General features: G+C 59.9%; 52 protein-coding genes and 1 pseudogene. 14 read left to right on the top strand and 39 right to left on the bottom strand.

The features are described from left to right. Positions 1–1,279 precede the first annotated feature (1,279 nt). Positions 1,280–2,530: an MFS transporter gene (locus tag ACTNA2_RS03690; RefSeq protein ID WP_427719692.1), complete on the bottom strand. Its 1,251-nt coding sequence runs from the start codon at positions 2,528–2,530 to the stop codon at positions 1,280–1,282. Between the two features lie 388 nt (positions 2,531–2,918). Here ACTNA2_RS03690 and ACTNA2_RS03685 point away from each other — a divergent pair, with 388 nt between their 5' ends. From ACTNA2_RS03685 to ACTNA2_RS03665, 5 genes and pseudogenes are all read left to right on the top strand, one after another. After that, entirely contained in the window at positions 2,919–3,938 is a 1,020-nt protein-coding gene (locus ACTNA2_RS03685) for an SPFH domain-containing protein (RefSeq protein WP_117734981.1), read from the top strand. A gap of 64 nt (positions 3,939–4,002) precedes the next feature. Next, positions 4,003–4,194: an Arc family DNA binding domain-containing protein gene (locus ACTNA2_RS03680; RefSeq protein WP_117734980.1), complete on the top strand. Its 192-nt coding sequence runs from the start codon at positions 4,003–4,005 to the stop codon at positions 4,192–4,194. Positions 4,195–4,537: 343 nt separating this feature from the next. Continuing rightward, positions 4,538–5,158, top strand: a complete 621-nt coding sequence (locus tag ACTNA2_RS03675) for a helix-turn-helix domain-containing protein (RefSeq protein ID WP_117762863.1) — start codon at positions 4,538–4,540, stop codon at positions 5,156–5,158. A 100-nt stretch (positions 5,159–5,258) separates the two neighbouring features. Continuing rightward, a complete protein-coding gene (locus ACTNA2_RS03670; RefSeq protein WP_441031854.1) occupies positions 5,259–5,612 on the top strand; it encodes a hypothetical protein in 354 nt (117 codons plus the stop codon). A gap of 146 nt (positions 5,613–5,758) precedes the next feature. Continuing rightward, positions 5,759–5,941 (top strand): annotated as a pseudogene (locus ACTNA2_RS03665) (helix-turn-helix transcriptional regulator); the annotation flags it as partial. 354 nt (positions 5,942–6,295) lie between these two features. Here ACTNA2_RS03665 and ACTNA2_RS03660 read toward each other — a convergent pair. Continuing rightward, entirely contained in the window at positions 6,296–7,618 is a 1,323-nt protein-coding gene (locus tag ACTNA2_RS03660) for an L-cysteine desulfidase family protein (RefSeq protein WP_441048625.1), read from the bottom strand. Positions 7,619–7,887: 269 nt separating this feature from the next. On the opposite strand from ACTNA2_RS03660, the gene rpiB reads away from it, so the two are divergent. Next, on the top strand, positions 7,888–8,355 hold the full coding sequence (gene rpiB / locus ACTNA2_RS03655; protein WP_427719257.1) for a ribose 5-phosphate isomerase B: 468 nt from the start codon (positions 7,888–7,890) through the stop codon (positions 8,353–8,355). Between the two features lie 177 nt (positions 8,356–8,532). Here rpiB and ndk read toward each other — a convergent pair whose 3' ends face one another. The 4 genes from ndk to ACTNA2_RS03635 all read right to left on the bottom strand — a co-directional run bounded on the left by ndk (position 8,533) and on the right by ACTNA2_RS03635 (position 12,503). After that, positions 8,533–8,937 carry a nucleoside-diphosphate kinase gene (gene ndk / locus ACTNA2_RS03650; protein WP_055251725.1) on the bottom strand — a complete coding sequence of 135 codons (405 nt, stop codon included), beginning with the start codon at positions 8,935–8,937 and terminating at the stop codon, positions 8,533–8,535. Between the two features lie 385 nt (positions 8,938–9,322). Continuing rightward, positions 9,323–10,753 (bottom strand): argininosuccinate lyase, encoded by a 1,431-nt coding sequence (argH, locus tag ACTNA2_RS03645; RefSeq protein WP_441044739.1) that lies wholly within the window; start codon positions 10,751–10,753, stop codon positions 9,323–9,325. A 118-nt stretch (positions 10,754–10,871) separates the two neighbouring features. Further along, the gene (locus tag ACTNA2_RS03640; RefSeq protein ID WP_154515301.1) at positions 10,872–11,042 is read right to left on the bottom strand and encodes a hypothetical protein; all 171 of its coding nucleotides are present in this window, start codon (positions 11,040–11,042) and stop codon (positions 10,872–10,874) included. Between the two features lie 234 nt (positions 11,043–11,276). Beyond that, entirely contained in the window at positions 11,277–12,503 is a 1,227-nt protein-coding gene (locus ACTNA2_RS03635; RefSeq protein WP_441048624.1) for an argininosuccinate synthase, read from the bottom strand. A gap of 554 nt (positions 12,504–13,057) precedes the next feature. Here ACTNA2_RS03635 and ACTNA2_RS03630 point away from each other — a divergent pair. Then, complete coding sequence (locus ACTNA2_RS03630; protein WP_441048623.1) at positions 13,058–13,885, top strand: Cof-type HAD-IIB family hydrolase; 828 nt, start codon at positions 13,058–13,060, stop codon at positions 13,883–13,885. 276 nt (positions 13,886–14,161) lie between these two features. Here the strand turns inward: ACTNA2_RS03630 and polA are convergent, their stop codons facing one another. Beyond that, positions 14,162–16,912 (bottom strand): DNA polymerase I, encoded by a 2,751-nt coding sequence (polA, locus tag ACTNA2_RS03625; RefSeq protein ID WP_441048622.1) that lies wholly within the window; start codon positions 16,910–16,912, stop codon positions 14,162–14,164. Positions 16,913–17,078: 166 nt separating this feature from the next. Here polA and ACTNA2_RS03620 point away from each other — a divergent pair, with 166 nt between their 5' ends. Next, positions 17,079–18,476 carry an aminopeptidase gene (locus ACTNA2_RS03620; protein ID WP_154515295.1) on the top strand — a complete coding sequence of 466 codons (1,398 nt, stop codon included), beginning with the start codon at positions 17,079–17,081 and terminating at the stop codon, positions 18,474–18,476. Between the two features lie 103 nt (positions 18,477–18,579). Beyond that, a complete protein-coding gene (locus ACTNA2_RS03615; RefSeq protein ID WP_427795802.1) occupies positions 18,580–19,389 on the top strand; it encodes a YaaA family protein in 810 nt (269 codons plus the stop codon). A gap of 40 nt (positions 19,390–19,429) precedes the next feature. Here the strand turns inward: ACTNA2_RS03615 and ACTNA2_RS03610 are convergent, their stop codons facing one another. Further along, positions 19,430–19,945 (bottom strand): hypothetical protein, encoded by a 516-nt coding sequence (locus ACTNA2_RS03610; RefSeq protein WP_154515290.1) that lies wholly within the window; start codon positions 19,943–19,945, stop codon positions 19,430–19,432. Between the two features lie 171 nt (positions 19,946–20,116). Here ACTNA2_RS03610 and thiC point away from each other — a divergent pair, with 171 nt between their 5' ends. Then, entirely contained in the window at positions 20,117–21,451 is a 1,335-nt protein-coding gene (gene thiC / locus ACTNA2_RS03605) for a phosphomethylpyrimidine synthase ThiC (RefSeq protein WP_099431544.1), read from the top strand. A 177-nt stretch (positions 21,452–21,628) separates the two neighbouring features. After that, positions 21,629–22,459, top strand: coding sequence for a bifunctional hydroxymethylpyrimidine kinase/phosphomethylpyrimidine kinase (gene thiD, locus ACTNA2_RS03600; RefSeq protein ID WP_427719233.1), 831 nt, complete (start codon positions 21,629–21,631; stop codon positions 22,457–22,459). Positions 22,460–22,532: 73 nt separating this feature from the next. On the opposite strand, the gene ACTNA2_RS03595 is transcribed toward thiD, so the two are convergent. The 4 genes from ACTNA2_RS03595 to ACTNA2_RS03580 form a co-directional block, all read right to left on the bottom strand. Beyond that, positions 22,533–23,192 (bottom strand): SGNH/GDSL hydrolase family protein, encoded by a 660-nt coding sequence (locus ACTNA2_RS03595; protein WP_441016707.1) that lies wholly within the window; start codon positions 23,190–23,192, stop codon positions 22,533–22,535. Between the two features lie 78 nt (positions 23,193–23,270). Further along, positions 23,271–24,386: a TIGR02452 family protein gene (locus ACTNA2_RS03590; protein WP_441041701.1), complete on the bottom strand. Its 1,116-nt coding sequence runs from the start codon at positions 24,384–24,386 to the stop codon at positions 23,271–23,273. Positions 24,387–24,522: 136 nt separating this feature from the next. Beyond that, positions 24,523–25,218, bottom strand: a complete 696-nt coding sequence (locus tag ACTNA2_RS03585) for a Bax inhibitor-1 family protein (protein ID WP_154515280.1) — start codon at positions 25,216–25,218, stop codon at positions 24,523–24,525. A gap of 80 nt (positions 25,219–25,298) precedes the next feature. Beyond that, the gene (locus ACTNA2_RS03580) at positions 25,299–25,637 is read right to left on the bottom strand and encodes a hypothetical protein (RefSeq protein ID WP_154515278.1); all 339 of its coding nucleotides are present in this window, start codon (positions 25,635–25,637) and stop codon (positions 25,299–25,301) included. A 249-nt stretch (positions 25,638–25,886) separates the two neighbouring features. Between ACTNA2_RS03580 and ACTNA2_RS03575 the strand changes: the two genes are divergently transcribed. From ACTNA2_RS03575 to ACTNA2_RS03565, 3 genes are all read left to right on the top strand, one after another. Beyond that, a complete protein-coding gene (locus ACTNA2_RS03575) occupies positions 25,887–26,936 on the top strand; it encodes an inorganic phosphate transporter (protein ID WP_427719222.1) in 1,050 nt (349 codons plus the stop codon). Positions 26,937–27,002: 66 nt separating this feature from the next. Next, positions 27,003–27,626, top strand: a complete 624-nt coding sequence (locus ACTNA2_RS03570) for a DUF47 domain-containing protein (RefSeq protein WP_427719219.1) — start codon at positions 27,003–27,005, stop codon at positions 27,624–27,626. A gap of 282 nt (positions 27,627–27,908) precedes the next feature. Further along, positions 27,909–28,439 (top strand): nitroreductase family protein, encoded by a 531-nt coding sequence (locus ACTNA2_RS03565; protein ID WP_154515272.1) that lies wholly within the window; start codon positions 27,909–27,911, stop codon positions 28,437–28,439. Between the two features lie 165 nt (positions 28,440–28,604). Here the strand turns inward: ACTNA2_RS03565 and ACTNA2_RS03560 are convergent, their stop codons facing one another. The 27 genes from ACTNA2_RS03560 to ACTNA2_RS03430 form a co-directional block, all read right to left on the bottom strand. Beyond that, on the bottom strand, positions 28,605–29,273 hold the full coding sequence (locus tag ACTNA2_RS03560) for a DivIVA domain-containing protein (RefSeq protein WP_154515270.1): 669 nt from the start codon (positions 29,271–29,273) through the stop codon (positions 28,605–28,607). A 62-nt stretch (positions 29,274–29,335) separates the two neighbouring features. Next, positions 29,336–29,581: a YggT family protein gene (locus tag ACTNA2_RS03555; RefSeq protein ID WP_427719264.1), complete on the bottom strand. Its 246-nt coding sequence runs from the start codon at positions 29,579–29,581 to the stop codon at positions 29,336–29,338. Between the two features lie 57 nt (positions 29,582–29,638). Further along, a complete protein-coding gene (gene sepF / locus ACTNA2_RS03550; RefSeq protein ID WP_154515266.1) occupies positions 29,639–30,367 on the bottom strand; it encodes a cell division protein SepF in 729 nt (242 codons plus the stop codon). Positions 30,368–30,427: 60 nt separating this feature from the next. Further along, positions 30,428–31,165: a YggS family pyridoxal phosphate-dependent enzyme gene (locus ACTNA2_RS03545; RefSeq protein ID WP_441048621.1), complete on the bottom strand. Its 738-nt coding sequence runs from the start codon at positions 31,163–31,165 to the stop codon at positions 30,428–30,430. A 120-nt stretch (positions 31,166–31,285) separates the two neighbouring features. After that, positions 31,286–32,143, bottom strand: coding sequence for a phosphate signaling complex PhoU family protein (locus tag ACTNA2_RS03540; RefSeq protein WP_427719211.1), 858 nt, complete (start codon positions 32,141–32,143; stop codon positions 31,286–31,288). A gap of 92 nt (positions 32,144–32,235) precedes the next feature. Continuing rightward, positions 32,236–33,039: a phosphate ABC transporter ATP-binding protein PstB gene (gene pstB, locus ACTNA2_RS03535; protein WP_089571588.1), complete on the bottom strand. Its 804-nt coding sequence runs from the start codon at positions 33,037–33,039 to the stop codon at positions 32,236–32,238. Between the two features lie 12 nt (positions 33,040–33,051). Further along, positions 33,052–33,957 (bottom strand): phosphate ABC transporter permease PstA, encoded by a 906-nt coding sequence (pstA, locus tag ACTNA2_RS03530; protein ID WP_427727613.1) that lies wholly within the window; start codon positions 33,955–33,957, stop codon positions 33,052–33,054. 3 nt (positions 33,958–33,960) lie between these two features. Then, on the bottom strand, positions 33,961–34,887 hold the full coding sequence (pstC, locus tag ACTNA2_RS03525; RefSeq protein ID WP_441033191.1) for a phosphate ABC transporter permease subunit PstC: 927 nt from the start codon (positions 34,885–34,887) through the stop codon (positions 33,961–33,963). Position 34,888: 1 nt separating this feature from the next. After that, positions 34,889–35,725 (bottom strand): phosphate ABC transporter substrate-binding protein, encoded by an 837-nt coding sequence (locus ACTNA2_RS03520; protein ID WP_154515256.1) that lies wholly within the window; start codon positions 35,723–35,725, stop codon positions 34,889–34,891. Beyond that, positions 35,722–36,522: a polyphenol oxidase family protein gene (locus tag ACTNA2_RS03515; protein ID WP_154515254.1), complete on the bottom strand. Its 801-nt coding sequence runs from the start codon at positions 36,520–36,522 to the stop codon at positions 35,722–35,724. Before ACTNA2_RS03515 ends, ACTNA2_RS03520 begins: the two co-directional genes overlap by 4 nt. A 210-nt stretch (positions 36,523–36,732) precedes the next feature. Further along, on the bottom strand, positions 36,733–37,884 hold the full coding sequence (gene ftsZ, locus ACTNA2_RS03510) for a cell division protein FtsZ (RefSeq protein WP_427719199.1): 1,152 nt from the start codon (positions 37,882–37,884) through the stop codon (positions 36,733–36,735). Between the two features lie 200 nt (positions 37,885–38,084). Continuing rightward, on the bottom strand, positions 38,085–39,101 hold the full coding sequence (locus ACTNA2_RS03505; RefSeq protein WP_441048620.1) for a cell division protein FtsQ/DivIB: 1,017 nt from the start codon (positions 39,099–39,101) through the stop codon (positions 38,085–38,087). 205 nt (positions 39,102–39,306) lie between these two features. Then, the gene (gene murB / locus ACTNA2_RS03500) at positions 39,307–40,218 is read right to left on the bottom strand and encodes a UDP-N-acetylmuramate dehydrogenase (protein WP_154515248.1); all 912 of its coding nucleotides are present in this window, start codon (positions 40,216–40,218) and stop codon (positions 39,307–39,309) included. A gap of 5 nt (positions 40,219–40,223) precedes the next feature. Next, positions 40,224–41,642, bottom strand: a complete 1,419-nt coding sequence (gene murC / locus ACTNA2_RS03495) for a UDP-N-acetylmuramate--L-alanine ligase (RefSeq protein ID WP_441048619.1) — start codon at positions 41,640–41,642, stop codon at positions 40,224–40,226. Positions 41,643–41,738: 96 nt separating this feature from the next. Beyond that, complete coding sequence (gene murG / locus ACTNA2_RS03490; protein WP_441048618.1) at positions 41,739–42,854, bottom strand: undecaprenyldiphospho-muramoylpentapeptide beta-N-acetylglucosaminyltransferase; 1,116 nt, start codon at positions 42,852–42,854, stop codon at positions 41,739–41,741. Continuing rightward, entirely contained in the window at positions 42,844–44,337 is a 1,494-nt protein-coding gene (ftsW, locus tag ACTNA2_RS03485) for a putative lipid II flippase FtsW (protein ID WP_441048617.1), read from the bottom strand. The genes murG and ftsW overlap by 11 nt, the downstream gene beginning before the upstream one ends. Before the next feature lie 36 nt (positions 44,338–44,373). Beyond that, complete coding sequence (gene murD / locus ACTNA2_RS03480) at positions 44,374–45,780, bottom strand: UDP-N-acetylmuramoyl-L-alanine--D-glutamate ligase (protein WP_441048616.1); 1,407 nt, start codon at positions 45,778–45,780, stop codon at positions 44,374–44,376. A gap of 9 nt (positions 45,781–45,789) precedes the next feature. Then, positions 45,790–46,809 carry a phospho-N-acetylmuramoyl-pentapeptide-transferase gene (mraY, locus tag ACTNA2_RS03475; RefSeq protein WP_154515238.1) on the bottom strand — a complete coding sequence of 340 codons (1,020 nt, stop codon included), beginning with the start codon at positions 46,807–46,809 and terminating at the stop codon, positions 45,790–45,792. 3 nt (positions 46,810–46,812) lie between these two features. Further along, positions 46,813–48,237, bottom strand: a complete 1,425-nt coding sequence (locus ACTNA2_RS03470; RefSeq protein ID WP_441048615.1) for a UDP-N-acetylmuramoyl-tripeptide--D-alanyl-D-alanine ligase — start codon at positions 48,235–48,237, stop codon at positions 46,813–46,815. A gap of 124 nt (positions 48,238–48,361) precedes the next feature. Then, positions 48,362–50,005, bottom strand: a complete 1,644-nt coding sequence (locus tag ACTNA2_RS03465; RefSeq protein WP_441048614.1) for a peptidoglycan D,D-transpeptidase FtsI family protein — start codon at positions 50,003–50,005, stop codon at positions 48,362–48,364. Positions 50,006–50,244: 239 nt separating this feature from the next. Beyond that, positions 50,245–50,715 carry a hypothetical protein gene (locus ACTNA2_RS03460; RefSeq protein ID WP_427747787.1) on the bottom strand — a complete coding sequence of 157 codons (471 nt, stop codon included), beginning with the start codon at positions 50,713–50,715 and terminating at the stop codon, positions 50,245–50,247. Between the two features lie 90 nt (positions 50,716–50,805). Next, positions 50,806–51,771: a 16S rRNA (cytosine(1402)-N(4))-methyltransferase RsmH gene (gene rsmH, locus ACTNA2_RS03455; protein ID WP_154515233.1), complete on the bottom strand. Its 966-nt coding sequence runs from the start codon at positions 51,769–51,771 to the stop codon at positions 50,806–50,808. A 20-nt stretch (positions 51,772–51,791) separates the two neighbouring features. Next, positions 51,792–52,226, bottom strand: coding sequence for a division/cell wall cluster transcriptional repressor MraZ (locus tag ACTNA2_RS03450; protein WP_035137949.1), 435 nt, complete (start codon positions 52,224–52,226; stop codon positions 51,792–51,794). A gap of 463 nt (positions 52,227–52,689) precedes the next feature. After that, positions 52,690–53,631, bottom strand: coding sequence for a site-specific tyrosine recombinase XerD (gene xerD / locus ACTNA2_RS03445; RefSeq protein ID WP_427747788.1), 942 nt, complete (start codon positions 53,629–53,631; stop codon positions 52,690–52,692). A gap of 2 nt (positions 53,632–53,633) precedes the next feature. Next, positions 53,634–55,295 (bottom strand): CTP synthase, encoded by a 1,662-nt coding sequence (locus ACTNA2_RS03440; protein WP_441048613.1) that lies wholly within the window; start codon positions 55,293–55,295, stop codon positions 53,634–53,636. Between the two features lie 180 nt (positions 55,296–55,475). Continuing rightward, the gene (locus ACTNA2_RS03435; protein WP_441048612.1) at positions 55,476–55,859 is read right to left on the bottom strand and encodes a hypothetical protein; all 384 of its coding nucleotides are present in this window, start codon (positions 55,857–55,859) and stop codon (positions 55,476–55,478) included. 193 nt (positions 55,860–56,052) lie between these two features. Next, positions 56,053–57,534, bottom strand: a complete 1,482-nt coding sequence (locus ACTNA2_RS03430; RefSeq protein ID WP_154515227.1) for a DUF1846 domain-containing protein — start codon at positions 57,532–57,534, stop codon at positions 56,053–56,055. Positions 57,535–57,671: the final 137 nt, after the last annotated feature.

Here is a 57,671-nt window from a genome sequence, read left to right as displayed (position 1 = left end):
TGCGCAGGTCCTCGAGCGTGCTGCCCGCTTGCATACACCTTGATTTTGCGACCACCCCTCGTGGTCACCGTGCAGCGGTCGCCGCTCTCGCTGTTCTCGTGCGCCGTGATCTTCTTGAGGTAATCGCGGCGAAACGCCACGACGCGGGCGTTGCTGATCTCGATGAACCAATCGTCATCGACAAGCGAAGTACCCGTGGCACCTCGGCTTGCCATCTCCTCGGAGAAGGAGAAACCGAGCGCGCGCTCCTGCCTGCCGATCTCGAGGATGCCGCGGGCCGGCATGCCGAGCATGAGCAGGGGCAGGAACCCCCCTATGAACAGGAACAGGAACGGGATGAGCACGAGCAGGCGCGCACCCTCGTCGGTGAAGACCGCCATGAAGGCGAGGACGAGCGAGAAGACGAGGGCCATGCCGTTGAAAACAATCGTCAACGGCTTGATGGCAGACCAACACAGGCCCGCCTTGGTCATGGGACCGTCGACGGCGTCCGAGACTTCGATGCCCTCTTCCTCCAGACGGGCGAGGAGGTTGAGCGAGCACACCCCCTCGAGGCTTATCGAGCAGAACTTCCGGTCGCCCTCGAACAGGTCGATCCTCATCATCTGCGCGTGAAGCGTTGCACGGGTGATGTTGCCAAACGTCGTCTCCTTGCGGATGCCGAAGGCGTTACGCGAGAGAATGCGCCCACCGTCCACGTCGATACGCGGGATGCTCAGCAAGGCCCAGATAGCCATACCCGCGAGCGCCATGGCATGACCGAACCACACAAGTTCGTGGTCCCACTCGCCCAGCGAGACGCCCTGCCAGACGTAGACACCCAGCATGAGCAGTTCGAACGCGACGGCGCAGCAGGCGATGATCGTGCGGATGGCTGCGGGCATGCGCACCGTGAAGCAATCGAGGCTGTCCGTTGCCTCGCTGCGCTCGCTCGCGCCGCGGCGGGCGACCCATGCAGTGAGCGGGCCGACGATGAACACGGTCATACCGACGCGCAGAATGGATTCGAGCAGATTACTCATAGGGGCCACCGCCTCGAGCTCTGGAGATTAACTGCAGGAAACGCTGCCAGAACGATGGGATGCGCACAACGTAAGGAGCCGCGTATCGGCAAGCGGCGGCATCGCAATCGCCCGGCGAACAGATGATGATCGGCGCCGGGCCAGACGAATTAAACAAAAGGGTGGTCGACGGCGCCCTCGCAGGCGCACCGTCGACCACCCTTCACGTCGCAGCGACCCTACGAGCCGTCCGAAACGAAACGCACTCCGCCAGAGCGCTACCCAATCTTGCGGATGCTCGGGATCGCCCAGGTGATGCCTGCTAGGATCACCATTGCAGCACCGATGAGCACGAAGCACGCGCTTACGCCGATGGCGTCCGCGAACAAGGTCGATGCGACGAGCCCCACGGGCATAGCCCAGCTGCAGACCGCTCCGTACAGACCGAAGACGCGGCCCATGCACTCGGGATCGACGCGCTCCTGCATGAGCGCCATCTGCGGCGCGCTGTACAGCGGACTCGAGACCCCCATCGCGAACGTAAGCCCCAGAAACACAACGAGCGCGGAAGGGGGCACGAGGCCGCCCGCGAGCGCGGCGGCTCCGATGAGGCCGATGGCCAGCGTGCACGAAAGAGCGCGGTTCTTAAGGCCACCCGTCGCCCCGATCCAGCCGCTCGCCGCGATCATGCCGACCGAGAACGCGATCTCCGCGATAGCCGACTGCGTAGTGGTGCCCCCAAAATGGTCGAACACCATGAGCGGGAACAGCGCGGATATGGGCGAGAACAGGACCGAGAAGGCGAAGCCGATCCAGAGCATGGCGAACAGACCGTGATGGCGTTTGAGCTCGCGGTACCCGTTGGCCGTCTCCAATAGGAAGGCCCGCACCGCGCGGTGCGACGCCTCGGCGTTCTCCTCGGGCGTATGGCGCTCGGGCGCCGGCGTCTTGATGCCGGAGGTCGCCACCGCGATGCTCGCGAGCACCGCCCCGGCGACATCGAGCGCGATCATGAAAGTCAGACCAAACGCCGGGTAGACCGCCGCGGCGATGGCGTTGCCGATGATATAGCTACCCGACTGCATGAACTGCAGCATGCCCGCCAGCTTGCCGAGCACCTCGGGCGGGGCGATGAGCGGTGTGAGCGCGTTGAAGGCGGGCGTATGGAGCGTGCTGCCCAGCGCACGGACGAACAGCACCGCCGCCACAACGGCGACAGAAAGGTCGCCCCGAAGCGAGCCGAAGACAAGCGTGAGGCTCACGGCCGCGATGAAGAGATCGGCGCCGATCATGAGACGCTTGATGGACGTGCGGTCCACGATGGTGCCCGCGAAGGCGCCGAGGAGCGCCATGGGCAAGAAGGCCGCCAGGCTCACGAACGACAGGGCGCTCGCGGAGCCGGTGGTGAGGGTGACGTGCCAGATGAGACCCATCTGCAGAATGGAGCTCGTGAGCACGGAGAAGAACTCGCCGATCCAGACGATGGCGAGCGAGCGCTTCCAAGAAGCGCAGGGGTTCGGTTGTGTCATGGAATAATCCTTTGATGCGATCGGTGGCATGCAGCGAAGTACCGGTCGCTCACGCGACCGTGGCTAGAGCCAAATGGAAGCAAGCATGGTGCAGCTCCCCTTTCCAAATCTAGAGGTAAACCTTCAGCCGTGAGTGGAGCTATTATAGGGACTTGCGAGCCAAGATGCAACAGGAAGACCTCTACGGAGCGTAGATGCCGGGCGCCCCGAACCACTTATGCCATGAGAGACGGCATCCGATTCTCCTTGACTTGGTCTCAATGTGATATCACAATGCAATCAGCAGTCGCACGGACTGCTCGGGGACTCGCCTCCTCCCCATCGCAATCTGGAGCGCGGCGCCGGGGACGTCACGCAAACGCCGGCGCAGTCGTGAAAGGAACTCACAATGAGCGTGGAAAAGCAACTCAAGGCCAAGTCGGGCTACGGCATGCTCGTCGCCGTGGCGGTGGCGCTCATCGCCATCATCGGCCTCTTTATCTGGAGCACCATCGGGCTCGCGAGCACGCCCGACGGCGTCGACGCGCCCGCAGTCTACGGATGGGGGCTCGGCCTCAGCATCCTCGCGTTTTGCCTGTGGTTCATCCCACTCAACGGATTCTTCTCGCTGCAGCCCGGCCAGGCGCGCGTGTGCATCCTGTTCGGCAAGTACGTGGGCACCGTCCGCGACGAGGGCTTCTTCTGGGCCAACCCGTTCTTTAGCAAGAGCATGGGCGGATCGGCCGGGATCGGCGAGATGATCGAGCTCGAGATGAGCGATTCCAAGGCCGCCAAGGCCGCGGCGCAGAAGGCCGCCAAGGGCAACCCCACCACCATCTCCACCCGCGTGCGCACCCTGAATGGCGAGCGCCTGAAGGTCAACGACAAAATGGGCAACCCCATCGAGATCGCAACCGTCGTGGTGTGGCACGTCGCCGATACCGCCAAGGCGCTCTTCGACGTCGACGACTACCAGAGCTATGTCGCCATGCAGGCCGAGACGGCGCTGCGCCACGTGGCGAGCGTGTACGCCTACGACCACCTGGAGGACGAGTCCGATGCCGCCGGCGCCATCACGCTGCGCGCCAATGTGGAAGAGGTCTCCGAAGCCCTGCGCCGCGAGCTCGCGATGCGCCTGGCGCCCGCCGGCGTCGAGGTCGACGATGCACGTCTCACGCACCTCGCCTACTCCCCTGAGATCGCCCAGGCGATGCTGCGCCGCCAGCAGGCCGAGGCCGTCATCGCCGCACGCAAGAAGATCGTCGAGGGCGCGGTCTCCATGGTCGACATGGCCGTGAAGGAGATGGCTGCCGGCGGCACCATCGAGCTCGACGACGAGCGCAAGGCGCAGATGGCCAGCAACCTCATGGTGGTGCTCTGCGGTGAATCCGAGGCGCACCCGGTGCTCAACGCAGGCTCGCTGTACTAACCCCAACACCAATGAGTAATTTGGGGACGGGTGCAAAATTGCACATTCGACAAGAAGGCACGTCATGGCACGCAAGCAGTATCCACTCCGTATAGACCCCGCTATCTGGGAGGCCGTCCAACGCTGGGCGGACGATGAGATGCGCAGCGCCAACGGTCAGGTGGAATGGATCTTGCGAGACGCCCTCAAACGCGCGGGAAGGCTGCCGAAGAAAGAGCCCTCGTTCAAGGGCACGCCCAAAGGCGAAGAGGGCTAAGCCGGGAAGACAGGGCTCGGCCGCTGCCGACGTCGGGACAAAGCCGCGCCCCGCGCCGCGGTCGAGGCAGAGCTGAGCCCCGCCGCTCCAAAGTCGAGCCGAACGGCGGGGCCAACACCAACCCAAAGCAAGCTCGCCCCCTCTATACGCACCAACCGGTCCCCGGAGGCATCCGCCTTTGGGGACCGTTCTTTTCCCAGCTAGATGTCGTATATAAAGCCTTTTGACAGCTCGATTTTGCCCCGTGGGGGTCAAATATAAAGACCTTTGATGGTACGATGCTCGCGTCAATGACATGGTGGCTCTCGACAGGGGTCGCCCCGACCCTCTAGGGAGCAAACGCATGGAGCTGGGCTCGCACATCAAGGAGCATCGCACGGAGCTCGGACTGTCCCAAGACGATCTGGCGGAGCGCATCTACGTGTCGCGCCAGACCATCAGCAACTGGGAGTGCGGCCGTACGTATCCGGATGTCCAGAGCCTGCTGCTGCTTTCCAACGTGTTCGGGGTGACCGTGGACTCCCTCATCAAAGGAGATGTGGAAACCATGGCACAGGTAATGAACGAAGCGGTCAAGAAGTACAACGCCCTATCCACAATCACGGTCGTGAGTGCGGTCGTGTTTTTGGTGCTGAGCGCGTGGGCGGCGTTCCAGTTCGAATGGGGCTGGGGCATGCACATCGCGCCCACCGCGGCGTTTGCCGCCGTGGCGCTCGTCGTGATGCTCGTGGCGTTCGTGTATATGGAACGCATGAAGAAGCAGCACGACCTCGTCACGTACCGCGAGGTGTTGGCGTTTAGCCGCGGCGAGCAGGTCGATCGCGACACGCTCGAGGGGCGCCGTGAGCGCGAGATGAACCCTTGGGTCAAGGGCACGCGCAACGCGGTGCAGATCATCATCGGCGCCATCGCCGGCGGACTGGTGGGCGTCGGCATCGGCATGCTCGCCAAGATGCTGAGTTAAAAGCGCGGGTACGCACCCGTTCCCCGAAATGGTATCCCCCTTAGCCCCCATTCTGAAGATGTATGCCAGAATGGGGGCGATTCCCGTTAGGAGGTGCCCCATGAACGTCACCGTACGCGCGTCCCTCATCGCATTGATCGCAATCGTTGGCGCCTGCTGGGCAATCCCCGTCCTCCTGGTGAGGGTCGTCCCACCCGATGCCGGCATGATCGCCATGATGGCGCTGATCTACCCCGTGCTCCCCGCAACTGCAATCACCCTCGGCCTGCTCGCCGCGAACTCCGCGAGGACGCTCTTCTGGGTACCCGCGGCGCTCGGAATCGGACCCGCGGTCCTGTTTCCCCTCAAGGTCGAGGGCAGCCAGGACCTTGCGTTCCATGGGGTTGCCTATACCGCAATCGGCTACGCCGCCATGGGCCTGTACACTTGGATGACTGCTCGACAACATCGCTAAGCCATCGCAGCAACAATCATGCAGGTAAACCCCGTGCAAAACAGTTTTTGCAGCGCCCGGCAAGCCTTGCCGCATATGATGTACAACAGATTCGATAGCGCACCCTACGTGTTCGCGGGACGCTCCTTCACGACCGGGAGGTGACGATGGACATCAGCAACCAGATCAAGACGCGGCGCGAGGCGATGGGCCTCTCGCAAGAGCAACTTGCCGAGAAGCTCTATGTATCGCGTCAGACGATCAGCAACTGGGAGCGGGACAAGACGTATCCGGACGTCCAGAGCCTGCTCATGCTGAGCATCCTGTTCGGCACCTCCATAGACACGCTCGTGAAGGGAGACGTGACCGTTATGGAAGAGGCAGTCGAAAGAGATCGCAAGCGCATGGGAACGCGGATGCTATGGCTGGCCGTGCTGATGCTCGCGTTGCTGGCGGTGGCGTTCGCGCTGATACTGTCGCCGGCGTTTAACTGGATGGAGGGCACCTGGGGCGCCGGCGTCGCCGCGGCTGCGGCGTTCCTGCCGGCGATAGCGGCGCTTGTTGTCGCAACCGTCCTCGAGCGCATCAAGCGCGAGAACGACCTGGTGACATACCGCGAGATCCTCGCTGTCCGCAATGCAGACAGGTGCTTTACAGCCACAAGCGCGATAGTTTCAACAACAAGATGCAGTGCCCCAGAGCCCCTAGCAGTCGACGATGGTCTTGCCGATCATGATGTTGAGGATCTCGACGTCGGTATCCTTCATGCCAACGCGGCCCACATAGCCCATGCTGGCGATCGTCTCTTCCACCGTATCCTGAATCAGGCCCTCGCCGGCACGGAAGCCGCGGCCCTGCATGGCCATATCGTGGCCCAGAATCGCCGCATCAACGGCAGCGGAAATCTTAGCGGCGCAGCTTGCCTTGGCGCCATCGCACACGATGCCGCCCACGTTACCGAGCGTATTGGAGACCGTCGCGCCGATCTGCTCGCGCGTGCCACCGCACAGCCAGGTAATCGCCGCGCCGGCACCGCACGCAGCGCAAATAGCACCGCAAAACGCCGAGAGCGCACCAATATAGCTCTTGATATGCACAGCAATAAGATCGGACAGCATCACGGCGCGCACCAGGCGCTCGTGGTCGCAGCGCAGGTAGTCGGCATATTCCATAACGGGCAACGCACAGGTAATACCCTGGTTGCCCGAGCCGCACACAATGGCGACCGGTAGCGCACAGCCGTTCATACGGGCGTCAGACCCGGCGGCGGCACGCGCACGCGCACGGCAGGCGACGTCGTCGGCACGAGCGCCCAGCAGCGTACGGCCCACCTCGGCGCCCCAAGCGTGCGCCAAGCCCTCTGCGCTAATGGCACCGTTCAGCTCGATCTGACGCTCAACGGCAGCGCGAGCACCCTCAACATCGCCGTCCTCGATAAAGTCAATGATAGACTCAATCGACATGGGCGTATCGGCGTTATCGGCGGCACGCTCGGCCACGACGCGCTCGGCGCAGGCGGCACACTCCCCCGCCGACTTGCCACACACCGGAATGCCATCGAGTGTATGGCACGTAACATTGGTGTGGTGGTCGGTAATCTCGACGACCGCGGTATGCCCCCCGGCTGTGGCAGTCACCTTGATGTAGAGGTTGGGCACGCCCTCGACAAGCGACACATCGCAGTAGCCGGCATCGGCGAGGAGCTCGGCCACGCGAGCACGGTCTTTATCGTCAACACTCTCGAGCACCTCGAGCGCGCTCTTGGCGTCGCCGCCCACGGCACCCAGCACGGCCGCGGCTTCAATACCATGCATACCGCCCGAGTTAGGCACGGTCACGCTCTTTACGTTCTTGATGATGTTGCCCGAGCAGGCAACATCCATATGATCGGGTTCGCAGCCGAGCGTCTGGCTCGCCAGCGCCGCTGCATAGGCAACGGCAATGGGCTCGGTGCAGCCGAGCGCACAGACAAGCTCGCGGTTCAAAACATCGCAAAACGCGGTATCACGAAAGGAATCGGCAGGCATAGGTATCTCCTACTTGTATAACGGGCTGGGCTCTCAAAATAGTTCGCTATTTTATTTGATAACAATGCATCAAAAACCACAACCATGGTTCCGGCAGACGGCGCTCGAGCACAAATTAGCGGCATTATTCATGAGAAGCCGGTCTTATTGCATGCTAAAGCGTTTGAGCAAAAAACGCCCGAGCGTTTACACAAAAGTCGCGCTATCATGCAGTCGAACGCGGTAAAACCTTTAGCAATCTCGCCGCACAGACCAGAGAGGAAGCATCCATGAAGATCGGTATCGGTAACGACCACGCCGCCGTCGAGCTCAAGAACATCATCTCCGAGCACCTGAAGGAGCGCGGCTGCGAGGTCGTGAACTTTGGCACCGACACCTCCGAGAGCTTTGACTACCCCATCGCCGGCTACAAGGTGGGTAAGGCCGTTGCCAACGGCGACGTCGACCTGGGCATCCTCATCTGTGGCACCGGCGTCGGGATTAGCCTGGCTGCCAACAAGGTCGAGGGCGTACGCGCCGTCGTGTGCTCCGAGCCCTTCAGCGCCAAGCTCTCCCGCATGCACAACAACACCAACGTGCTCGCCTTTGGTGCCCGCGTCGTGGGCTCCGAGCTCGCCAAGATGATTGTCGACGAGTGGCTCGATGCCGAGTTTGAGGGCGGCCGCCACGAGCGTCGCGTCAATCTCATCAACGAGATCGACCAGACCCGCGGACTCAAGGTCGTCGACGAGGCCTAAAGACTTACAACACCATACGTTAACGACAGCCCCCGTCCGGAACACACATCCGGACGGGGGCTGTTTAGTAGATTTTTGGGATATACCTAGAAATCTACTGGAATAAAAAGGGCGCCGCGGATGGAATTCCGCGGCGCCAAAGCCACACGCTAACAGCTTTGAGGAGTCAAAGCTGGTTTAGCCAAAGAAGCGCTTGATCTCGATCTCGGCGTTCTCCAGACAGTCGGAGCCGTGGATCACGTTGGCGTTGACATCGACAGCGAAGTCGCCGCGAATGGTGCCGGGGGCAGCGTCAAGCGGATTGGTAGCGCCCATAAGGGTGCGCATCTTGGAGACAGCGGAGAGACCGGAAACGACCATCTTGACGACCGGACCGCTCGTCATAAAGTCGCAGAGACCGCCAAAGAAGGGCTTGTCGGCCAGATGGGCGTAGTGCTCCTCGACGGTAGCACGCTCGAGCGTGGTCATCTCCATGCGCTCGATGACAAGGCCGCTACGCTCAATGCGAGCGACGATCTCGCCGATCTTGCGATCGCGCACAGCGTCGGGCTTAATCATGATGAAGGTCTTCTCGATAGCCATAAGGTAGCCTTTCAAGTAGGTTCGCGCGTGCCCAAGTCCCATTCCGGCACCCGCCTGGACTGCATCGTAACAGAGTTTTAGCTGCAGTTAAACAAAAAACTGTTTATTGAAACACTACAATTTATTAAAACGTTCCATATGTGTCACTTCTGTTTCGAAGCCCGATTAGAGTACCATCCGACCGCGCATCAACCGCACCGAACCGAGCGGACGGTCGGTTGCCGCCCGTGAACGTACCCCCTTCACAACCTGCCCAAAGGTCCTACAGAAGTTCTCGACAAGCCCCTTCCCCATTACAACAAAATACGGGCGCCCGCAGCAACAGACGCCCGTAAAAGCAAAAACGATTTATCAATAAATGGCCAAAGCCGCTTCAACTAAACCCTTACTTTGCCCCGTGGCCCATCTCGACGACCTTGGTCAGCGATCCAAGCACACCTTCATCGGCAACGAGTTGTGCCTGGGCACGCTGCAGCTGCACGGCAACGGCGGCAGGGGCGGTACCGCCCTCGGTCGTGCGTGCAGCGACAATCGACGGGATGTCGAGCGCCTCGGTAATGTCGTGCTCAAAGAGCGGGCTTGCCTCTTGGAACACCTCAAACGGCAGGTCCTCAAGATTGCAGCCGCGCTTCTCGCACATCAGGACCAAATGGCCCACCACGGCGTGGGCCTCGCGGAACGGCAGGCCACGCTTGGCCAGGTAATCGGCAACATCGGTGGCGGCAAGGTGCCCCACGCCGCACTCGCGCGCCATGGCATCCTCGTTGACGGTCCAGGTCGAGATCATACCGGCCATAACGGACAGGCACTGCATGAGCGTATGGGCGGTATCGAGCGCGCCCTCCTTGTCCTCCTGCAAGTCCTTGTTATAGGCGAGCGGCAGGCCCTTCATGGTCACGAGCAGCTGCACCAGGTTGCCATAGACTCGGCCGCTCTTGCCGCGGATAAGCTCGGCAAAATCGGGGTTCTTCTTCTGCGGCATGATGGACGAGCCAGTGGAATACGAGTCGGAGAGCGTGATAAAGCCAAACTCGGAGCTCGACCACAGCACGATCTCCTCGGAAAGACGCGACAGGTGCATCGCCATGACGGAGCCGGCGTAATGCAGGTCGAGGAGGAAATCACGGTCGGAAACCGCATCGAGCGAGTTGGGAATCACGCCCGCAAAGCCAAGTTCGGCGGCCGTCATCTGACGATCGAGCGGATAGCTCGTACCGGCAAGCGCGGCAGCGCCCAGCGGGCAGTTGTCGGCAGCATCAAAGGCGGCCTTCAGGCGTGTAAAGTCGCGCGCGAACATCCAAGAATACGCCAGCAGATGATGCGACAGCAGCACGGGCTGAGCATGCTGCATGTGCGTGTAACCCGGCAGAATCACCTTGTTGTACTGTTTGGCCGCATCCACCAGCACGTGGCGCAGCTCAAGATTGGCCTCCATGAGCTCCTTGGCCAGCGCCTTGACGCCCAGGCGCGTATCGGTCGCCACCTGGTCGTTGCGCGAACGCCCGGTATGCAGGCGCTTGCCTGCCTCGCCGATGCGACGGGTCAGCTCGCTCTCGATGGACATATGAATGTCCTCGTCGTTGATATCGAAGGTGAAGTTGCCGGCATCGATATCCTGTTCGATTGCGGTCAGACCCTCGGCAATCGCCTGCTCGTCCTTTGCACTGATAATGCCCTGGGCCGCCAGCATCTTGGCATGTGCCTTAGAGCCAGCGATATCCTGCTTATAGAGATGTTTGTCGACCGGCAGCGACGCGCCAAACTCCTGCGTGACCTCGGCCACGCCTGTCTCAAAACGACCGCCCCAAAGAGCCATGGAACCGTCCCCTTTCTCTAAATACCAAAACAAGCGCCCAAAGCAAAGCGCCATGTCGCTAAAGCGATTTATCAACCGCTAGTTTTGCACATTCCCCACCGAGCGCGAGACCATGTGGCTAATTTGCAAAGAAGTGACGCACCAGGCACTTGGCGCCCATCGACTCCCGCCAGCCGTTGCTTGCCGAGCCGTCAATCCATGCCTTCAGGCTCATAGGGACATCCTCGACCTTTGCAGCATCGAACTCGGGCGCGAGGGCAAGTAAAGCATGCGCGATAGCATTGAACATAATGGATACTCCTCAGATATATATAGGCGCAGAGCCGCCAAATTGATAGAAGGAGCCCCGCCGGACAACCCCGGCGGGGCTCGGACTCAGCCGCAGACGCGGCATCATATATGCGGGCGGAATGTAGGGGCCACCGATGTTAAGAAGTGTCAGCAAGCATAACGAAAGGTAGGGACCCCATGCGCCCGTTATGTATCACGCGGATGGGCCGCGCGGATACCAAGGGAGAAAGACTTAAGCCTGAGCGGCAGCAGAGCTGGGACCCTGGACCTTGGCCCACGTCTTGAGCGACAGCGTGTCGATCTCGATAAAGCCGGCGCTGGCCTTCTCGTCAAACGTGGTGTCGCGGTCGTAGGTGGCCAGACCGTAGTCATAGAGGCTGAAGGGGCTCTTGCGGCCGACAACATGGCAGTTGCCCTTAAAGAACTTCAGACGAACGGTACCGGTCACGAACTTCTGGGTATCGGCCATAAAGGCGTCGAGTGCGTTTTTGAGCGGGCTGTACCACTGGCCGTTGTACACGGCGGTGGCCCAATCCTGCTCGAGCTTAATCTTGGTCTTGAGCAGATCGCCCTCGACGCAAATATCCTCGAGTGCCTTGTGGGCGGTGATAAGCGTCAGGGCGCCGGGAACCTCATAGCACTCGCGGCTCTTGAGGCCCACCAGACGATCCTCGACCAGGTCCAGGCGACCAAAGCCGTTATCGCCCGAAATCTTGTTGAGGGCGATGACGATCTCGGAGAGCTTCATCTTCTTGCCGTCGACGGCGACGGGCTTGCCGGCCTCAAACTCAATCTCGGTGTAGGTCGGGGTGTCGGGCGTTTCCTCGGGATTCTTGGTCATAACCCAGGCGTCGTCGAGCGGCTCGTTCCAGGGATCCTCCAGGTGGCCGCACTCAATGGCACGACCCCACAGGTTGTCGTCGATGGAATAGGGGTTGTCGTTGGCACCCTCGGGAACCGGCACGTTGTGGGCGTGAGCATAGGCGACCTCGTCGGGACGGCACTTCAGATCCCACTCGCGAACCGGGGCGATAACCTTAAGCTCGGGGTCGAGGGCCTTGACGGCAGCCTCAAAACGAACCTGGTCGTTACCCTTGCCGGTGCAGCCGTGGGCGACGTAGGTCGCGCCAAACTCGTGGGCGACCTCGACAAGCTTCTTGGCGAGCAGCGGGCGAGACAGAGCGGAAAGCAGCGGGTACTTGTTCTCGTACATGGAATTTGCGGCGATGGCCTTGGTCAGGAACTCATCGGAGAACTCGTCGCGCAGGTCGAGCACCTGGCAATCAAGAACGCCCAGGTCGAGCGCTTTCTGTTTCTTGGCATCCAGGCCGGTCTCCTCCTGGCCCACGTTGCCGCAGACGCAAACGACATCGAGATTCTTCTCGTCCTGGAGCCACTTGACACATACGGATGTATCAAGACCACCGGAATATGCGAGAACTACTTTTTCCTTGCTCATGGCTGTTTCCTTTCGCCCTTGGTAGCTAGTTAGAACATCGGTCAGTTGCAAGTCATTTCAAGGTCACGTACCGTGCAATATCAGGTTAAATAGCAAAAATCAGCACATACATGCCCTAGAAACATGCAGCAATGTCGTGCTAAAACCCAACGACCTTAAAATGACTCTGTTGAGGCAATTCGCCCCATGCGGACAGAGACGATTGTTATCGTCGTCGGGAAATTGCGCGCTGGCGTCGGAGAGCATTGTCTGCAGTGATGATGATCTGTACGAACTGCATCTGCCTCTCCTTTCACACATCGCCGGGCGCAATTCTAATATCGCAAACGGTACCTTTTCCTCGGTAAGCGGCTCTTTTGCCGTCTCCGTTTTCGATGGTCGCTATATTACGCTAAAGTGCCTGCTGCACAAGCAACAAATTCAAATTTCTGAAAAGTTTTTTCATTAGTTTGTGAAATGCAGTGCAAATACGCTCCGTTCCTGCGAAAATACGCCTGGTTACGAGTTGTTGGTTATAACGTCTGAAACAATTTCGAAACGAAAGGCTCGCTTTTATGCAAACTTACGAATCGGACGCCAATATCGGAAACATTAAGCTCATCGCCGTCGACATGGACAAGACGCTGCTGACCGACGAGCGCGTGCTGCCGCAAGGCCTTGACGAACGCCTGGACAAGCTCGCCGAAGCCGGCATCGTATTCTGCCCCGCCAGTGGACGTCCCGCCCCCAAGCTCGAGGAGATGTTCGAGGGCATCAAGAACCGCATCGCTTTTTGCCCCGATAACGGCGCGTGCGTGATATATCGCGGCAACTATATCTATAAGAGCAACATCGATGTGGCGCTGTATCAACAGGTGCTCGCTCGTGCCTCGGAGGATTCTCGCGCCGTTCCCGTCCTGTGCTGCTTCGACGAGTTCTACGTGCTTGCCCGCGACCATCAATACCACGACGAGATCAGCGTCTACTACAACACAATCAACTACGTCGACAGCTTTGAGGGCATTGATTTCGAGTCCAACAAGATTTCGATCTTCTTCCCCGCCTACGACGCTGAGCCTGCGTTCCGCGAGACCTATAACCCCGCGTTCTCGGATCAGCTCTACGTCACCAATGCGGGCCGCGAGTGGATCGACTTTATGAACCTGGGCGTCGACAAGGGCGCCGGCGTCGCGCACCTGTGCGAGCACTTGGGCATCGATATCGCCGGTGCCGCCGCCGTGGGCGACACCTACAACGATATCCCTATGCTCGAGCGCGTCGGGCATAGCTTTATCGTGGACAATGCCGAGGAGCATATGAATGCGCACGCCAAGTGGCGCATTCCGAGCAACAACGACGGGGGCGTACTGACGCTCATCGACGCCATCTTGGCGGCTCGGTAACGTTGCTCGTCGGACCTGGCCGGGCGAGGCGGGTAAGTTTTTCGTTCGGTCAGGTCCTGGGCTCGCTCGGAAAGCACATTAAGTGCTTTCCGGCTCGTGCGGAATCTACGAAAAACTTACCCGCCTCGCCCGGCCAGGTCCTTGGGTGACTTGCTTGCCGCCTAGATGGCGTCTTGGGTGTCTAGATGCTTGGCTGATTTTTTGGAATGAAGGGGGCTCCTTGTTGGCAAGGAGCCCCCTTCTGCCTTTAGTTACTTTGGAACTGTGGGCGCTTTCCTATTTCGCGTCGGCCCAGGTTATGCCGGTGCTGGCTTCGGCGATGAGGGGTACGCGGAGGTCTACTACGTGCTCCATGACGTCGCGGACCATGGCGGTGAGGCGCTCGACTTCGTCGACGGGGCACTCAAAGTCCAGTTCGTCGTGCACTTGCAGGATCATGTGGGCGGCAAAGCCCTCTTCTTCCAGGCGGCGGCTTACGCGGGCCATCGCGATCTTGATGATGTCGGCGGCGGTGCCCTGCATGGGGTGATTCATGGCCGTACGCTCACCAAAGCCACGGAGTTGCGGGTTTTTGGCCTTGAGCTCCGGAATATGACGCCGGCGACCGTACATGGTCTCGGCGTAGCCCGTCTGCTTGGCGCGCGCCACCACGTTGTCGAGGAACGTGCGCACGCCCGGGTAGGCCTCGTAGTAGCGATCGATCATGCCACGCGCCTCGGCCATCGAGATGTGCAGCGACTGCGACAGACCGTACGCCTGCTGACCATACACAATGCCAAAATTCACGGCCTTGGCGCGACTGCGCAGGTCGGGCGTTACCTCGGACACGGAAACGCCAAACACGCGCGCGGCCGTCTCGGCATGGAAGTCCTCGCCCTCGTTAAAGGCGCGCACCAGGTGCTCGTCACCCGAGAGATGCGCGAGTAGACGCAGCTCGATCTGCGAGTAGTCCACCGCCAAAAAGACGCTGCCCTCGCCTGCCGAAAACGCCGTCTTAACGGTACGGCCCAGCTCAGAGCGCGTCGGGATGTTCTGCAGGTTCGGGTCGCTCGAGGACAGGCGACCCGTTGCCGTGATGGTCTGGTTGTACGTGGTGTGCACGCGACCGTCACCACGGCGCAGCGGACCTAGCGTATCCAGATAGGTCGACTTAATCTTGGACTTCTCACGCCAGTCCAAAATCAGGCGCACGATTTCGTGGTCGCGCGCAAGGTCGCTCAGCACTTTGGCGTTGGTCGAATAGTACCCGCGCTTGGTCTTTTTGAGGCCCTTGGTCGGAAGCCCCATAACGTCAAAGAGCACGTGCGAGAGCTGCATGGGACTGCCGATGTTAAACGTCTCATCACCTGCCAGGTCGCGAATGCTGCGCTCGACCTCGGTGATCTGGGTCGCCAGGCCCTCGGACAGGCTGCGCAGCCGGTCGGGATCTACGAGCATGCCCGCGCGCTCCATCTTGGCAAGCACCGGCACGAGCGGCATCTCAATGCCATCGAACACGTTGGCGGCGTTCTCGCGGGCCATGCGGTCGCGAAGCGGCGCCACGAGTGCCAGCGTCAACGCCACGGTACGGGCAGCAGGAGCAGGAGCGTCCTCGCCAGCACCATCCGCACCGCGCGCCGCAGGCAGCGCCATCTGCAGATAGGTATCGGCCAGATATGCCTCGTCAAACTCGGAGCGGTCGGAATCCAACAGGTACGCGGCAACCACGGTATCAAAGATGCGCACGGAATCGACTGCCAGCGGGTCCATGAGCTCGGGCTCAGAAGAATCGATGGGCGAAAGCTCATGCAGCAACGCCTTCATGTCCGGGCTCGCCACGCGGCCCTCCATAAACAGGCGCGCGAGCACGCCAGCGATAACGCCGTGGGCAGAATTGAAGCCCTCAACAGCGGCAGGCGTGCCATCATCGGGTTCCTCGAGCGCAAAGAGCCCCTTGGACGTCGCCAGCCACAGCGTACGCGTCAGGCCAAAGAGCGCACCCTCCTCCTTGTCATCGTCCACCACGGCGGCGACCCACTCGCCCGCATCAATCGTGCGAGAGATCTCGGCCGCCACAGCAGCAAGTGCCTCAGCATCGCCGGCGGCGGCACGCGAAACCGCGGGTATCTCGAACGCGCTGGCAGCGGGCACGACCCCGCCCTCGCCGCCAATCAGCGCCAGGAACCGGTTCTGCATGGCCGTAATGCCAAGTGCGCCCAGCGCCGCGGACACCTCATCGGCAGAAAACGATGGGAAGGACGTCGCGTCAAAGTCGAGCTCGACAGGTGCATCGGTGCGGATGGTCGCAACCTTGCGGCTCAGCAGCGCATCGTCGATGTGTGCACGCAGGTTCTCGCCCATCTTGCCCTTGACCTCGTCAGCATGCGCAATGACCTCGTCCAAGCTGCCGTACTGCGCGATGAGCGCGCTCGCCTTTTTGGGGCCGATGCCCGGTACGCCGGGAATGTTGTCCGACGTATCGCCCTTCAGGCCGTAAAAATCGGGCACGAGCGCCGGCGTAATGCCGTGATACAGGTCGTCCACGCTCTCGGGCGTCATGATCGCCACGTCGGACAGGCCCTTGCGAGTCGAGACCACGTTGACGTGCTCGGTCACAAGCTGATACATGTCACGGTCGCCGGTCACCAGCAGCATGTCGCAGCCGGCCTCCTCACCCAGGCGCGCCATGGTTCCCAGGATATCGTCGCCTTCCCAGCCCTCGGACTGCAGAATTGGCACGTTGAGCGCCGTGAGCAGCTCCTTAATCATGGGAAACTGCGCATGCAGATCGGGGTCCATGGGCGGGCGCTGCGCCTTGTACTGCGGCAGCATCTCCATGCGCACGCGCGGCTTGCCCTTGTCAAACGCCACGACCACACCGTCGGGGCTAAAGGCATCGATCATCTTAAGAAACATGTTCAGAAAGCCAAAGATCGCGTTGGTGGGACGACCGTCCGGCGCGTTCATGGTCGGCGGCACGGCGTGGAAGGCGCGGTGCATGAGCGAGTTGCCGTCGATAACGGCAAAGGTGCGGCGCTTGTCAGACATATTGAATACCTCGCTTTGGACTGGGCACGGCTTGCTCACTCCAGTTTACACGCTCCCCGCCCCGCGGCCACCGCACATCAAGCTCCCCCGCCACCGCGCGTTCCCGAGTGATACGATGGCTCACGGTACAACAACCAGCACGATCGATCCGAAAGGAGCCTGCGTCATGGAGCGTCCCTGCGCATGGAAAAAGTACACGCCACAGCAAATCGAGGAGCTCGAGGAGCTTTGCCGCGGCTATAAGCAGTTTTTGAGCGAGAACAAGACCGAGCGCCTGTGCGTCAAGACCGGCATCAAGATGGCCGAGGAGGCGGGATACGTCGACCTGGAGACCGTGATCGCCGAAGGCCGCGAGCTCAAGGCAGGCGACAAGGTGTACGCCGCCAACCACGGCAAGGATCTTATGCTCGTCAACCTGGGCACCGCCCCGCTCGAGCAGGGCTTTAACATCCTGGGCGCCCACGTGGACTCGCCGCGCCTGGACCTCAAGCAGAATCCCGCCTTCGAGGCCGGCGACATGGCCTACCTCGACACGCACTACTACGGTGGCGTCAAGAGCTACCACTGGGTGGCCTCCCCGCTCGCACTCGTGGGCGTCATCTGCAAAAAGGACGGCACCACCGTCGACATCAACATCGGCGACAAGGCCGACGATCCGGTCTTTACCATCTCCGACCTGCTGATCCACCTCTCGAGCGAGCAGATGTCCAAGCCCGCCAAGGACGCCGTCGACGCCGAGATCCTCGACGTGATCGTGGGCGGCCGTCCCGTAAAATTTGACGAGGACGACAAGGACGCTCCCACCGAGCCCGTCAAGCAGATGTTCCTGGATATCCTCAAGGAGCAGTACGACGTCGAGGAGGAGGACTTCCTCTCCGCCGAAATCGAGGTCGTGCCCGCCGGCCCCGCCCGCGACATGGGCCTCGACCGCTCCATGATTTTGGGCTATGGCCACGACGACCGCGTCTGCGCCTACCCCTCCATGCTCGCCCAGATCAATGTGGCCAACGTGGAGCGCACGAGCATCACGCTCATCGTCGACAAGGAGGAGATTGGCTCCGTGGGAGCCACCGGCATGACAAGCCGCTTCTTCGAGAACACCGTCGCCGAGATCATGACGCTCGCCGGCGAGGGCAGCCCGCTGGCCCTGCGCCGCGCACTCGCCCACAGCCGCATGCTCTCCTCTGACGTGTCCGCCGGCTTCGACCCGGGCTACGCCGGCAAGTTCGAGACCAAGAATGCAGCCTTTATGGGTCGCGGCCTGTGCTTTAACAAGTACACGGGCAGCCGCGGCAAGGGCGGTTCCAACGACGCCGACGCCGAGTATATGGCTCTCATCCGCGACATTATGGACGAGGCCGGCGTGGACTTCCAGACCTGCGAGCTCGGTCGCGTCAACGCGGGCGGCGGCGGCACCATCGCCTACATCATGGCCAAGTACGGCATGAACGTCATCGACTCCGGCGTTGCCGTCCTGTCCATGCACGCCCTGTGGGAGGTCGCCAACAAGGCCGATATCTACGAGGCCTATCGCGGCTACAAGGCCTTCATCGAGCGCGCCTAATCAACCCTTCATCAGTTGCGGTGAGATACGGACTAAACTGGCCCATAAACGGCCAAAACAGACCGTATTACACCGCCACTTCCTTTTTGGCAGAGGAGAGTCCATGCTGCAGGTCATCATTTCGCCCGCCAAGCAGATGCGCGCGGCCCAAGATGCTTTTGAAGTCCTGGGCATTCCACCCTTTGTGCGCGAGACGGCTCGCCTCCACCGCGCACTGCTAGATATCGAGCGGAATGAAGGCAGCGGCAGCCTGCAGGCGCTGTGGAACGTGAGTGACAAACTGCTGGGGCCCTGCCTCAACACCCTGCATGAGTTCGAGCCCATCTTGCAAAGCGGCGATCTCGACAATCCCGCACTCGCCCGTCACCTCTCCCCTGCCGTCATGTCCTATCACGGCATTCAATACCAAAGCATGGCGCCCGAGGTGATGGATTCCGCACAGCTCGCATGGCTGCAAGACCATCTGTGGATCCTCTCGGGCCTTTACGGATGCGTACGCCCCTTTCATGCCGTTGAACCGTATCGGCTGGAGATGGGCGCGAAGCTTGCCGTCGACGATGCCCGAGACCTCTACGCGTTTTGGGGCGACAAGCTCGCACGGGTCATCGCTCCGGCAGGCTCCAACGCCACGATCGTCAACCTCGCCAGCGCGGAATACGCCAAAGCCGTTCTGACCCGCCTCACCACCGACGCCACGGTCGTCACATGCCTCTTTGGCGAAGGCATCCGCAACGGCAAGCCCATCCAACGCTCGACCGCCAGCAAAAAAGCGCGCGGCTCCATGGTGCGCTGGATGGCAGAAAACAAGTTCGAGGATGTAAGCGGGCTCACCGCGTTCGACGTTGGTTATCGTTACTTTCCCGAGCTTTCAAATAAAAACACTTTGGTCTTCCTGAACGAACAGGCCTTGTAGGACTACCACTACTTTTGAATGTGCTGCCTAGGCACGGCGTCTATTCCGCCAGGCCGTCGGCTTTTGCAATCTCGCTCGTCGAGCCATCTTGGTAGGTAACCTTAACGTGCTCCACCTCGGACGCCTCAACACCCGACGGAGGCTCCAGGCGCCATTCCGTCAGGGCTATATCCATGGTCGTGGGTACATCCCCCTGATCTTTGAGCTCGACCGACAGCGTCCTAAGCGACGCATCGAAGGTCACACGCTCGATCTCTTCACCAGGAATGGAACCACCGCTCAGCTGCAGTTGCACAAACTTGTCGCGCGGATACCAATAGTCGCCCGGCGCGGCAACGGTATTGCCACCCGCGACCTTCGCCGTCATAATCGGCAGGCTATCGTCCGCCTCAAACGTCCAGGAAACTCCCCCACGCCCGCCAAATGTCCAGATACAACAGGCAATCACCATCACGACAAGAATCGCGAAACCAATTGCGACCAGCCCATGATGGGCGCGGCTCTCCTCGGCCGACACATCCCACTGCGTCTCTCGATACAGATGCTTGTCTTCCATGTTCGCCTCCCCGCGGGCATGCTCGTCGCGTCAATCGTACCCATTCGAGCTATACTTGAGCCCACCACATAAACGGGGAGCTTGCAGGACAAGACGGCAGGCTGAGACTGGGCGCGCCCGCCCTGACCCGCAAACCTGATATGGGTAATGCCAACGAAGGGAGCCGTGCCAATGAGCACACAGACCGAGCCCAAGCTCGTCACGCAAATCGACTTCGCCCGCGCCGGGCAAATCACACCGCAGATGAAGGAGGTTGCCGAGCGCGAGCATCGCGACCCCGAGTACATCCGCGAGCGCGTGGCCGACGGCCGCATCGCCATTCCCGCCAACATCGTGCATATCAAAAAGGGCATGCGCGCCTTTGGCGTCGGCGAGGGCCTGTCTACCAAGGTCAACGTCAACCTGGGCATCTCGGGCGACAAGGCCGATGCCGCCGAGGAATGGAAGAAGGTCAAGATTGCCGAGGACTTTGGCGCCGACGCCATCATGGACCTCTCCAACTCGGGCAAGACGCGCCAATTCCGCCAGCAGCTCATCGACGAGACGCCGCTCATGGTGGGCACCGTCCCCATGTACGACGCCATCGGCTACATGGAAAAGCCGCTTGTCAAGCTTACCAAGGACGACCTGTTCGAGGTCGTGCGCGCGCACGCCGAGGACGGCGTGGACTTTATGACCATCCACTGCGGCATCAACAAGTCGGTCACCAAAACCTTTAAGGAGACCGGCCGTCTCATGAACATCGTCAGCCGCGGCGGCTCACTGCTGTTTGGCTGGATGGAGGTCACCGGCAACGAGAACCCCTTCTACGAGTACTTTGACGAGCTGCTCGAGATCTGCCACGAGTACGACGTGACGATTTCGCTCGGCGACTCCTGCCGCCCGGGCTGCCTCTACGACTCCAACGACGCCACCGAGACCGCCGAGATGATCGAGCTGGGCAAGCTGTGCAAGCGCGCTTGGGCCGCCGGCGTCCAGGTCATGGTCGAGGGCCCGGGGCACATGGCGCTCGACGAGATCGCCGCCAACATGAAACTGCAGAAGCGCCTGTGCCACAACGCCCCGTTCTACGTGCTCGGGCCGCTGGTGACCGATATCGGCGTGGGCTACGACCACATCACCGCAGCCATCGGTGGCGCCATCTCCGCCAGTTCCGGCGCCGACTTCCTGTGCTACGTGACGCCCGCCGAACACCTGTGCCTGCCCAACGCCCAGGACGTGCTCGACGGCCTCATGGCCACCAAGATTGCCGCACACGCCGCCGACATCGCCAAAAAGGTGCCCCACGCCCGCGACATGGACGACAAGATGGGCCAGGCACGCCGCAAGCTCGACTGGGACGCCATGTGGAAGTGCGCGCTCGACCCGGTCACCGGCAAGAAGCGCTACGAGGAATCCCCTGCTGCCACCGAGGGCACCTGCACCATGTGCGGCAAGATGTGCGCCGTCCGCACCGTCAACAAGGTGTTCGAGGGCACGACGATCGACCTCGGCATGGAGGACTAACTCGTCACCGGAGCCATAATCGGCCACAAGGCGTTCGTCAATTGTTGACGTGTGAACAATTTCTTTCATTTACGTAAAGATTGCACCACCCGCCCGGGATCGGCATACAGCCGGCCCGGGCAACTTTATAATGCGGGCAGGAGACCCATTTGAATCCGACCGAACAAGGGAGCGAACATGGATCGCAGTAAGGTACCAGCTGTCCTGTCCATCGCAGGATCCGATTCCAGCGGTGGCGCCGGCATTCAGGCCGACATCAAGACCATCACGGCGCACCGCCTGTATGCCGAGACGGTCATCACGGCCATCACCGCACAGAACACCCTAGGCGTCACCGCCGTGCAGAACATCTCCCCGGATATTGTCGCGGCGCAGATCGATGCCGTTTTTGACGATATCCGCCCCAGTGCCGTCAAGATCGGCATGGTTTCTTCTGCCGAGATTATCGAAGTCATAGCCGACCGCCTGAGCGCCTGGGACGCACAAAATATCGTCGTCGACCCCGTCATGGTCGCCACTTCGGGCGCTCGTCTCATCGCCGAGGACGCCGCCGAAGCGCTTACACGCCGCCTGTTCCCGCTGGCGACCGTCATCACGCCCAACATTCCCGAAGCCATGGCGCTGCTCGACTACGAGGTCGATTCCGAGCGCACACAGCAAAATGCCGCCATGCTCCTCACCCGCCGTTTTGGCTGCGCGTCCCTCGTTAAGGGCGGGCATTTTGTCAACGAGGCCAACGATGTGCTAGCAGAGCCCGCGCCGCTCGATGACGAGGGCAACCACCTGGGCGATCCGCTCACCACGTGGTTCCGCCACAAGCGCATCGAGACCGACAACACGCATGGTACCGGCTGTACGCTTTCGTCCGCCATCGCCTGCGCGCTGGCCCAGGGCATGGATCTTGCCGATGCCGTCAACGCCGGCAAGGCCTACCTAACCGGCGCTCTCGCCGCCGGCCTGAACATGGGCAAGGGCTCCGGCCCCGTCAACCACATGTGGCAGTACTAAAAAGCCAGCAACCAAAACCACCTCACAAACCACCGCAAAGGCGCCTGTCCCCTTTGTGTGGTTTGGGGCTGCGCTACTGACCGAGCATCTCTTGGAGCTTGGCTGCCACGGCGTGGCCCAGGCTCTCGTGGCTTTCGGGCATCATGTGCAGATAATCGATATCGCCCGGCTCGGCAAAATCGGCGGCATTCAAAAAGTCGCAGCCAAACTGCTCAGCGACATACGCATAGTATTCGGCAAAATGCTCCGAGGCCTCGACGGAGCGCTCGTCAAAGTCGGTCATGTACACATCGGCGATCTGCGGTTTAATCTTGATAGGCGCCATCAGCAGAATGCGCGGGCAGGGCGCAGCGTCGGTCCATGGAAACGCGCGGACGGCGCGAATCAGCGCCATGGCGCCACGGGCGATATCGGAAGCCGTCACGTTAAAGACCGTCTTGCAGTCGTTGGTGCCCAGCATGATCACAATGGCGTCCAGCGGCTTATGGGCCTCGAGCAGCATCGGCAACGCGCGGATGCCGTTGAGATTGGTGTCCAGATGGCACATATCGTCGCGCACCGTCGTGCGGCCGTTTAGACCTTCCTCAATCACATGCCAGCCCTCGCCCAGGTCGCGCTGGGCCACGCCGCACCAGCGCACATCGTGCGCATAGCGCACCGCGGTGCCATCGCGCATGCCCGCCGGATCGTAGCCATAGGTATTGCTGTCACCAAAGCACAGGACGTTTTTCATCGCAAACCCCTCCTTCAGCAAGAAGCCGACGGGAGCAGCCCCTCCCGCCGGCTCGACCTATCTGTCAGCGCGCACCGATTACAGATACTTGCGCCAGTCGTCATCATCCTCGTCGTCCTCGGCAGCGGCATGAGCCTGCTCGGCGGCACGGGCGGCCGCGGCACGGGCGGCAACCTGGGCATAGGACTCCTCGTTGCGCTCGGGGAAGCTTGCCAGCACGTGCTCGAACTTGGCAAAATCCTCGTCCCAGCGCGTAGAGGGCACGGCAAAGAAGACCTGCTTGACCTTAAAGTCGCCCGATGAGAGCTCCTTGCGGAAGAGCTCGGCCACGGCCTCGGCGTCAAAGCCGTTGTTGTCACAGCCCCAGGCGCCCAGCACGAGCTTCTCGCGACCAAGCTCGTCGCAGATGGCCAGCACAAAGCGGATACGATCGCGCAGGGCGTCCAGCAGGGCATCGTCACCCACGCGATACTCCTGGCGAGCGCGCTTGGCGTTGGGCGCGGCGGCAACGATCACGTCGGCGTACGCATGCACGTGGTTGCGGTCGAAGCGCACCGCAGGCACCACCAGCGCACGGTTGCGGTACAGCTCACAGTTGATGTTGCGGCGACGGTTCTCGCCGTACCATTTGCGCTGCTTATCGAGCACATTGTACAGATACGAATCGGCACAGAGCGTGGCCTCCTGACCCAGATAGCCCTGGATGTAGCCACCGCCCGGGTTGGTGAACGAGGCAAAGGCGAGCACGGCCATGTCGCAGAACTGCGCGTAGCCTCGGCCGTTATCCAGAATGGCCTGCGTGGCAGAGGCGTCGAGCACGGTGACCTCGGGTAGGACCGGAGCGGGCTCCTCGGCAGCAGGCGCGGGCTCGGTCTCCGTGGCTTCCTCTGCGGGCACAGGCTCGGCCACGACCTCGGTCTCGGCAGGCGCAACCTCGGCGGCCTCAGACTCATCGGCAACCTGCTCTTCGGCAGCAGCCACCTGGGCCTTAGCCTTCATCGCCGCGACAAATCCGGCAGGCATGCCCTCGAACTCGCGCACGCCGGCAAGCGAGCGCTCGATATCCTTTGCGCACGCTTCGGACACAGTCGCCACGTGACGCTCGGCGGCCTTGGCACGGGCCTCGCGCTTGGGATTGGGCTGTCCCGCGCGGTTGGGCCTACGGTTACGGTTCCTGTTGTCGACGTCTGCCATAAGTGGTCACCTTTCTCGGTCGCTGCCGCTATCGGCTTTTCCCATCCATGATACCCCGCCGCGTACAAAAAAGGCGGCCCCGAAGGACCGCCTTTCGCATCGATTTGCGCGCGGCAAGCACCGCTGCAATCTGGCACTAGTCGCGACGACCAAGGATGTTCAGAATGCGCAGGAACACGTTGATAATGTCCACGAACAGGTTGGACGCCATGAGCACGGCGTTGGGCAGCGTGGGCGGCACCGTCGTGGCCACATAGGTGTCGTAGCCAATAAAGCCGGCGAACACCACAATCACGATCAGGTCGGTGATGGTCTGCGAGACGCCCATGAACATCAGCACGATCTCGACCAGAATCGTGGCAAGCAGAATGCCAAAACCAATGCCGTACACACGCTGGAAGAATTTGGGGAAGGTCACGCCCAGTGCGCCAAAGACAAAGGTGATGGCGGCAGTGGCGATAAAGGCGGTGTTGATGGTGGGCAGGTCGTAGTTGGCAAGGCCAAACGACGCGGTCAGACCAAAGGTGCTCGCAAAGATCGCGTAACCCGCGAGCGACAGGCCCACGGACTGCTTGCTGGCGGCGGCCGACATCATGACGATGCCGACAATGGTCAGGATAAACGAGCCAAAGACCAGCGGCAGGGCGGCGCCACTCATCATCATGCGCGCAAACGACATGGTGCCCGTAAAGTAGGCGCCAGCGCCCATAGCGCAAAAACCCAAAAAGATCAGGGCAGACATGGCAAGGTTGTACGCGCGCGGCGACATCTCCTTGGCACGGCTTGCGCCGGTCTCGATGGGGCCGTTCTGATAGCCCTGGATATCGTTCATAATTTCGTCCTTTCAAAAAGCGCCGCGACAGCGCCGTAGGTGACAAGATTCCTGCCATTGTACCCGAATGGCGCGCGCTCTTACCCACGGCGCTCACTCTCGAGTGTGCGGTCGAACGCCCACACCCACCACCGCATCAGATGAGCCTGCGAGCCATCCGGTCGCTCACGCGCCTGGTCTTCCAGATACAGCTCGGTCGTATGTCCGCCAAAACGAACCTTATAGGTTGCCGTACGAATGCCGTGAACCGTCAGGCCAAAACCGGTAGACGAGACAATCTCGTCAATCGTAAAGCAGCGACCGTCGACCCAGCAGACGGTAACCGGCACAACTTGTCCGCCCGCGAGGATGCGGGCCACGACGTCCACATACTGCTTGTGCACGCGCCGAGTTTTGCCATCTGTCTGTCGATATTCCATGCCCCTATTATCGAACGCATGTTTGCATATTGTAAAGCGAACAGACTGTGGTTTTGGGGTGTCGGAGCGAGCGCACGTGTCCTCACGGCGTATTAGCAAAAAGAACACCCGCGGTCAACAGGGCTAATATTCAATTTTAGTGCCAAAAAATTCACTTCTCCCGTCAGAACTCGGTAAAGAAACCCGCAGGAGGTGATACGATTTATCATGTTTTTGTAACGTTTCTGCAAACTTCGAGAAAGCCCATATATGGACGTAACGTTCTCAGCCTTCCTCGGCCAACTTGTTTCGAACCCAGTCCTTGCCGTCACCGTGTTCCTCGCGCTCGGCGCCATCTTCGTCAACGGATGGACCGACGCGCCCAACGCCATCGCGACCTGTGTCACCACGCGTTGCATGCCCGCCCGCGCCGCTATTCTCATGAGTGCCGCGTTCAACTTTTTGGGCGTGCTCATCATGACGCACTTTAATGCCAGCGTTGCCAACACCATCTCCCATATCGTCGACTTTGGCGGAAACAGCACCATGGCGCTCGCGTGCCTCTGCGCGGCCCTGTTCTCCATCGTCGTCTACGGCGCCACGGCATCGCGTTTTGGCATCCCCACCTCGCAGAGCCACAGCCTCATCGCCGGCCTAACCGGCGCTGCCATCGCCCTCGGCGGCGCCAGCAGCGTCAATGTCCACGAGTGGATGAAGGTCATCTACGGCCTGGCGCTCTCCATCGGTCTGGGCTTTGTCATGGGCTGGGTCCTGTGCAAGCTCGTCTCGATTCTTTTCGCTGCCGCCAACAGGCGACGTGCCAACGTCTTCTTTAAATATGCTCAGATCGCGAGCGCCGCGGCCATGAGCTTTATGCACGGCGCGCAGGATGGACAAAAGTTCATCGGCGTGCTCTTTTTAGGTGTCGCCTTTGCCAACGGACAGACCGGCGTCGGCGACGCCGGCATCCCCATCTGGATCATGCTGCTGTGCTCGGCCACCATGGGCATCGGCACCAGCGTGGGCGGTGAGCGTATCATCAAGTCCGTCGGCCAGAGCATGGTTAAGCTCGAGAAGTATCAGGGCTTCTCTGCCGACCTGGCAGGAGCCGCAAACCTGCTGCTTGCCACGCTCACCGGTATCCCCGTGTCCTCCACGCACATCAAGACCTGCGCCATCATGGGCGTCGGCGCCGTCAAGCGCCTCTCGGCCATCAACTTCGGCGTGGTCAAGGACATGATGTTCACGTGGTTCTTCACCTTCCCCGCCTGTGGACTCATCAGCTTTGTCATGGCCAGGCTGTTCATGATGTTCCTCTAGTCAAACCGAATGTCCATCCGGACCGCATTACCTCGCCCACCCGTCTTCGCCCCGAAAGGATCACTCATGGCAAAGAAACCCGATTCGTTCTACTTTGACAACTACGTCGCCTGCGCCGACTTCGCCGTTCAGGCAGCCGAGCTGCTCACCAAGATTTTTGAGAACTTTGACCCCGCGCAGATCCACGACATGCTCGAGAAGATGCATGCGATTGAGCATGCAGCAGACAAGAAGCACCATGAGCTCGAAGACGCCCTGCTCACGGCCTTTATCACCCCGCTTGAGCGCGAGGACCTTAACCTCATGAGCTGCTCGCTCGATACCGTGCTCGACCGTATTGAGGGCGTCGTGCAGCGCCTCTACTTCACCAACATCCAGAGCATCCACCCTGATGCCATCGTGATCGCCCACAAGGTGACCGACGCCTGCCGCGCCATGAAGGACCTGATGGTCGAGTTGCCCAACTACCGCAAGTCCAAAACGCTGCGCGAGCTCGTCATCCAGATCAACACCATCGAGTCCGAGGCCGACGAACTCTACATCAACGCCATGCGTAACCTGCACGTCAACGGCAAGGACCCGCTCGAGGTCATCGCCTGGCGTGACGTGTACGCCTTCTTGGAGTACTGCGCCGACTGCTGCGAGAATGTGGCCGATGTCGTGGATTCGATTGTCATGAAGAACAGTTAATTGGGGGTACGCGTCCCGGCGGCGAAGGGCCGGCACCTGTTTGCTTTCTCACTCCGGCTGCGTAGCAGAGTCGTTCGAAAGTAAACAGGTGCCGGCCCTTCGCCTTACGTATCACCATTGGAACTTTGGCTGATAGTTTTAGCGCAATGGGGGTTTGGCTGAAGGGACCTTTGGTACCCGCTCGGACACTTTGGCCCTTGGTGAGCGTTTGACTGATTGCTGCTTTGGGTACTCTTTAGGTTACTTTGGGTTTGTTTGATTTTTAATTGTTGGAGGGCTTGTATGTCGTACATGGATCTGGCTCGGTCTCGGTATTCTTGTCGTTTGTTTGAGGATCGTTCTGTTGAGCAGGCTGTGGTGGATACCATTGTTGAGGCTGGACGCATTGCTCCTTCTGCTTGCAATAATCATCCAACCCGTGTGATGGTGTTGGATACGCCTGAGCTTCTGGAAAAGGCAGCTGCTTGTCAGCCTCGGTTTGCTCGTGATGGGTCCATCTTTGGCGCTCCGCTCATCTTCCTCGTTTGCAGCGTTACCAACGATGCTTGGGTGCGTCCCTATGATCAGATGAACTCCAGCGCTATCGACACCTCGATTGTTTGCGATCAGATGATGATGGAGGCCGAGGAACAGGGCCTGGGAACGTGCTGGGTATGCCATTTTAAGCCCGAGCTAGCCCGCGAGCAGTTCAACCTGCCCGAGGGCGTTTATCCCTACCACATGCTCGTCTGCGGCTATCCCGCCGACCATATCGCCGACCCCGAGCATCGCGAGGCCCGCACCATTCCTCTATCCAATTTCCTTCTCAAGTAGTTTTTGGCCCATGCCCTAAAATCTACCTTTTACCGCTCAAACGTTCGCCGAGTTCTGCCCTATCGCACGCAGAGCTCGGCGTTTTGTTTCCCAACCCGTATACAGCTACAAAAAAGGAGCTCGCAAGCGCGAGCTCCTTTTAAGAGCTAGATTGTAGTTTTGGCGCTAGTCCAGGTCGTCCGCGGCAAAGTTGTCAATCGGGGCGAAGGGGTCGGCCACGGGGACAACCGGATCAGCGACAGGCAGCGGCTCGGCGGCAGGCATGGTCACGGCAGGAGAAGCCGCGGAACCGACCGGCGTAGAAGCCAGCAGATCGGCCGGGAAGGAATTCTGAGCATCGTCCATAAAGTGCTGAATGAGCTTGAGATACTCGGCCTTGAACTCCTCGCGGGAAGCCTTCAGACGGTCAATCTCCTCGAGCTCGGCCTGCTTCTCGGTCAGGGCCTGACGGATGACCTCGCGGGCCTTGGCGTCGGCCTCGTTGCGGATGCGGTCAGCATTCTCGTTAGCGTCGTTGACAATCGCCTCGGCGGTCTGCTGAGCCGCAATGAGAGCGGCGGAAATCTGACGCTCCTGAGCGGAGAAATCGGGAGCGGGAGTGGCGACAGGGGCAGCCTGAGCGGCAGAATCCTGGGCCTGCGCAAGCTGAGCCTGCGTATCGGCAAGCTGCTGCTCGGTGGCGGTCAGGCGACCCTTAAGATCAACGATCTTGGCAAGCATAGCGTCGACCTCGGAGGACAGGGTCTCCAGGAAGACGTCGACCTCGGCGGGATCGTAGCCGCGCTTGGCCTCAGAGAAGGTCTGAGCCTGGATGTCAGCAGGGGTAATAGCCATAACAAGTTCTCCTTTATCATCGCCTTGGCGCTAAGCGCCCGACATAGGTTACTGAGCCAGTCCTATACGAGTATACCTATAAGTAGCTGCAGAATGAGCTTCTGCACCAACTGCAACGCAATAATCGCAACGACCGGTGAAAAATCGATACCGCCCATCGGCGGCATAAACCGGCGAAACAGGTTGAGCCAAGGGCCGCAAACGCCGTCGAGCACCGCCGCGATATCCTGTAGCAAACCACCCTGCTTCATGGGAATCCACGTCATAAAGCAGTAGACCACAATCAACGTGGAATAAAAATTAAACAGCGTGTTGACAAGCTGAACGATGGTGTAGATGTTGATGGGAATCTCCTCGTCTTGTCTTTACTTAAGGTAGCCGTCGGCGCGAAGCTTCTTAAGATCCGAATCCTTGACCTCGCAGCCGGCGGGCAGCACCATAAACACGCGGTCGCCCACTTCTTTGACCGAAGCGCCCAGGCCGCAGGCAAAGCCATAGCTAAAGTCCAGGACGCGTTTGGCGACCTCGGTGCGAACGCCCACAAAGATCAGCGCGACAGGCTGCTTGGTACGCACGCGGCGCACGACCGTCTCCACGTCGTCATAACTCTCCGGACGAAGAACGTAGGCCGGCAACTGAGGCGTGGCGTTGATGATATTGCTCGCATAGGCAGAGGCATCGCTCGGCGTTGAAGCAGGAGCGGGCACAGCGGCAGCGCGGACCCGAGCGTTCTCGGCGTAGCTTGACGGCGTGTCATAGGCGCCGGGACGATAACCGCCCGCAGCGGCATCCTGAGAGCGCGAAGGCGGATTGTACGTCGTAGCGTGACGGGAGTCGTCGCCGATCAGTTGACCGGAACGCGTGTACACAGCAACCGACTCAGCCTCTCCGCGGCGTGTCTGCCCCAGCAGTCCATTGCTCGGTTCATCTTGCGTGTAGAAGCCCTCGCCCGAAGCACCGCTGTAGCCGTTGTTCTGATAGCCGTCGTCATAGCCGTCATCGTAACCGTAGTCATCATCCTGGCCATAACCCTGGTCATAACCCTGCTGGCCGCCTAGGTGCATTTTATTTTTAATTTCGTCAAGGAAACCCATGGTTGTGTCCTCTCACGGTCTAATGCAGGCGCTCTGACAATCAGCGCGCACTTCAGGCTCTTATTTTACTTCAAACTCCGGGCTGAATACTACCCTGCCCAGGCGAACAAGCGTCGAGCCTTCCTCAAGGGCAGGCTCAAAGTCCTCGCTCATGCCGCAAGAAAGCTCAGGCAGACACAGATCGGGGTGTGCCGTCTCCAGCTCATCCCTCAACTCACGCAGCCCGGCAAAGGTGCGGCGCGCCACATCCTTATTCCCCCGGGGTGCCATGGTCATAAGCCCCTGCACACAAATTCCCTCAAGTTCCGCAAGCTCGCCAGCCGCGGCACGAACCTCATCGGGCGAAAAGCCGCCCTTGGACTCCTCCCCGCTTACATTGACCTCGATCAGCACATGCTGCGGAGCAGAAAGCTCGCCCGCCTCAATCTTGCGGACGGCACGGCTCGAGATAGCCTGCGCCAAATGAAGCGACCCCACCGAATGAATCAGCTCGGCCGCACCCAGCACCGCATTGATCTTGTTGGTCTGAAGATTACCGATCATATCGAAGCGCACCTCGGGCAGCTCCGGATGCTCCGCCAGCCCCGCAAGCTTGCGAACAAGCTCCTGCGGACGGTTCTCGGCAAAATGACGATACCCTGCCTGGATGGCGGCAACGGTCTCATCGACGCCAACGGTCTTGGAGACGGCAATCAGACGTGCGGCATTGTGTGGACGGCCCACGCGATCGAGTGCGGCATAAAAGCGTTCGAGAATCTGCTCGCGGCGAGCGCGCATCACGTTCAAATAATTATCCATTGCCAATCGCCTCCGCTAACAGCCATACAAGTAGTCCCATGCTAACGCAAGAGCGCGGCCCTGCATGTGCAAGGCCGCGCTCACTTAGGTATTTACAATCTTTCGACGAACGGAGCTACCCTACTCCTCGTCATCCTCGGTATCGTCCTCGTCCTCGAGGTGCTCGAGCAGGTAGCGAAGACCCTCGCTCACCTCGTTAGCGGGTACCTTGGCAACAAAGCGCGCATCGACAGCTGGCCTCATGATGACGCCCTCGCCCGAAGGTACGCGCATGCTCTCGAGCTCATCCTCGTCCGTACGGGCGATATCGCCGGCGTTCATGCGCTGGCCGGTCAAAAGGAAGGTCAGACGGCAGGCGGCATCGATGGAAATCGAGGCGATGCGATCGAGGTAGCGCGAAACCATGATGGCGCGGCGCAGATCGTCATAATTGCTGTCGTCGTCCATAAACTCGCCCGCGTCCATGCGGTTGAAGGTACGGAAGAACTTCTCATAGGCCGCATGCACCGGCTCGTCCTCGACGGCCAAGTTGCAGATGATGGACATGTCGTTGGTGACGAGCGCGGAAAGCGACGAGCCCAGCACCTGGTATACGGCTTCGGCCTCGGCCTCAACCGTACCGACGAGCTCCTGGGGCAGCGAGATATCGGCCTTGACCATATGACGCGTGGCGCGGCAGATCTGGCGAACCTTATCGGTCATGCGCTGCAGGTTAAAGTCGACGTAGATGATTGTCTGCAGCAAGCGGAAGTCGGAGGCGACCGGCGACTGCGTAGCGATCAGGTTGTAGCACACGGCCTCCAGGTTGGCGCAGCGCGCGTCAATCGAAAGCGTGCGCTTCTTGGTCTTGGTGGCGAGCTTGCGGTCGTCGGTCACATAGGCCTTCACGGCGTCGTGAAGAGCCAGGTCTACAGCCTCGTAGATGCTCAACATCTCGTGACGAGCCTCGACGAGCTGACGGGAAAACAGTTTGCGCATGGTTCACTCCAATCAGTTGGGTGCGGTCATGCCGCCCGCACAGTGAATACGCACCGGACCAGGTCCGATCGGCTCGGGACTAGTCGCACCGATCAGCCAAAGCGGCCGGTGATATAGTCTTCCGTCCGCGAATCCACCGGGCTGGTGAAGATCGCGTCGGTTTGACCATACTCGATGAGCGTGGCGGGCTCGCCGGCAACCTCCTGCAAGAAGAAGGCGGTGTAGTCGCTAATGCGGGCTGCCTGCTGCATTGAATGTGTGACGATGATGATCGTCATCTCGGGCGCCAGCTCGGCCATCAGATCCTCGACCTTGGAGACGGACGTGGGGTCGATGGCGGAGCAGGGCTCGTCCATCAGAAGGACATCGGGCTGCACCGCGAGCACACGCGCGATGCACAGACGCTGCTGCTGACCACCCGAGAGCGCCAAACCATCCTTGTTGAGCTGATTGGATACCTCTTTCCAGAGGTTGGCGCGCTTGAGCGATTCTTCCACGATGTCATCGAGGTCGCTTTTGCTAGTCACGCCCTGCAGACGAGGGCCAAAAGCAACATTCTCGTAGATGGATTTAGGGAACGGGTTGGGCTGCTGAAAAATCATGCCCACGCGGCGGCGAAGGTCGACCGGGTCGACGCCCTCGGCATAGATATCGTTGCCGTCGAGCGTCATGGTGCCCTCGACGCGCGTGCCCTCGATAAGGTCGTTCATACGGTTGATACAGCGCAAAAACGTCGATTTGCCGCAGCCCGAAGGGCCGATAAACGAGGTAATGGCGTTTTTGGCGATGTTGAGGTCGAGCCCCGTCAGCGCATGAAAGTCACCGTACCAAAAGTTGAAATCCTTGGCCGTGATGGCCGCTTGCTCCAGCGTGGGAGCGGACTGATAGACGGACATGGGACTCCTTAACTAGCGGCGCTTGCGCGACAGATAACGCGCAAACAGGTTGAAGGCCAGAATAATCGCCATCAGCAAAAGCGCGGTGCCGTAGGCTGCGTTCATGTTGATGCCGTCATTGGCAAGCAGATAAAGGTGAACGGTCATGGGGCGACCGGAATCGAGCGGCGAAATAGGCAGGTTGATGGCCTGGCCCATGGTGTAGAGCACCACGGCGGTCTCGCCGATGGCGCGGCCGATGGCAAGTACGATGCCGGTGGCGATGCGGCCAAAAGCCGAAGGAAGCACGATCTTGGAGACGACCTGCCACTTGGTGGCACCCAGGCCATATGCGCCCCAACGGATATAGCGCGGAACGGCGCGGATTGCCTCCTCGGTGGTACGCATGACAATGGGCAGCATCAGAAGTGCGAGCGCCAGGGCGGCCGAAACCATCGAAAGACCCAGGCCCATGGCCTCGACAAACAAGGCGTAGCCAAAAAGGCCCATAACAATGGAGGGCACCGAGGCCAGGGCATCGGCAGCATAGCGAATGATGTCGACAACCTTGCCCTGCTTGGCATATTCAGCCAGATAGACCGCAGCCAAGACGGCAACCGGCGTGCAGATGAGCATGGCGAGCGCCGTCACGTAGACGGTCGAGACGATAGTGGGCCAAATGCCGCCCTCGGCGTTTACTCCCTGCGGCCAGCCAAAGATAAAGTCGAGCGAGATGTGCGGCAGACCGTTGATAACTACGTAGGCGATGATGGCGACCAGCACCAGCGTGGTGATATAGGCCGCGGCGCGAAACACGCCGAGCATAATCTTGTTGGACAGATCCTTGTTGATGCGGCCCTTCTTACCATGGGAAAGGGCACGCTTGATGCGTTCGCGCGACGAGGTCGTATCGACCGTCGTGTCAACGGAATCGGACATAGCCTACCCCCTCTTCTTCTTGGAAATCAGACGGACGATGCCCACCAATGCGGCGGAAATGATAAACAGGACCACGCCCATGCCAAACAGAGCCGAGCGGTGCAGGCCCGAGGAATAGCTCATGTCGAGCGCGATCTGGCTCGTGAGCGTCGAGATGGGGCTCGAGATGCTGTCCGGGATGACCGGAGCGTTGCCAACGACCATGAGCACGGCCATGGTCTCACCGATGGCACGACCCATGCCCAAGACAATCGCATCGACGATGCCCAACTTGGCTGCAGGCAGCACGACCTTGTAGATGGTCTGCCACTTGGTGGCACCCATGGCATAGGATGCCTCGCGAATGCCCATGGGAATGGAATTGAGGGCATCGATGGTGAGCGTGGTGATGGTGGGAACGATCATGATGGCGAGCACGAGCCACGCTGTCAGCGCACCAAAGCCAAGACCACCGGTCAGCTGCGCGATAAACGGACGGATGATGACCATGCCAAAGAAACCGTAGATGATGGAGGGGATACCCGCCAGCAGGTCGACGGCGGGGCTGATGAGACTGCGCACGCGCTTGCCGGCGATCTCGACCAGATACACGGCCGTGCCCACACCCAGGGGCACACCCATGGCGAGCGCACCGACCGTCACCAGACCAGAGCCCGCCAGCAGCGACATGATGCCGTAGTGGCCCTCGGAGGGCGCCCACGTAAAGCTAAAGAAGTCCGCCAGACCGATGTCGGTAAAGACGGGCAACGCCGAGTACGTGGTAAAGACAAAAATCAGGATGACGGTGACGACCGCCAAGAACGCGCAAGCAAAGAAAATCCACTGCAGCGCCTTCTCTTTGAGATAGGTGCTGCGCGACACCAACGCCAACTCACGCTTTTTGGGCGCCTGAGCCTCTCGCTCAATCTGGGGGGTTTCCTGTGCTTCCATGCTACTCACTCCCCTTTCCGTCGTTGGTGACGGGAATAAAGCCCGCCTCGCGAATCTGCTTGTCCATCTTCTCCGACGTCACATAGTCAATGTAGTCCTGTGCACGCTGCGAAGGCGTACCCTTCACAAAGAAGTAAAGGTCGCGCGAGATGGGGTAGCCGCCACTTGCGACCGTCTTCTCGGATGCCTCGACATGGTTGACCGAAACAGCCTTAACCGAAGTCTTAGCGTTGAGGCTCTCGACAAAACCCAGCGAGATGTAGCCAATGGCACCACGCGAACGGGACACGACATCGCGTACCTGGCCCGTGCCCGAAAGAACGGCAGAGCGACGATCGAACGGCGTGCCGTCCATCACGATGGTACGGAAGGCCTCGCGCGTACCGGACGCCTCATCGCGGTTAATAACCTGAATCTTCAGGTCCTCTCCGCCGACTTCCTTCCAGTTGGTAATCTTACCGGCGTATATGTCGCGAAGCTGCTCGGTCGAGAGGTTGTCGACCGGATTATCGTCGTTCACGATGACTGCGATGCCGTCGTGCGCGATTACAATCGGGGTCAGGCCCAGATTCTGCTCGTCGGCATTGAGGCCACGAGACGAGCTGGCGATGTCAGCCGTGCCGTTGCTGACGGCCTCGATACCGGCAGAAGAGCCAAGGCCAGAGACGAGCACGTCGGTGCCGGTCTCCTCCTTAAAGCCCTCGGCCGCAATCTCGGCAATGGGAAGGCAGGTGGTCGAGCCGGCCACGGTGATAGAAGACGTGGAAGATCCCGAGGAGCAGGCACACAGCGTAAGCGTGAGCACTGCCGCGCTTAGGACCGACGCGATCTTTCTCATAGCATCACGCCGATCGCAGCATGGCGCCCACAGGTGCCGCCCTCGTTGCGGTAGGAATAAAAGCGGTCGTTCTGACGAACGGTGGAGAGCTTGGTATCCACAATGCCGTTCGCTTCGACGCCGGCGTCCATCAGCGCCTCGCGAATGGCGGCGGAAAGATCGAGCATACGAGAAGCGGCAGCATCGATGCACGCGAACTCGGAGGCAAAGCGGTCCATAAGTTCTTGGGACACCTCGTACTCGTCACCCAGGATATGGGGCCCAATATAGGCAGAGATGTCGTCTGGCTTGCAGCCAGCCGCCTCGCAGAGCGCTTGGCACGCCTTGGCGGAAATGCGCGCAATCGTGCCCTTCCAGCCAGAATGCACCACGGCAAAGCCGCCGGGAGCCACCAGCACAACGGGAACACAATCGGCAAAGCAAAGCATCACGGGCACCTCATGCGCCGTGCAGACGAGGGCATCGCAGCCCTCGGCAATCTGCTCGCGAATGTTCTCGAGATCATCGGCGCCGTTCGAGGTCACCGTCACGACATTGTCACCGTGTACCTGATTGGGGACAAGCAGGTTGTGCTCGCACTCGGCAATACCCATGGCCTCGAGTACGCGGCGACGATTTTCTTGAACGGCAAAGGGGTCATCGCCAACATGCGAGCCCAGATTGAGTGAGGAGTACGCATCTTCGGAAACACCGCCAGTGCGTTCGGTGAAGGCAAAGCGGACATCGTGCGTCGCGCCCTCTACCAACGTAACTCCATCATGGTCGACACGCGAAACGTTGTCCGCACGTGCTGCCATACTAAAGCCTCCTAATAACACAGGTATCGCGGCCAAGCCGCAGCAGTCCGTGCCATACGGCTGCCATACTTCTACAAAAGGATACCCGCAGCGGTAGGAACCAAACGTAAGGGGAACGTAAAGAGATTGGAGACTTTCGTTTACAAACGAGAAACAAAACGGGGTGCATCCAAATGGATACACCCCGTGCAGGTCGTTGAGAAAAACGAACTAGAAGCTACCACGCTTAAGGAAGTCGGGAAGCTCAAACTGGTCGTTACCAAAATTGGGAAGCTCCGTACCGCCGACATTGCGGGTCGGGGCAGACTGAGCCGAGCTTGCAGCGGGAGCGGTACGCTGAGGCTCGACAACGGAAGCCTTGCTCTGGGACTGCTGGGCAGCGAAGAGCTCGTCCTGACGGTTGACATTAGAGTCGGAGAAGCCCGTAGCGATAACGGTGATGCGCACCTGATCGCCCAGGGACTCGTCGACAACGGTACCGAAGATGATGTTGGCCTCGGGATCGACGGCGTTGGCGACAACGTCGGCAGCGTCGCTGATCTCTTGGATGCCCAGATCCTTGGAGCCTGCGATGGAGAGCAGGACGCGCGTAGCACCATCGATAGAGCTCTCGAGCAGCGGGCTGGAAATAGCCTGCTGGGCGGCGTCGACGGCACGGGTGTCCCCAGAAGAAGTACCGATACCCATCATGGCGGTGCCGGCCTGCTTCATGATGGTCTTAACATCAGCGAAGTCCAGGTTGATGATGCCCGGGACGGTGATGAGGTCGGTGATGCCCTGGGTGCCCTGGGAAAGGACGCCATCGGCAATCGCGAAGGCCTCGAGCATGGTGGTCTTCTTCTCGGCGATGTCGAGCAGCTTGTCGTTAGGGATAACGATCATGGTGTCGACGCAATCGGAAAGGGTCTTAATGCCCTCTTCGGCGCTCTTCTTACGCTTGCGGCCCTCGAAGGTGAAGGGCTTGGTCACGACGGCGACGGTCAGCGCACCGACCTCGTTCATCGCGATATCGGCAACGATGGGAGCGGCGCCGGTGCCGGTGCCACCGCCCTCACCGCAGGTGATGAACACCATGTCGGCGCCAGCGAGCGCCTCGGCGATGTCATCGCGGGACTCATCGGCAGCCTTGCGACCAACCTCGGGGTTGGCGCCAGCGCCCAGGCCGCGGGTAAGGTCGGTGCCGATGTGGACCTTGATATCGGCATCAGAGATCGCGAGCGCCTGAGCATCGGTGTTGATGGCAACAAACTCGACGCCACGAATGCCCTCTTCGATCATTCGATTGACCGCGTTGGTACCGCCGCCGCCGACGCCGACCACCTTAATGACGGCAAGGTAGTTGTTGATCTCTGTCTCGTGCATGTCGGTCCTCCGAACAAAGGTTATAGCCATAGCATGGGTTGACCCCTGCGCACATTAACCTTCAGGTTGAAAGTAAATGCAAAGGTAAACCGTATTATGTTTGCACATTATGAACGTATCAGTCAAATAATTGACCGTGAAAACCAAACAAACCAGATAAACGGCGTGGTATGGCCCCTCAACAAAGCCACGCACCGACGCTAAGCGGTCGGTGCGTTTCTAAACGTATAGTTGCCGGGAGACCGAACGTTGATGTAGGTTACGCCCTCTACCTGCGACAGAAGCTTGGTCACGACGCGTTCCTTCTTGGCGATATCATCAGAATCGCCCAGCGAGACCTCAACGCCATTATCAAGATTCGCCGAGATGGCCTCGACCGAAGGTATAGAAATATCCTTGATCTGCGCCAAGAATTCGCCGGAAAAACCACGCACGTAATCCAGGCCCGCTTTAACGGCCTTGGAAGAAACAGCCCGCCCCGAAACCGGCTCGACATCAGCCGAGACATCGGTAAGCAGCACGGCCCCGTAGTGCTTGGCCAGCGCCAACGCAGCATCGATGCCGCTCAATGTGTTGGCGCCCTCACCCGAAGTGACGACATTTCCCTGGTCGTCCACCTCCACAGAGGTCGAAAGCGGTGCGATCCAGGTGTCATCGTCGCCGATGGCCCAGGCAAGATCGTCGGAACTTATATAAGCGATCGCGGTGACCTTGCGCTCCGTCGGCGTAATGACGAGCGTGTGGGGAAACTGCCGTTGAACGTCCACGCCCGAAACCCACGGGTTCTGCTTGAGATCTTCGGTAATCTGGTCGGGATTTACGTTGAAGAGCGATGTGTTCTCGGGCAGACTGATCAGCTGCATGGCATCGTGCTTGGTCACATGCTCGCTGCCCTCGATCTGAATATCGGTAGCGGCAAACAGGCCGGAATTGATAACGACGATGGCAACGACGGCAAGCACGGCCACAGCCGCCAAGATACCGCCCACGATTTTGCCCTTGCCCTTAACGGCAGAGGCGGCCTCGGACGTCTTACTCGCCATGGCGCCAAGCGACGACAGCGGATTGATACCCTTATTGGTCGCAGGTGCCTTAGTGGCGGGCACCGACGTCAACGAGCGCGGCTTGGCAGCGCCCAACGCACGACCGGGATGCGTCGCTTTAGCCCCCAGCGAGGGCTTGGGCGTCACTATGGGGCGAGAGGGCTTGGCACCCATCGCCGACTTAGGCGTCACCGAGGGGCGCGGAGCCGGGTGAACCGTCTTTTTTGCGGCAGGGCGTCCACCAAGTTGCGAGCCGACGACCGGACGTTTGGCGGACCGTACGGATCCAGCGGGCTTGGAGGACACAGGGGGCTTGCGTTGAGGCTGGACGGGTGCGCCGGAACGCCCTCCGGCGCGGCGGAAGGTAGGTTTCGATGCTCTAGAAGCCGAGGAATTTGACTTCCGGTCTGAGCTCGATGCCATACGCCTCCCTCACCTTTCCGTGCACATGCCTGATAACCGCGGCCACGTCATCGGCCGAGGCGGTACCGTTATTAACGATAAAATTAGCGTGTACGGGCGAAACTTCCGCACCGCCAACCGAAAAACCCTTTAATCCACAATCCTCAATCAGCTTGCCAACGCTCGCGTCGGGTGGATTGCGAAAGACCGACCCGCAAGAAGCGCGACCCATGGGCTGCGTGCGTTTGCGCCTCGTCAGGTACCGCTCCATACGCTCGCGAATGTCGGCCTTAGGCGCAGGCTTGAGCTTAAGCACGCACTCGAGAATAATCTCGTTACGCGGCAGGCTGCACTCACGGTAGCCCCAGGCAATCTCGGACCCCGCATAATGCTTAATGCCGGATGCCGGGTCAAACGTGACCACATCCTCGACAAGCGAACCTATCCACTCGGTACGCGTACCGGCGTTCATAGATACGGCGCCGCCGACCGAGCCGGGGATGCCAACCGCAAACTCAAGGCCCGAAAGCCCGCGCGACAGGGCATCGTTGACCAAACGTGCGAACATAACGCCCGCGCCAACGGTCAGCGTGCAACCGTCCTCGGCAACAACGGTGCGCTGAAACTCACGCCCCAGCGAAATGACGGCGCCGCGATAGCCCGCATCGGCAACGAGCAGATTAGATCCCTTGCCGATAATGACCCACGGCACCTGCTCACGGTCGAGTACTGCCACGGCACGACGAAGGGCATGATAGCTATGGCACGTCACGAAGAGGTCGGCCTTGCCGCCGATACGATAACTCGTATGACGCGCAAGGCGTTCATCCTCGACTACATCCGTGTCGATCATGCCCGAAAGCGCCATGACGGCGTTAAACAGACCCATAGGGGCTAAGCGTCTTTCTTGGCAGTCAGATACTCGATGAACTCGGGGCCAACGGTCGTAACGTCGCCGGCGCCCATAGTAAGCAGCAGATCGCCCTCACCTACCATCTTATCGAGCTCACGATTGAGCTCGAGACGGCTGGAGCAGTACACGACCTCCTTGCCAGGGTGCTTGGCGCGCACAGTATCAGCGAGCATCTTGGAGGTTACGCCCGGAATCGGCATCTCGCCGGCAGAGAACACATCGATGAGCAGCAGCTTATCGGCATTGGCGAAGGCATCGGCAAAGTCATCGCACAGCGCCTGCAAACGCGAATAGCGGTGCGGCTGGAACACGACGTCAACATGCTTATAGCCCAGCGACGAGGCGGCGGCAAGCGTCGCCTTGATCTCGGTGGGATGATGGCCGTAGTCATCGACCACGGTGATGCCGTCAATATCGCCCACATGGGTAAAGCGGCGGCGGACGCCCTCAAAGCTCGAAAGCGCCTCGGCTGCGGCGTCGACGTCGAGACCCAGGACATGGGCAACGGTTAGCACTGCCGTGGCGTTGAGCATGTTGTGACGACCGGGGTTGCTCTTGATCTCGACAGCATGCTCGGTCCCATCCTCAAAGCGAACGATAAAGTCGCTCTGAATGCCCTTGACATCCGGATGCACGCAGACGACGTCGTTGGTTTCGGCAAAGCCATAGGAAAGCACGTGGCGACCCGTCGACTTGGCGAGTTCGACCAGATGCGGGTCCTCACCGCAAACGATGACGGTACCGCTCTCTCCAACCAGGCCCATAAACTTGGCAAAGGTGGCCTCGATCTCCTCGATGCCCGAGTAGTGGTCGAGATGGTCGGCCTCGACGTTGGTCACGATGACCACGTTGGGGTTCAGGAACAGGAACGAGCTGTCAGACTCATCGGCCTCGGCGACAAAGTAGTCACCCGAGCCGTTCTTTCCGTTGGTATCGTAACCCTCGACGATACCGCCGATCAAAAAGCTGGGATCCAGACCCATGCGGTCGAGCATGGTGGCACACATCGAGGACGTCGTGGTCTTGCCGTGCGTGCCGGCAACAGCGATGGTGGTGTAGCCGTGGCCCAGAGCCGAGAGCATCTTGGCGCGGGGCCACACAGGAATACCGAGCTCGCGAGCACGCACAAGCTCGGGGTTGGACTCGGGAATAGCGGTAGAGACCACGACCACGTCGGGCTTGACCTCATCGATCGTGGCGGCCTCGTGGCCCACATGAACCTTCACGCCAGCACGGGTAAGCTGACGAATGTAGCGCGAGGTCTTAAGGTCGGAACCGGTAACGGCATAGCCACGCTCGTGCAAAACGAGAGCGATGCCGCTCATGCCGGCGCCACCGATACCGATAAAGTGGGCGCTCTTGAACTCGGGCGCGGAGGTTGCAGTCTGGGAATCAGCCATGTGCTCGTGTACTCCTTGCGTAAACACTGCCTGTAACCCGTTAACTGTACCGCACCTACCTCATCCGCGCGAGCGCAAGCTCGATATCCCGTCTAACTAACGCAAACCCTCTACCGCATCGGCCAAAAGTGCGGCGGCGCGGTCCTGAGCCAACCCGCGCGCCGCCTGACGCATGGCATCGCGCGCTGCGGCGTCATCGACCAGATGCAGCAGCTCCTCGGCAAACGCCGGAGCATCGATATCGGCATCGGCACAAAGCACGCCGGCACCGGCATCGACCAGATAACGCGCATTGGTCGTCTGGTGGTCGGCCGTGGCATGCGGATACGGCACGAGCACCGAAGGCACGGCGAGGGCGGCAATCTCGGCCACGCTCGAGGCGCCGGAGCGCGAGAGCACCAGGTCAGCTGCAGCTAGCATGTCGCCCATGTCGTCAATGTAGGGCTGGACGCGATAGCGCTTCATCTCATCGGACGTCAGCGCCAAAGCGCGCTCGGTGTCCTCAAAGCCGTCGGCTCCCGTCGAATGCAAAATGTAGAGATTCTCGCGGGTCAGCAGCTCGCCCTTGAGCGAGGCTACTCGCTCGTTGAGATGCTGGGCACCGAGTGAACCGCCAAAGACGAGCAGCAGCGTCGCATCCTCGGGCACGCCAAGTGCCTCGCGGCCGCGGGCGCGATCGCCCTCAATGACCGAGCGGCGCACCGGATTACCGGTCATAAGCACATGCTCGGGGTCGCCCTCGCGCTCAAAGACAGAGCGCGCAGCCGGCACCGAGATACACACGCGGGCGGCATGGGAACTCATCATCTTATTGGCCAGACCCGGAACAGAGTTCTGCTCGTGCAGCAGGTACGGAACGCCCGCGTCCTTGCACCAGCCCAGCAGCGGGACCTCGACGTAGGCACCAAAACCGATAGCCGCATCGGGCTTGCCAACCTTTGAGAAATGGCTGGCGAGCGAGCGCTTGGCCTTATTGACGCGCCACAGCGAGCTCAGCGCGGTCCAAGGACGGGAACGGTCGAAGCCCGTGACCGTGATAGGTACAAAATCGAACCCGGCCTCGGGAACCAAACGACCCTCGAGCTTGTGCGACTGGCCCACGAACACAACATGATGTCCGCGGTCGCGCAACTCCTCAGCCAAGGCAAGCGCAGGGTTGATATGTCCCGCCGTGCCGCCGGCTGCGATAGCAACGGTCATCTTATCGGTCATGAAAATCCCTTCGTACGCGCGGTCCCTGATCGTCGGTGCGCAGACGCGCCGATGGGTCCGAATTCAAATTGATTCGATTATATCCGCCGCCCGAGCTTCGGGGGTTCGGGCGTTGGGGACGCCCCTGCGGAGCCGTTCGCGGGCGCGGACGAGCCGACGGCTCGGACGCAGAGCCATCCAAGACGGTAAAACCGTTGCGCGAAGGGCGATCGCCGCGCACATGGGGCACGCCGGCGGTGCTCTCGTCCATAACGGCAAAGCTCTCGCGGCGACGGTCGTACTCATCACGACGGGCGCTCTCGTGCGAGACGCGCAAGATCAGCCCCGCAAGCATAAGCGATACGATAATCGACGAACCGCCGTAGCTGATAAACGGCAGCGGCTTACCCGTCATGGGAAACACGTTGAGGATGCCCAGCGCATTGATCAAAAACTGTACCGCGAGAATGACTGCGGAACCCGATGCCATGAGCGCTCCGCGACGGTCCGCAGCCTGTTCGGCAATGCGAAACGCTGAGTAAATCAGCATCGCAAAGACCAGGAAGAGCAGCACGGTCCCGACAAAACCGACCTCCTCGCCGATAATGGCCAGAATATAGTCGTTGTGTGCCTCGGGCAGATACGAATACTTCATGGTGGAGTTACCGATGCCGCGGCCGAACAAGCCGCCCGAAGCAAACGCCATGATGGCAAGCGTTGCCTGATAGCCATCGCCATACTCGTCGGCCCAAGGGTTCAGGGCAACCTGAACACGCACCATGCGGTACGGCTCTGCAACAAGCGCAAACACACTCATGACAATGACGAGAATGATCACGCCGATGATAAACTTGGGGTCTAGGCCCGCAAATAACGCCATACACATGAGGGTCAGCGAGATGATCAAGACGGTGCCATAATCGGGCTGGATAAAGATCAAAAAGAGCGAAATGCCCAAGTAGACGACCATCTTACGAAGGAACTCGTTGATGTTGCCACCGGGCGAAAAGAAACGGTCGAGTATGATGGCCGAATACGCGATGGCAAACGGCTTTAAAAACTCAGACGGCTGGAACTGAATACCGGCGATGTTGAGCCAGCGCGTGGCGCCACGGCTGCCACTGCCGACAAGAAATACCGCAAACAGCAAGAGAATCATGCCGATAAGGAAGATCCTAAGTACATTTTCCCCAAACCAGCTGTCCGGCAAGACGCGAACGATCGCAACCATGGCAAGCACGCCAACCCCGGCAAAGGTAGCCTGTCGAACCAGGAAAAACGTCGCCGAGCCGTTCTCGTGCAATGCCTCGACCGATGACGCCGAGTACACCATCAGCAGACCAAAGCACACTAAAGTAAACAGGCACGCCATGAATATCAAACGAGGGCGCATGATGCGGGCGGGGACGCCGGCAATATAGCGTTCGCTGAGCGTCTGCCCGCTGCGACCGGAACGCGGCGTACTGCGCTGCGAGGAAGCACGGTCCGAGTCGGGCCTCCTCATACCTTGTCGGGGGCTCTCCTCTCTCACCGGCGGCCCCTATTCCATTTGCGATTTCGCTGCGGCGGCAAGCTGGGCCACGTAGTCCTTAAACACGCGGCCGCGCTCCTCGTAGCCCGAGAACTCATCGAACGAAGAACAGGCGGGAGAAAGCAGGATCACGTCGCCTCGGCTCGACAGCGAACGGGCAACGTCGACGGCGTCGCGCAGGTCGTCAGCCTGAGCGATATCAACGTCACCATCGACATCGGCCTCGTCCATAGCGGCGGTAAAGCGCTCGCGCGCATCGCCAAAGCAGACGACCGATCGCACGTTGTCCATGACAACGCGGGCGAAGGACTCGAGTGGCGTGCCCTTATCGTGACCACCGAGCAGCAAGATCACGTCGTCGTCGGGAAACGCCGTCAGGGCCTTTTCGACCGCATCGGTGTTCGTTGCCTTGGAATCGTTGACGAAGCGCACGCCATCGATCTCGCCACAGGGCTCAACGCGGTGCTCCAGCGGCTGGAATGAGGCCAGGCCGCGACACACACCGTCGACATCGGCACCGACGGCCAGGGCAGCCGTGGCAGCGCACAGGGCATTGATGACATTGTGATGTCCGGAGATTTTGAGCTCGGACGTGGCGATGAGCGGGGTCTCGACGCCCTTCAGGCGAATGACCATCTTGTCATCGCGCACAAATGCGGCGTCCTCGCCCGCAGGCTCGTCAAAGGCGACCTTGCAGATGCGACGACCCGGCGTGTAGACATACTCATCGAATTCATGGATACCGGCATCCTCGACGTCGATAACCACAAGGTCATCATCGACCATATTCTCGAAGAGCTTAATCTTGGCGAGCGCATAGTTCTTATGGCTCTTGTGCCAGCCCAGATGGTCGGGGGTGATGTTGAGCAGCACCGCCACACGGGGGTGAAGCTCCTGGGTCGTTGCGATCTGATAGCTCGAAAGCTCAGCTACAAACCACTCGTTATGCGCGCGGTCGTCGATTTCGTTCACCGGAGGCTCACCGATATTACCGACAGCAACGCTCGCCTCGCCCGCTGCCTTAAGCAGGTAGTCGGTCAGCGACGTGGTGGTTGTCTTGCCGTTGGTGCCCGTAATGGCGATCCAATTTTTGGGAGACAGGCGGTAGGCAAACTCGGGCTCGCCCATGATCTGGGCAGCGTGATCGCGGCCAGCCTTAAAGAATGCCGAGAACTCCGAGATGCCCGGACACGTCACGCATACATCAAACGCGCCCTCGACCTGCTCGGTTCCGTAGACAAACGATACCCCGCGCGCCTCGAGCGAGCGCGTGGCATCATTGGGCTCGGACGTGCCGCCGCCGTACACGGTAACGGTACTCACGCGCTCGGGGTGCGCAAGCGCCCAGCGAGCGACATCTAGACCGGACTTACCCTGGCCCAAGACGAGCAGGCTAAAGGAATCTGCAAGAGGCATGAAAAACCACTATCCCAACTGGAAAAACAGGGCAAGGCCCAGAGCGCCAAAAGCGGCAGCGACAATCCAAAAACGGATGACGACCTTAGTCTCGGCCCATCCCTTCTTCTCGAAATGATGATGAATGGGCGCCATAAGGAAGACGCGCTTATGCGTAAAGTGGAAGTAGACGACCTGAATCATGACCGACAGGGTCTCGACGATAAACAGGCCGCCGATGATGAGCGAGACGACCTCGGTGTTGGTCATAATGGACGTGCAGGCAAAGGCCGCACCCAAGGCAAGAGAGCCGGTATCACCCATAAAGATGCTCGCCGGATAGCAGTTGAACCAAAGGAAGCCCAGGCAAGCACCAGCACATGCGGTACAGAAGATAGACAGGTTTACGTCACCGTGCAAAAACGCCATGGCAGCCATGGCAAGCATGGCAATCATGGAGGTGCCACCGGCAAGGCCGTCAAGGCCATCGGTCAGGTTCACGGCATTAGAAAGACCGGCGATCATCAGCCAGCAAAAGACGATGTAGAGCCACGGAAAGGTAAGGCCACCAATGGTGGTCGAGAAGATACCGAGGTCAATCGTCAGACCGCCGGGAAAACGAATCTCGGGGGCAACGCCGCACCAGCTGACGGCAAGCACGGTAAACGTGACGCAGATAATGGTGAGACCAATCATCTTGGCGTGGGGCGTCAGGCCGAGCGAACGACCGTGCGTGACAGAGGTCAAATCATCAATAAGGCCCAGAACGCCGGTTGCAAGCGTGGCAAGCAGCACGAGCACAAGCTCGGTGGTGAGCTTGCCCATCAAAAGGCACGTCAGCGAAACGGCTACGAGAATGACAACGCCGCCCATGGTGGGCGTGCCCTGCTTAATCAGGTGGCGTTTGGGTCCATCGGCGCGGACCTGCTGGCCGATACCCTCGACCTTAAGAAGCTTGATCCACCACGGCATGAGCAGCAGCGCAATGGCGGCGGCGATGCCAAGTCCCAAAAAGGCCTGGTATGTAGGATACGCGGGGTTCCCGAACATGGGCTAGCACACACCTTCCACAAAGCGGTCGAGCTCGACAAAGCGAGAGCCCTTGACCAGCACAACGTCATGTTTCTCAAGTGCGCCGGCCATACGGTCGAGCACCTGCTGATAATCGGAGAACACCTGGATGCGGTCCTCGTCCATGCCCATCATGCGCGCGGCTTCGGCCATACGAGCGGCCAGCTCACCGCCCACGCACGCCAGCATATCGAGCTTCTTAGCCGCGGCATAGGCGCCCACCAGCTCATGCATGCGGGGGGCCTCGTCGCCCATTTCGCCCATCTCGCCCAGAATCGCCATTCGAGAGCCGGAACACGAAAGCGAGCACAGCAGGTCAAGGCCAGCAGCCATGGATTCGGCGCTGGCGTTATACGAGTCGTCGATAATGCGGGCACCGCTCTTGGCGTGTTTGATCTCCTGACGATGACCGGTAATCGCGATACCCCTAAAGGCAGCGTCGATCTGCTCGGGGGTCACACCCAAACGATAGGCAACTGCGGCGGCCTTAACGGCATTGGGAACGGACTGGACGCCGGGAATGGCGAGCATGGTGTCAACGGACTCACCCATGCCAAAGTCAAGCGTAAAGACCGGGCGGCCCTCGTCATCAATGTGAATGCCGCGGGCGCAAACCTCATCAACATCTGAAACACCCGCCAGCATCACGTCGATACCCGCGGGCTCGGCAAACGTCTCACGAATGAACGGGGTGAAGTCGTCTTCGCCGCCCAAAACCAGCAACGGGAGAAGGTCGTCGGCGGCACACATGCCCCCAACAATCTCGGACTTAGCGCGGGCGATATTCTCGCGACTTCCCAGGATTCCAATATGAGAGGTGCCGATCTTGGTCACGATGGCAAGGTTGGGATTGGCGGACCGAGAAAGGCGCTCGATCTCGTGAAAATGGTTCATACCCATCTCGAGAACCAGCACCTCGGTGTCGGCAGGAGCGGCCAAAACCGTGAGCGGCATACCGATCAGATTGTTGAAATTACCCTTGGTGGCCCAAACGCGATAGCGCTTGGCAAGCACTGCCGCAAGGACATCCTTGGTCGTCGTCTTACCGATAGAGCCGGTAATGCCAACCACGAGGCAGCCAAGCTGCGTGCGATAGGCATGTGCCAGGCGCAGCAAAAATTCCTCGGGATCATCGGTGTGTAGGATGGCGCAGCCCTTACGCTGAGCCAGCGATACAAGCTCGGCGTTGGGCTCGCGCGTCATCACAACAGCACCGGCGCCCGATTCCATGGCGCGGGAAGCAAAATCGTTGCCGTCGACTTTTTCACCCGGAAAGGCAACAAAAATCGTGCCTTCCTCAACCTGGCGCGAGTCGATAACGCACCCACGGCATACCCGATCGGCTTCTCCCGTCACGGTCCGGGCCCCTGTTGCGGCCGCGAGGTTGTTGACGGCGATCTCTATCATTGCAGCTCCCCTGTAAACCTAATAATGCTATCGGCGTATTGTATCCCAGCGCCGCGCATGCGTGGTGCAGGGCATGTGAACACCCTCCAGATTAATCGACAGCCCTTTTCAGGATTGTAACCCCCTACTTGGTGCGTGGGATACCCAACACATCGAGCGCGTTAGCCATAATGACCTGGAACGGCACGGCAGCAGCATCCGAACCGCTCGGCGTTCCGTCGAGCGTGATATAGCACAAAACCTTGGGTGCTTGCGCCGGGGCAAACCCCATAAAGGACGACATATAGCTCGCTTTGAGGTAGCCGCCTTTTTCATCGGCGCGCTCGGCCGTACCGGTCTTACCCGCCACGTCGTAACCGTCGACGGCGCCCCCGACACCCGTGCCCTCGGAAACGACCGTCTGCATGCACGATATCACCTGGGCGGCGGCGTCCTCAGAAATTGCCTGCTCGCCCTCGCCCCAGTCCTTCTCCTCGCCTTTGCTGGATTTATAAAAGTGCGGCGTCATCATCACGCCGTCGTTGGCAATGCCGCCCACGGCGCGCGCAATCTCGATCGGCGAGACAGACAGCGCTTGGCCAAAACTCATCGAGCCCAACGTGGCGCCGTCATACTGGTCACGCTCCTTGACAATGCCAAGGCTCTCGCCGGGAAAATCGATGCCCGAACTGTGTCCAACGCCCCATTTGTCCACGTACGCGGCAAAATCGTCCGCGCCGATCTTATGCCCGACCAATACAAAGCCAACATTGGATGAGCGGCGCATCATCTCGCGCACATCCATGGTCATGGCGTAGTCACGCTTATCGGCATCGGTGACGGTATCGTCGCCGACCTTAATGCTCGCCGGCACCTCAAACGACGTACTCGAGCGCACGACGCCCAAGTCGAAACCCGCACCTGCAACGAGCGTCTTAAAGACCGAACCGGGTTCATACGCATCGGTGACCAAGCGCAAGTTCATATCCTCGGTCTTGGCGTTCTCCAAATTGGTCGGGTCGTAGGTCGGATACGAACAGGCGGCCAGAATCTCGCCGGTAGTAGGGTCTGTCACCAAAGCCGAACCGTTCTTGGCTTTGGTCTTCTCAACCGCCTCCGCCAGAGCGTCCTCTGCTGCACGCTGGATATTGACATCCAGCGTCGTCACGATGTCAACGCCATCGATGGCGGCAACCTTTTTATAGGCGCCACCCGCAATATAGCTATCGTCCCTCGCACGCTCTCGTACCAGCGTGCCGTTTGTTCCGGTCAGCAATTTGTCATATTGCTTTTCAAGTCCCGTTAGGCCCACGTTGTCAACGTTCACCACGCCTAGAACCTGCGAAGCCAGATTGCCGTATGGATACACCCGCTTCATCGCCTGCTCAAAGAGCACGCCGGGCAGATTTTTCTTCTTCAATGCCGCGGCATCGTCCTCGTCCACCTGGCGCTTGATATACACCCAGGTGCCATCGGACTGAACCAGCTTGCGGCAAGTCTTCTTATCGATTCCAGTCGCCTTAACCAAGGCCGATACCGTTTTGTCGACATCCTCGATCAGCTGTGGATTCACGGCGACATTGCTGCACTCGACCGACGACGTCAGCACGTTGCCGTTTCGGTCGTAGATCGTGCCGCGTTTGGCGTAAAGCGTCTCCGCAAGCAGGCGTCGAGCATCGGCGCGCCCGCGCAACTCATCGGCATTTACGATCTGGTAGTCGGTAAGGCGGATGGCGCCCGCAGCCAGGCCCAAACCGATACAACCCATGACGACATTACGGCGAGGCAATGGCGTCCCCGTAAGCCATTCGGTCGAAGATCGTCTATTCGATCTGCTATTGCGTACTTGAGGGTCATCCGAGCCGCGAAGGCGCGACGTTGGGTCGTTGCCACGATTCGACCCCAAGTTGTAAGATGACCGACCCGATCCTTGATAACCAGAACGTCCCTGCGAAGAGGGACGTCCCTGCCCGCGACTCCCGTCTGGACCGCGGCGATAATCATTTGTCATACTCAGCTACCGTCTTATTACTGGACAGCCGCAACCGAGCTAGCGCCCGCGGCTGCATCCTGCGAAAAATCAAGTGTAACGCTCTCGCTGGGCTCCACCATGCCATAAGCGCCCGCAAGATCGCGAATGCGCGTATCGGCACCATAAACAGAGTGCATGACCTCAAGGTCAGAGCTCTCATCGGTCGCCTTCTCGAGCGTGTTGGTAAGCTCGGCGTTGCTGTTGAGCACCTGGGCCGTAACGCTTGCAAGCGCCACGCGGGCGACGCCAATCGTCATGAAGATAGCCGCAATGATGCAAAACGTTTTAAGAACGCTCATGAAAACCGGGCTTACCGCCTGGTTTGCCTGACGGCCCGCGCCCGTGTAGACATCAAAGCGCGGTGTGCGCTGCTCACGGGGAGCAGCGGGCGCCTGCGGTGCCTCGCGGTAGGCGGGCATGGCGTTCATATCATAGGCGAGTGCTGCGTTTGAGGTGTTGTAGCCCATGATATGCCGCCTCCCATCCCGAGTACGTTGGTAGTGTGTTTAAGCTTCGTTTATGGTGCGAGCGGGAGGTCCAATATCGCGCGCGTAACGCTACAAGCGCTCCGCCACGCGGATTTTGGCTGATCTCGCCCGAGGGTTGCGCGCAACCTCATCGGGTTGGGCAACCAAGGGTTTGCGGGTGATGACCTTGAGTATCGGCACGTTGCCGCACACGCACACCGGAATCTCCGGCGGACACGTGCACCCCTGGCTCATCTCCTTAAAGTGGTTCTTTACGATACGGTCCTCGAGCGAGTGATACGAGATGACGCAGATGCGTCCGCCCGGGTTGAGCCACCTGGTGGCGGCGTCAAGTCCTCTCTCGAGCACATCGAGTTCATGATTGACCTCGATGCGAATGGCCTGGAAACTTTTCTTGGCCGGGTGTCCGCCATGCCGACGAGCGGCAGCCGGAATGCCAGCCTTGATGATCTCGACAAACTGACCGGTGGTTTCAATCGGTTCGGACTCGCGTCGACGCACGATCTCGCGTGCAATCTGCGAGGCGAACTTCTCTTCACCATAGACGCGTAGAATCCGGGCGAGGTCGTGTTCGTTATAGGTGTTGATGACCTCAGCTGCGTTTAGGGTGTTGTTACCCGGATCCATCCGCATGTCCAATGGGGCATCTTCGTTATACGAAAAGCCCCTGCCAGGGATATCGAGTTGCGGTGACGAAACGCCCAAGTCAAACAGGAAGCCATCGACCCCGGGCACCTCGGCCGAGCAAAGCAGCTCGTCCAAGTCGCCAAAGTTGCCCTTCAACAACTGATGCGGGACGCCGGGGACCTCGCGGTCCAGACGGGCACCAGCGGCCTCGAGGGCCATGTCGTCCTGATCGACGCCAAGCAAAAGACCCGTCTCCCCCACCTGCGCGGCCATCTTTACCGAATGACCGGCACCGCCAAGGGTGCAATCGCAGACGACAGATCCGCTCTTTAGCTGCAGCGACTCAAGCACTTCGCCTAGCATGACAGGTTCATGCCGATATTCTTGTGTCAAGATCCCACGCTCCATCCGTTACTCATGCCTTGCCCTTACGAGAAGAAGAGGTCCAGCAGAGCCTCATCGTCATCGTCCTCATCGGCCGTAGCACGGTCCCAAACCTCGAGGTGGTCGTAGTTGCCCACAACCGTGACCTCGCGGTCGAGGTTCGCCTGCTTGCGGAGAGACTCAGAAAGACCGATACGACCGGCGCTGTCCACATCCATCGAGGTGGTGCGCTTGTTGATCGCCCTCATGAGTTTCTGGTCGTTGATGTCACGCGGGTTAAAACCCTCGTGGCCCTCACGACCCGCGAAGAGTCCTTCGACCCACTTATCGAAGGCCTCGGCAGAGAACACGTACAGAGCATCGACATCCAGGGCTTTGAACACGCGAACATGCTCTCCAAGCTCCTCGCGAAGGGGTGCAGGCAGAGACAGACGACCTTTTGCATCGAGATTGCGCTCGTATGCACCCGTCATTCCCATGTGCGCCCTCCCCTCGGTTACTCAGATGGCACGTACGCGGGGAACCACCCCGCCTGTCGACGTCATTAATAATATGGGGAACTGCCCCATTTTTCAACATCTTTCCCCACACCTTCCCCCACAACACCCCACTACTCCACCCTCTATATGCTGTAAAACACCCTCGTTCATATGTTCGAAAACACAACATGTTGTGTTTACAGCAAAGCCGGGATGCCATCTGTAGCAGCCCGGCTTTCAACCTCAACCTTCAAGTTGACCTTGAGGCGAATTTTGTGTCCCTTTACGCGCCGTTCACATCGCCCCCCAAACTTCCCCACCAACGTCACGCGTGACCCACCGGCGCATCGGCGCAAGACAAAAGATGGGGCGGACCCCAGATTGCCGATACGCGCACAAAACCGCGTCACGACAACCCGGGGTCCGTCCCCCATTAGTTGTAAATATGCAGGTCAAAGAGTCGCTAGCGATGCGCCAACGGATGAGCCGCCAGGTAGACCTCGGTCAGCTGCGTGCGGTCGACATGCGTGTAGACCTGTGTGGTCGAAATGTCGGCATGTCCCAAAATCTCCTGTAGCACGCGCAGGTCGGCACCGCCCGCAAGCATATGGGTCGCAAAGGAGTGACGCAAGGTATGAGGATGAAGCCCCACCAGTCCCACCTGACGCCCGTATCGCTCGCATATGACGTGAACACTCTGACGCGACAGGCGACCACCGTTCTTATTTAAAAAGACTGCCGGCGTCTTTGACCCGCGGGCATGAGCGGCCAGGCGCCGACGCCCATCAGCAATATATTGAGCCATAGCCCGTGCGGCACTTCCCACGAGTGGGGCAAGCCGCTCCTTCGAGCCCTTGCCGCGCACCAGCACAAAGCCGTCGTCAAAATGAACGTCGCCCACATCGAGCCCCACCAACTCGCTCACGCGCAGGCCACATCCATAGAGCACTTCCAAAATGGCATGGTCCCGCAAACCCATCTCCCCTTCCGGGAAATCTTGGTCGAGGAGCGCCGAGACATCCCCTACCGAGAGACACTCCGGAAGGCGCTCCGCCTTTTTGGGCAGGCGCAGTGCAGCCGTCGGGTTTTGGGCGACGATTCCATCGCGAACCAAAAAGGCATGCAAACCTTTCACGGCCGCAACTGCACGCTCCACCGAGGCATCGGAGTAGCCCCCGTCGCGCCGATCACCGACAAAACCCTCTATTATCTGACGGTTCACGCCTTCAAAGGACTCAACACCGGCCCGCTCCAGGTAGGAACAGTAAGTCGTCAAGTCACGACGATATGCCGCGATCGTATTGCGCGCCAAGCCTCGCTCGACCGCAAGGTAATCAAGATACTCCCCCGTCACCGTATCGAGCAACGAGGGAGTATCTTCGGTATGTCTTTCGTTCGCTGACACCCTTAGTCCGTCGCGAGGTTCATGGGCGTCACCTGCAGGCGATCGACACCCTCGTGCTGGCCAATCGAGGCGCGCACGAACTCGCGGAACAGAGGCTGCGGCTTGGTCGGACGGCTCTTAAACTCGGGGTGGGCCTGGGTGGCCACATACCACGGATGCACGTCACGCGGCAGCTCGACCATCTCGACCAGACGCTCGTCAGGCGAAAGACCCGAGATAACCAAACCCGCGTCCTCGAGCTGGTCGCGGAAGGCATTGTTGAACTCAAAGCGATGACGGTGGCGCTCATAGACAAGCTCCTCGCCATAGGCCTCGCGCGCAAGGGTATCGGCAGTGAGCTTGCACGGATAGGCGCCCAGGCGCATGGTGCCGCCCTTCTCGGTCACGTCCTCCTGCGAGCTCATCAGGTCAATTACGCTAAACGGACCGTCCGGATCGAACTCGGAGGAGCTAGCGCCGGCAAGGCCGACCACGTTGCGGGCAAACTCGCACACGGCGACCTGCATGCCCAGACAAATGCCCAGATACGGAATCTTATGCTCGCGAGCAAACTCGGCAGCAAGAATCTTGCCCTCCAGGGCACGCTTGCCAAAGCCGCCGGGCACCAAAATGCCCGATGCGTCGCCCAGCACCTCGGAGACGTTCTGCTCGTCGAGGCTCTCGCCGTCGACCAGCTGCACGTCCACATGACGATCATAGAAAACGCCTGCATGATGCAGGGCCTCGATAACCGACAGGTAGGCATCGGGGAGCTGGGTATACTTGCCCACAACGGCGATCTTGACCTTGTCGGCATGGTGGTTGGCATGATTCTGTTTGCGCAGGAACTCGTTCCACTCGCTCATGTCGCGCTCGCGCGGGTCCAAGCCCAGTCGCTCGCAGATGCGCAGGTCAAAGTCCTGCTCGGCGAGCAGCTGCGGCACATCGTAAATACTCGCGCAATCTTCGTTGGTAAAGACGCAGTCGGTATCGACGTCGCAGAAGCTTGCGATCTTGCCACGGATGGCATCGTCGATATGGTGATCAGAACGCAGCACAATGATGTCGGGCTGAATGCCAAAGCTGCGAAGCTCCTTGACCGAATGCTGCGTGGGCTTGGTCTTGACCTCGTGCGCGGCGGCGATATAGGGGACGAGCGACACGTGGATGTAGCAGACGTTTTCGGGGCCGGCCTCTTTACGGTACTGGCGGATGGCCTCCACGAACGGCTGCGACTCGATATCGCCAATCGTGCCGCCCAGCTCGGTGATGACCACGTCGGAACCGGTCTGCTCCTCGATGCGGCGGAACTTATCCTTAATGGCGTTGGTGACGTGCGGAATCACCTGAACGGTGCCGCCTAAAAAGTCACCGCGACGCTCGCGGGCAATCAGGCTCTTGTAGATAGCGCCGGTCGTAAAGTTGGAATCACGGGTAAGATTCTCGTCAATAAAGCGCTCATAATGGCCCAGGTCCAGGTCGGACTCGTAGCCATCCTCGGTCACGAAGACCTCACCATGCTGAAACGGGCTCATGGTGCCGGGGTCGACGTTCAGATACGGGTCGGCCTTCTGCATCGTCACCTTGTAGCCTCGTGACTTGAGCAGACGGCCCAACGAGGCCGCGGTGATGCCCTTACCCAAAGACGAAACTACGCCGCCGGTTACAAACACATGCTTGGTCATATTGAATTACCTGCGCTTCCCGTAGAAGTTTTCCATTCACATCTTACGGGTCTTCATTGTAATACTCGAAAAGCAAGCCGCTCGCTATTTTTCACCCGCATGCCCGCATTTCTCCATCTCGAAACAAAACACCGCCCAAGTAGCTTTGGGCGGTGCAGGCTCGTCGAAACTGCCGTGTTGTTACCGATCGGCAGTCTCATCCTTCAACATATCTTGAACAAGCATGCCGGCACGAACACCCTTAAGGTACCACTCGCCTCGCCCGGTCAGGCATATGCCATTTGCAAGCTGGCCGCCATCATCGTTATAACGAGAAACGACCTCGATAAGGCCATCAGAATCCAAACGGTCGATTGCAGCGCGGGCACGATACGGCGAAACCCCTACGCACTCGGAGAGTGTCTTGCGCGAGAAACCGTACGGCGCACCGTTTCCCTTAGATTGCCGAGCGATCTCCATCAGCACCAGCACCTCGACACGCTTCATATCGTTGACACTCGCACGACCCTTGCCCGCCATGGCAGCCTCCTCAAACCGAGCACGAGCATCAAAAGCACCGCGCATGACCGGCGCATCCCTCGATGGCCGGTAACATCCATCATGGGTAGCCCCGCAAAGGATGTATCCACTGAGGTAATTGTATACCGCGCAAATCGCTTTTGGGCAGGTAAACGGCCTAAATTTCGGCAAATATAGCCCTAAAAACCCCTAAGCGCCGCATCGGGTGCGCACTCCGATGCGGCGTCTCATCTCAATCTTAGCGATGGAAGAAACCGCGGCGCTCAAACTTGGGCTCGCAGCACACGTTAATGCCCAGCTTGCGCAGCACCGTCTCGTCCGTAGGCGAGATAATCACGCTAAAGAAGGCGTCGCAGCCGCGCAGCTGCTCAAGACCCGAAAGAACACGAGTAGCCGTCTCGCTCGTGGCCGAGGTGATAGAGAGCGCCATGAGCGTCTCGTCGGTGTGGAGACGCGGGTTTTTGCTGCCAAGGAAATGCGTCTTGAGCTTGCTGATAGGCTCAATCGCCTCATCGCTGATGACCTCGAGCTCAAGATCGACGCCCGAAACATGCTTAAGCGCGTTCATGATGAGCGAGCTCGCGGCGCCCAGACGCGTTGAGGTCTTTCCGGTCACTACCGAACCGTCCGGCATCACCATGGCGCCCACGGGACCGCCCGTCAGTTGCTCCCTGGTGAGAGCAGCCGAGCGTGCCGGCGAATAGTTCTTGTCGATGCCGGCTTTTTTCATAATGAGTTTGAGACGGTCGACCTGCTCATCGCCCACGCCAGTACGGCGCACGCTTTCAACCGCGGCAAAATAGCGGCGCACGATCTCCATCTTGGAGGCATCTCGGCATGCATCGTCATCGGTAATGGCAAAACCGACCATATTGACGCCCATGTCCGTGGGGCTCTGATAGGGGCTCTCGCCCAAGATCTTTTCCATCAGGGCGCGAACAACCGGGAACGCCTCAACGTCTCGGTTGTAGTTGACCGTGGTCTTGTTATATGCCTCAAGGTGGAACGAGTCGATGATGTTGGCGTCATCGAGGTCTGCCGTGGCAGCCTCATAGGCAATGTTCACCGGATGCGTAAGGGGGAGATTCCAGACCGGGAAGGTCTCAAACTTGGCATAGCCGGCAGCGGTGCCATGCTTGTGCTCGTGATACAGCTGCGACAGGCAGGTGGCGAGCTTACCCGAGCCAGGGCCGGGCGCCGTCACGACAACGAGCGGACGCGTGGTCTCGACAAACTCGTTCTTGCCGTAGCCTTCATCAGAAACGATCAGGTCGACATCGTGCGGATAGCCCTCGATGGGATAGTGCAGCTTGGCGGGAATGCCGAGCGCGTTTAGACGATTGCGGAAGACGTCGGCAGCGGGCTGACCGGCATACTGCGTGATAACCACGGCGGCAACGGCAAATCCGTTCCCGCGGAACAGATCGACCAGACGCAGGACGTCCTCGTCATAGGTAATGCCCAAGTCGCCACGGGCTTTGTTCTTCTCGATATGGTTCGCATTGATTGCGATGATGACCTCGACGTCGTCGGCAATGCTCTTGAGCATGCGGAACTTGCTGTCCGGTTCAAAACCCGGCAGCACGCGGCTCGCATGATAGTCATCGAACAGCTTGCCGCCAAACTCCAAATACAGCTTGCCGCCAAACTGCGAGATGCGCTCCTTAATGTGAGCAGCCTGCAGCTCGATATACTTCGCGTTGTCGAAACCCTGGCGCATGTATGGCTCCCGTCCCGTTTCCATTTAATGTCCTAGGCGATTATAGCGGAGCAGACCCTCCCCCACCGACGAGGCCGGGGCAGCTAATTTGGGACGGGGCTTTTTTGACTACCCTTTATGTGGGGGTAGTCAAAAAA

This window comes from Collinsella sp. HCP28S3_E9 (assembly GCF_052065455.1).
Taxonomy (GTDB): Bacteria; Actinomycetota; Coriobacteriia; order Coriobacteriales; family Coriobacteriaceae; genus Collinsella.
The sequence above is the reverse complement of the archived record's forward strand: the minus strand, read 5'-3'. Positions and strand labels throughout refer to the sequence as shown.

Coding starts and splice junctions, on each gene's coding strand:
- ACTNA2_RS03690 (WP_427719692.1), bottom strand. CDS start 2,530: ATGACACAACCGAACCCCTGCGCTTCTTGGAAGCGCTCGCTCGCCATC.
- ACTNA2_RS03685 (WP_117734981.1), top strand. CDS start 2,919: ATGAGCGTGGAAAAGCAACTCAAGGCCAAGTCGGGCTACGGCATGCTC.
- ACTNA2_RS03680 (WP_117734980.1), top strand. CDS start 4,003: ATGGCACGCAAGCAGTATCCACTCCGTATAGACCCCGCTATCTGGGAG.
- ACTNA2_RS03675 (WP_117762863.1), top strand. CDS start 4,538: ATGGAGCTGGGCTCGCACATCAAGGAGCATCGCACGGAGCTCGGACTG.
- ACTNA2_RS03670 (WP_441031854.1), top strand. CDS start 5,259: ATGAACGTCACCGTACGCGCGTCCCTCATCGCATTGATCGCAATCGTT.
- ACTNA2_RS03660 (WP_441048625.1), bottom strand. CDS start 7,618: ATGCCTGCCGATTCCTTTCGTGATACCGCGTTTTGCGATGTTTTGAAC.
- rpiB (WP_427719257.1), top strand. CDS start 7,888: ATGAAGATCGGTATCGGTAACGACCACGCCGCCGTCGAGCTCAAGAAC.
- ndk (WP_055251725.1), bottom strand. CDS start 8,937: ATGGCTATCGAGAAGACCTTCATCATGATTAAGCCCGACGCTGTGCGC.
- argH (WP_441044739.1), bottom strand. CDS start 10,753: ATGGCTCTTTGGGGCGGTCGTTTTGAGACAGGCGTGGCCGAGGTCACG.
- ACTNA2_RS03640 (WP_154515301.1), bottom strand. CDS start 11,042: ATGTTCAATGCTATCGCGCATGCTTTACTTGCCCTCGCGCCCGAGTTC.
- ACTNA2_RS03635 (WP_441048624.1), bottom strand. CDS start 12,503: ATGAGCAAGGAAAAAGTAGTTCTCGCATATTCCGGTGGTCTTGATACA.
- ACTNA2_RS03630 (WP_441048623.1), top strand. CDS start 13,058: ATGCAAACTTACGAATCGGACGCCAATATCGGAAACATTAAGCTCATC.
- polA (WP_441048622.1), bottom strand. CDS start 16,912: ATGTCTGACAAGCGCCGCACCTTTGCCGTTATCGACGGCAACTCGCTC.
- ACTNA2_RS03620 (WP_154515295.1), top strand. CDS start 17,079: ATGGAGCGTCCCTGCGCATGGAAAAAGTACACGCCACAGCAAATCGAG.
- ACTNA2_RS03615 (WP_427795802.1), top strand. CDS start 18,580: ATGCTGCAGGTCATCATTTCGCCCGCCAAGCAGATGCGCGCGGCCCAA.
- ACTNA2_RS03610 (WP_154515290.1), bottom strand. CDS start 19,945: ATGGAAGACAAGCATCTGTATCGAGAGACGCAGTGGGATGTGTCGGCC.
- thiC (WP_099431544.1), top strand. CDS start 20,117: ATGAGCACACAGACCGAGCCCAAGCTCGTCACGCAAATCGACTTCGCC.
- thiD (WP_427719233.1), top strand. CDS start 21,629: ATGGATCGCAGTAAGGTACCAGCTGTCCTGTCCATCGCAGGATCCGAT.
- ACTNA2_RS03595 (WP_441016707.1), bottom strand. CDS start 23,192: ATGAAAAACGTCCTGTGCTTTGGTGACAGCAATACCTATGGCTACGAT.
- ACTNA2_RS03590 (WP_441041701.1), bottom strand. CDS start 24,386: ATGGCAGACGTCGACAACAGGAACCGTAACCGTAGGCCCAACCGCGCG.
- ACTNA2_RS03585 (WP_154515280.1), bottom strand. CDS start 25,218: ATGAACGATATCCAGGGCTATCAGAACGGCCCCATCGAGACCGGCGCA.
- ACTNA2_RS03580 (WP_154515278.1), bottom strand. CDS start 25,637: ATGGAATATCGACAGACAGATGGCAAAACTCGGCGCGTGCACAAGCAG.
- ACTNA2_RS03575 (WP_427719222.1), top strand. CDS start 25,887: ATGGACGTAACGTTCTCAGCCTTCCTCGGCCAACTTGTTTCGAACCCA.
- ACTNA2_RS03570 (WP_427719219.1), top strand. CDS start 27,003: ATGGCAAAGAAACCCGATTCGTTCTACTTTGACAACTACGTCGCCTGC.
- ACTNA2_RS03565 (WP_154515272.1), top strand. CDS start 27,909: ATGTCGTACATGGATCTGGCTCGGTCTCGGTATTCTTGTCGTTTGTTT.
- ACTNA2_RS03560 (WP_154515270.1), bottom strand. CDS start 29,273: ATGGCTATTACCCCTGCTGACATCCAGGCTCAGACCTTCTCTGAGGCC.
- sepF (WP_154515266.1), bottom strand. CDS start 30,367: ATGGGTTTCCTTGACGAAATTAAAAATAAAATGCACCTAGGCGGCCAG.
- ACTNA2_RS03545 (WP_441048621.1), bottom strand. CDS start 31,165: ATGGATAATTATTTGAACGTGATGCGCGCTCGCCGCGAGCAGATTCTC.
- ACTNA2_RS03540 (WP_427719211.1), bottom strand. CDS start 32,143: ATGCGCAAACTGTTTTCCCGTCAGCTCGTCGAGGCTCGTCACGAGATG.
- pstB (WP_089571588.1), bottom strand. CDS start 33,039: ATGTCCGTCTATCAGTCCGCTCCCACGCTGGAGCAAGCGGCCATCACG.
- pstA (WP_427727613.1), bottom strand. CDS start 33,957: ATGTCCGATTCCGTTGACACGACGGTCGATACGACCTCGTCGCGCGAA.
- pstC (WP_441033191.1), bottom strand. CDS start 34,887: ATGGAAGCACAGGAAACCCCCCAGATTGAGCGAGAGGCTCAGGCGCCC.
- ACTNA2_RS03520 (WP_154515256.1), bottom strand. CDS start 35,725: ATGAGAAAGATCGCGTCGGTCCTAAGCGCGGCAGTGCTCACGCTTACG.
- ACTNA2_RS03515 (WP_154515254.1), bottom strand. CDS start 36,522: ATGGCAGCACGTGCGGACAACGTTTCGCGTGTCGACCATGATGGAGTT.
- ftsZ (WP_427719199.1), bottom strand. CDS start 37,884: ATGCACGAGACAGAGATCAACAACTACCTTGCCGTCATTAAGGTGGTC.
- ACTNA2_RS03505 (WP_441048620.1), bottom strand. CDS start 39,101: ATGGGTGCCAAGCCCTCTCGCCCCATAGTGACGCCCAAGCCCTCGCTG.
- murB (WP_154515248.1), bottom strand. CDS start 40,218: ATGGGTCTGTTTAACGCCGTCATGGCGCTTTCGGGCATGATCGACACG.
- murC (WP_441048619.1), bottom strand. CDS start 41,642: ATGGCTGATTCCCAGACTGCAACCTCCGCGCCCGAGTTCAAGAGCGCC.
- murG (WP_441048618.1), bottom strand. CDS start 42,854: ATGACCGATAAGATGACCGTTGCTATCGCAGCCGGCGGCACGGCGGGA.
- ftsW (WP_441048617.1), bottom strand. CDS start 44,337: ATGAGGAGGCCCGACTCGGACCGTGCTTCCTCGCAGCGCAGTACGCCG.
- murD (WP_441048616.1), bottom strand. CDS start 45,780: ATGCCTCTTGCAGATTCCTTTAGCCTGCTCGTCTTGGGCCAGGGTAAG.
- mraY (WP_154515238.1), bottom strand. CDS start 46,809: ATGTTCGGGAACCCCGCGTATCCTACATACCAGGCCTTTTTGGGACTT.
- ACTNA2_RS03470 (WP_441048615.1), bottom strand. CDS start 48,237: ATGATAGAGATCGCCGTCAACAACCTCGCGGCCGCAACAGGGGCCCGG.
- ACTNA2_RS03460 (WP_427747787.1), bottom strand. CDS start 50,715: ATGGGCTACAACACCTCAAACGCAGCACTCGCCTATGATATGAACGCC.
- rsmH (WP_154515233.1), bottom strand. CDS start 51,771: ATGGAGCGTGGGATCTTGACACAAGAATATCGGCATGAACCTGTCATG.
- ACTNA2_RS03450 (WP_035137949.1), bottom strand. CDS start 52,226: ATGGGAATGACGGGTGCATACGAGCGCAATCTCGATGCAAAAGGTCGT.
- ACTNA2_RS03440 (WP_441048613.1), bottom strand. CDS start 55,295: ATGACCAAGCATGTGTTTGTAACCGGCGGCGTAGTTTCGTCTTTGGGT.
- ACTNA2_RS03435 (WP_441048612.1), bottom strand. CDS start 55,859: ATGCGCGGTGCTTTTGATGCTCGTGCTCGGTTTGAGGAGGCTGCCATG.
- ACTNA2_RS03430 (WP_154515227.1), bottom strand. CDS start 57,534: ATGCGCCAGGGTTTCGACAACGCGAAGTATATCGAGCTGCAGGCTGCT.